Origin of the sequence: Cytobacillus sp. Hz8 (assembly GCF_042263505.1) — a bacterium.
Taxonomy (GTDB): Bacteria; Bacillota; Bacilli; order Bacillales; family Cytobacillaceae; genus Bacillus_BE.
This window is the reverse complement of the sequence record NZ_JBHKFI010000016.1, coordinates 1-57,671: the sequence shown is the minus strand read 5'-3', so window position 1 is coordinate 57,671 and position 57,671 is coordinate 1. Positions and strand designations below refer to the sequence as shown.

Sequence of the window (57,671 nt, the reverse complement as noted above, 5' to 3'; positions counted from 1 at the left end):
AATGCAGTCAGTATTTATATGGTGAGCCGTATCGTGAAAAATTGGCTGATTTGGCGACTGAACTAATCGAAGCAATATTTGAAGAATGCAAGGAAAAATTTGCGGATGCCTATCATGTGATCTTGGAAAAGGTATTTATAAAGAATCGGATTGGATATGACATGAACCAGTCGGATTTTTCAAAAATTATTGAAGAGGTTCCATTGTCACCAAAGAAAAAGGAAATATTGTTAAAATTGGCAACGTTATCGGCAAAACTTGCGGATGAAGTGGATCCGAAAGAATATCAGCAGATTTATATGATGACTGCGCATTTTTATGGGCACTTAAGCAGATTGTGTTCAAAATATAGTGCTGGAATTGGTAATGTTGGACTTGCTACCGAATATAGTGAAAAATCTATGGAATATATGGAAATGTGCGGTGGTCAAGATTCCAGAGTTTATCATATGCATGGTCAAACAAAGCGTGCTGTTTTAAAGGACAAGTGGGATAAATTGGTACGAATCAAAGAAGAGTTGCCAGATTCAGAGTTCTCTAATTTTGAAGATGAAATTGACAAAATAATAAGTATCTTTTCATTAGCTGGACAAACAGGCAGTCCTGATTATGCCTTAACTTCACAAATGAATCTTCTTATGGACTACTTATACTTTGTGTACCGCAAAAAGGGAATTAATTCAGTTGATCAACTGGCTGCATTATCTCCAAAACAGCAACAATATAGAACCGATATTGAGGGATTGATTAGTGCTCTGGATGGTGTTGAATTAGATGATAATACAAGGAGTATATATTCTAACTTGTTGAATGAATATCGTTCTAACATCATGATGAATCAATTTGGACAAGCGATTGAGTATTACACTAATAGAATTGAATATTTGTTAAAAAATAATGGGTCGGCCTCTGAAATCATTAGTGCAAAACACGGATTGGTCAATGCTAGATTTGGTAAATATCGGTTCCAATCGGCTGATGGAAGTAGTTACTATAAGGATATTCCAGCCAAAGAGGTAGAAGAAATTTTACATTTGCTGGATGACATTATAGAACATAGCTTCGATATCAATAAATATCAGGCACGGCAGCGACGTATATCCATTTATAATAGATGGCTGCAATTAGCTAAGTATTCGAGTCAATCTGTCGATAAAGGAATAATAGTGGCTTTAAAATGGAAGGAACTTGAAGAAAAGGATAAGTTAAATGATCCAAGACCGTACTATTATTTATATGTTTTATATTATTTAAGTGTTTTAGAAGGAAACAGAGCAAATAGTTCACTCGCTACGGAATATCAAAAATTATCTTACCAAAAAGCATTAAGTGCTGGTCGCAAATTAAATTATATCTGGGATTTCTTTGTCGAAGGGATGGGAATGGGACAATTACAAAATGCCAATAGTGTAATTGATTGGTCTAATATTATTGAAAGTGGAGATGTAGATTTTCGACCAATTACAGGTCATTTTGATAGAGTTGTAAGTAAAAAGGGCATCGTTAAAATTCAAGATCCCATTAATTGGCATGAACGTGAGGCAAAGTTTAGAATAGAAGAAAATAATACTTTAGGAGAAAACCAGGTTACGCATAAGGTTAAATTTTACGGCGGATTCGGATTTGAACAAATTATAGCACTTGATTTGTCTGTTAAAGATGATTATGCCGGAGAAGAACTTCCTATAATTATTAAAAAGAAAAATGTAAGAAATAGCGTTGCCAATTCGTATTTTAAAGATTTTATTCCAAGCTTTGTTCAACAAGATCCTAATACAGGTACTTATTATTTAAATGGAAAAGTCGATAATAAAAATGCTGGATTATCTTCTATGGATATTTTTCAATTTGGCCCACAAGTGGATGCATATATCGATGCAAAGGCAATATTAAATCTGCTGAATAAAATGGATAAGTTCCAGGTGAAATGTTATAAATTTAATGGAAGAAGAACTCCTGTTTCATTGTTTGAAACCGGGAAAACTTTATTTGAAATATTAGGGGAACCTAAGCTATCAGCGGAAAATAGGGTTAGTCAAGTTATACTTGGGGAGAACAACAACAGTCCTGTTGATCAAAGTAAGGTAGTTTTTAAAGACACATATGAAGAACCAGAAGCTGAAGAAAAAGAAACACTTCCGGAATTTATTGGGGAAGTGAGTTTAAAAGTTTTAGAGTTTACAAGGAAAGGTGTAAAGGGAACTTTTGTAAAGGAAGGTAAAATTTGGATTGGCAGTATTCCTACAGGTATTAGCAAAAAGGAAGGAAAGCAAATCTGTGGAAAGACAATAAGAGCCAAAATTATTTCGAAAAATAATAAGGAATATATTTTAAAGAAATAAAAATAAGAGGCTATCCCATAAGGTCTTTATAGATGACTTTTTTATGGGTCAGCCTATAATGCATAATTTTTAGAATAAAAATTACCCGATCTCCTTATTAACATATAAATATATTTTGATAGACATTTTACGTTGAGAGTATAGTTCAAATGACGAAATGTGGTTAGAAGGACAAACAAGGGGGATCAATCATTATATATAGTGGATTTGGGATATACTCTTTTACTTGATACTTTGGATATTTAATGAAAGTGAAAAACAAATTTTGTTTTTTTTCTCTCATTATCTTCTGATTTACTTATAAAATTTCTAAGGCTTTAAGCAAGAAAAAGATTAACAAAGTATCAATGAATGAGATTTTAAAATCCAGATTAGAATAATGCATAAACTGAATAATATATATAAACCAAGTTTTTAATGACTGCCATGCTTTTCAGAATTCATATCAAAATAACAAAACAGAGCCAAAATTCCATTTGGAGTTAGGCTCTGTTTTTTTGAGGAATAAAATCGTGAAACAAGAAAATTTGGGTGGTGACAGGTACCATCTAATATACATAGTCAAGCCGAATAAGTAACTAAATTAAGATAGTTGAAGACACTAGTTTTGTATAAATAGTGCCATAATTTTCAGTTAAATTGTTCTTCCTAATAAAAGAGTGAGTTATTATCACTTTCTTTATGAATTAACAAAAAAATTTATAACAGGTACCTGTAATATAATGATAAAGGTACCTGTTATAAATTGCTTAAGGAGGATTTATTAAATGGAAAATAACTTCAACGAACTTTATGAAAAGATGTTAAAGCTTCAATGACTTTTGCAGCGCCACCATCTTTTTAATCATGCCCAATACGGACCAACAGCTGACTCAACTCGAGGACAGGGAAGGGTTCTGGGAATTCTAAAGCTGCAGGAGGAAATTTCTACGAAGGACCTTTCTTATTTGTTGGGTATCCGTCAGCAATCGCTCAATGAATTGCTTAATAAGCTGCAGAATAGCGGCTATGTCACTCGTGTTCTGTCAGAGGAAGATAAACGAGTAATGCTGGTGGGATTTACGGAAAAAGGCAGAAACGAAAACAAAAAAGAAGAACCTGATTTTGATAATATTTTTAACTGTCTTAATGAAGAGGAACAGGAGACGTTCGGAGTATATCTGGACCGAATAATCACAACTTTGGAGTCTCAACTTGGCGTTGAAGTAGATGATAATGAGCGGGTTGAGTGGTTGCGTGCCGCTCGTTCTCGTATGGGAAATGAACAATTTGAACGGCTCATGGCTATGCGTAGAGGATTTTTCGACCCGGGATTCCATGGTATGCGCTCCGGGAAAATGGCTCATGAGCAGCACAATCCGAATAATCGAGATCCACGCTTTGGTGGGCACAACGGTTTTCATTATGGCTGGCATCGAGATAAAAGTCCGGATGATAAATAGACATAAAAATTTTATACCATGGCGCTGTTGCTGCACATCCAATAAACGAAATGGCAGTGCCTTTTTTTGTAGCTGTTTTAATTTCTATAGAAAATTATCGAGGATTTAGAAAATAAATTTGATAAAAATTAAGGAGAGAAAATAATAAGACAGAGCCAAAATTCCATATGGAGTTAGGTTCTGCTTTTGTGAAACAAAAAAATTCAGCAGTTTCTAGGCACTCATATAAGAGAAAATTAATAGATTCATGAGGAAAGTTGTAATAAAATTATGCTATGGTCATAATAAAAAATGGGATAAGGTTTGCAAGTATATCCAAATCAATATTTTAAAACTAACATTTTTGCTTTTTATATAGAGCACATAGAGGTTTCAAAATCAGCTACTAAAGAGTTACATATAGGGGCAAAAAACTATCATTGAAATGAGAAAACTTGCGGCTTAAAAGGCGTTTGTTAATAAAGTTAAATGGGTGAATCATTTTAATGAATAGATTTGACTATTGTGTTTCAAGGCTAGTTTTAAACATGCAAAAATATAAAAGAAGAAATCATCATAAAGAGAATAGCTAAGCAGGAAAAAACTAATCATTCATTCTCATGTGAAGTTGTCATTCATTAGTTGCTTAGTAAATGGTGGAGGAGGTTACTATGAATCAGAGGGCGAAAATACCTACTTATGAGCGAATCGCAATTGATTTGGCACATCGTATACATGACGGGAAATTTAAAGAGGGCGAAAAGATCTATGGCAGGTCCACTTTGGCGAGCGAATACAAGGTTTCCCCCGAAACGGTTAGACGGGCCATTAAGATCTTGGAAGATGTTGAGATTGTCCGATCAACAGTGGGAAGCGGAATCGTCATATCTTCCCGTGAAAATGCTTTTAAATACATAAGCCTCTTTACCAGTTTGGAAAGCATGAAGGATTTAGAAAAGAATATGTATTTCTTAATGGAGGAGCGGAGCAGGCTTGACGAACAATTGAATGAAACAATTCGGAAAATTATCGATTACTCAACAAAGCTGCGCCATACACAGCCATTGACGCCAATGGAGTTTGAAGTGAAAGCAGACTGCAGTCATGTAGGGAAAACTCTCTCAGATGTAATGTTCTGGCAAAACACTGGCGGGACTGTCATCGGAATAAAAAGGGGAGGGGAGTTAACCCTTTCTCCTGGACCCTATGCTTTGATTTTAGAAGGTGATGTTTTGCTAGTGATTGGGAATCAGATTGCTTATGAACGTGTCCGAAATTTTATGAATGATTAAAGTATGATTGCCATGAGTCTATTTTGTTATGGCAGTGAAAAAAATGAATATATAAGTATAGAAAAAACCGGCCCTTCCTTTAATGAAGAACCGGTTTTTTCAATATAAGCTTATGTGATTATTTGAGCAATCCTTCTTTTTCTAGGAATTCATGTGCTACTTTGGCCGGGGATTGCTTGAGACTGTCCACTTTATAATTGAGCTCGCGCATTTTTGCATCCGAAAGTTTTCCTGCAAGAGAATTTATGACCTTACGAAGTTCAGGGTATTTTTCTAAAGTTTCAGTCTTGAGAATTGGAACTGCATAGTATGGCGGAAAGAAATTTTTGTCATCCTTGAGAACTTTTAAATGAAATGCCTCAATCAAGCCATCCGTTGAGAATGCATCAATCGCATCGCTTTTATGGTTGTCCAAGGCGGTATAACGTAGGCCGCCATCGACTGCTTTTACTTCTTTAAAATGGATATCATATGCTTTTGAAAGACCAATCAATCCATCCTCCCGGTTGGGAAACTCGATTGTTGGACCAAAAGTCAGGTCTTTGCTTATGTTTGCAAGATCGGAAATGGTGTTCAGATTATACTTTTTAGCAGTGTCTTGGCGAACTGCTATTGCATACGTGTTATTAAAACCAATTGGATCTAATAGCTCAATCCCATATTTTTCATTAAATTTCTTTTGAACATATTGATAGACTTGATCAGGATCACTCTGCTGAGGCCCCTTCAGGATGTCCACCAATCCAGTTCCCGTGTATTCGACATATGCATCGATATCCCCATTATTAAGCGCATTAAAAGCAACTTGGGTTCCACCAAGATTTAATTTTCTTTCGACAACCAAGTCGGTCTTATCTTCAATTAAATCCGCCAGCATGTTTCCGAGAATTAATTGCTCGCTGAAATTCTTAGAGCCAATCACAATTTTATTTTCTGCTTTCGTTGGAGATAAAAACATGGCAACACCGATGGCCACGATAATGAGGGCGCTGAAACCGACAAGGATTTTTTTAGATAAAGATTTGCTTGTTTGAACGGCTGCTTTGGAAGCCCGTTGTTTGTTAGTGTAAGAAAGGGAAGTCTCCAATTTCCCTACAATATAGTCAATGAACAATGCAAGTAAACATGCAGGAATGGCTCCTCCTAAAATCATATTATTATCAACAGTTTGCACACCAGAGAACACGAGATAGCCAAGACCGCCAGCGCCCACGAAAGCGGCAATTGTCATCAAACCGACTGCTGTTACGGCTGAAATTCTGATTCCTGCCATAATCATAGGTAAGGCTAACGGTAATTGTACCTTTCGCATTGTCTGCCCTTGGGTTAAACCAATCCCTTTCGCTGCTTCCAAAATATCAGCATCAATATTAGTCAAACCAGTATAGGTATTTTTGACGATTGGGAGAAGTGAATACAGAACCACCATCACAATTGCCGGAGTACTGCCAATCCCGATAAAAGGAATAAGGAAACCGAGCAGCGCCAGGCTTGGTACTGCTTGAATGACATTGGTAGTTCCGATTACTGGCTTGGCGAGATTTTGCTCTTTTGAAATAAGAATGCCGAGTGGAATTCCAATCACAATGGCAATTAACACGGATACAACACTTAGGAAAAGATGTTGGACTAATAAATGAAAAATTTGTTGATAGTTCGTTAATAGATATGTCCAAAAATCACCCATTAGAAGGTCACCTCCAAATCTATTAATTGACTACTTAGAGCGGATAAAATGCTGCTTCTCGTGATAAGTCCAATCAATTGATTGTTTTCATTGACCACGGGAATATAACCAGTTTTATGTTCATTCATCGTGAACAAAACGGAGATTAGATTAGCGTCATCCCGGACAGAAAGAACATTTCGCTCCATGATTTCTCCAATGATCGAATTTCGCTTAAGCAGTTGTATCCCTTTTAATGTGACTAACCCCAAAAGGGCATTGTTTTTATCGGTTACTAATAAGCTGTCTACTTTATTGTCTTTCATGATCTCAATTGCTTGAAGGACATTTCTTTGTGGGATAATTTTCACAGGGTTGTGAATCATAATATCTCTAGACTTTAATAACTCAGGGTTATTCCAGACTCTTCTTTTGCCGATGAAGTTTTCTACAAAGTCATTTGCGGGATTTCTTAAGATATTCTCAGGGGTATCAAACTGCAGAATATTACCATCTTTTAATAAGCAAATTTTATCAGCAATCTTAATTGCTTCATCCATATCATGTGTGACGAAAATGATCGTTTTATTGTATTCCTTTTGCATTTGAAAAAGCTCTTCTTGTAAGGAGCCGCGTGTGACTGGGTCTAGGGCACTAAAAGGTTCATCCATCAAAATGATGTCTGAATTTGTTGAAAAAGCTCTGGCAACACCAATTCTTTGCTGCTGTCCACCACTCAGCTCATTTGGATAACGATGTAAAAATTCTTCTGGATTCATGCCAACCATTTGCATCAATTCCATCGTTTTTTGGGTAATTTGAGCGGAGTCCTTTTCTCCTTTTAGCTTCGGAATTAGTTCTAGATTTTCTTTTATCGACATGTGTGGAAATAGTCCCGTATTTTGAATGACATATCCAATATTTCTTCTTAATTCGATCGAATTAATGGTGGAAATGTCTTTGCCATTTACGTAGATTTTTCCTGACGTTGGTTCGATTAGCTTATTAATCATTTTTAATAGGGTTGTTTTCCCACAACCACTGGGTCCAACAAAAACAACCAATTGTCCACCTTCAACATGTAAAGAAAAATCGTTAATAATTGTTTTGGTGCGGTATTTTTTGACAATGTTTTTGAATCGAATCAAGTAGCTTCTCCTCCTTTTTTAATAGATTGTAAGTGATAGATCGTCTTAATCATTCGAAGCGACAACTTTATGATAACATATAAGTTGTTGATTTGTCTAATTGTGCGTCTCAAGCCCCATATTTAAAAAGTTAGTGTGAATTGTTAGGGGAATTATTTAGTGACAACTGAGTATCGGTTGCTTATAGAGAGATTACGATAGAGGAGGATGATATTTCAGGTGATGGGTAAAAAAGTATATGTGTATAAATCTTGGATAATAGCAGGTGCACATTGACAATTTATGAAAATTGTGTCTATTCTGATAATATAAAAAATAGAAAATGGGGAGAGAGATTTGAATAATACGAAAAGTGATGAAAAGATTCAAAAAGATGAAAATGCCGCTGCTATCGAAAAAGAATTAAATGCTGAGAGGGCACTGAAAGAGGAAATGAAAGCAGACCGTGCAGATGGTTTAAGAAATGAAGCTAACAGTGAGGCCAAAGTGCGTATTCAAGATCAAAGCAGTAAAGGAGTAGAAGCATCCGGTACTAATAAAGTGAAAAATAAGAAAGTAAATAAACCCCAGTGCATGATTTGTAAGAGCAATGGTTCATTGATTCAGATCCAATCAAAGTGGCTTTGTGAAAATTGCCTTCATATTGGGAATGAGAAACTAGCCTTACCTTGGAAAGCATCACTTGAAACTCTGTTTAAAGAATACAGTGAACACTGTTATCGTTATATATCAGAGGATACGGAAGATGTTGAGCCAGCAAGAGTACTAGGGCATAAAATTAGGACAGCACTTAAATTTTTGGGAGTTTCAAAAAACAGTGAAATCCTACTTTCAATAAAAAGGATTAATCGATTATTCAATAATATTCATGAAACGGATGAATTTTTGAATAAAACCAATCAAGATGGGGATGAAAAAAACCTCTATTTAGCGATGGCCCCTTTTCTTTCAAAAAAACGAAAGAAGCAAAGAAAGGAAATTTCATTAAAGGTCCCTTCTATATTAAATGAGCAGTATCACCATAAGGTGGAACTTTTTCTGGAACGGGAACTGGTTCCTTATGTTGTCCAATTGAAAAAGATAGATAGGCTTAATGAATATGAAGATCGCTTTAATCAGCTAGTTCAAGACTATCAGCAAACAGTAGAAGAAGTGGAAAAAACGTCGGAAGGAGCCATTAAATTACTTTATTCTATTCAAAAAAAATCAAAATCTCTAAGGGATCTCTATGATTTCTTAAATGGGACCATTGGAGATCATTTTGAAAACGAAGAGGATTATCATAAGAAAATTCTGCATCAAATACATGAAATAAATAAAGTAGAAATATGGATTTCTCAATTAAAAATCAACAAACATAAAATCCATGCTCCAAAAGGTGACATAAAGAAAGTAAGAAAGGATTTAAAGGAAAGATTAGAAAATCTCATAGGAAATGTTGAGGTTTCTGAAGTCGCTTTATCTCAAAATTAATCCATAAAAGCCGCCTATTATCATCTTTTATGATTGGTAAAGGCGGTTTTTTTGTTTTCTGAAAGTAGATTCAAATTACATGAAACAGTCCTGCCATAAAGGCAGATGCAATACGATATATTGTAAAAATTATGTAAATGTTATAGATAATCGGCTAATCTTATCCTAAAATTAATATTATCATTTGTTCTACTGTAGAAACCCTATTTTTAAAAGGAAGATGATGCGAATTGTATGCTAAGTATGGAATTATTGATATTGGGTCAAATACGATGCGACTCGTGATCTATAAGCGTGACACGAACGGGAGATTAAAGGAAATTGAAAATGTCAAGATGGTAGTTCGATTGCGCGAAGACTTAACTCTAGAAGGAAACTTGTCCGAAAGCGGCATTACAAAATTAATTAATATCCTATTAAGCTTTCAGGAAGTGACAAGACATCACAAAATAAAAGAAGTGAAGTGTGTTGCGACGGCCACTATACGTCAGGCAAATAATCAAGAGGAAATTCTCGAAGAGGTATCAAATAAAACGGATTTTTCAATGAGGATTTTATCTGAATATGAAGAAGCCTATTATGGAAATTTAGCTATCATCCTCTCTTTTTCCATTGACGAGGCAATTACCATAGATATTGGTGGGGGAAGTACAGAAATAACCTATTTTAAAAATCGAGAGATGCAAGATTATCATAGTTTTCCTTTTGGAGTTCTCTCACTGAAAAAGCAATTTATTTCTGGTGATATCCCTACAGTTAAGGAGAAAGAGCAAATCAGTGCATTTATCAAAAGAAACTTTGAGTCGCTTAATTGGTTGCATAATAAGGGAGTTCCTGTGATTGCGATAGGTGGAAGCGCCAGAAACATGGCACAAATCCATCAAGGAATTTGTAAATATCCTTTAAAGGATATCCATCAATATCAAATGAATTTGGCTGATATTCATGAATTAAATCATTATTTATCGAACTTATCTTACATGCAATTACTGAAGGTCGATGGTTTATCAAATGATCGTGCCGATATTATTATACCTGGTATTGAAGTGTTTGAATCGCTTGTGGTTATTACGGAAGCTCCTGTTTTTCTGGTCAGTAAAAAAGGGCTGCGCGATGGAATCTTTTGTAAGGACCTCATGCGGTTAAGTGGTGGCAAAACGTTTCAAAATGTGATTGAACAAAGTCTATTTGAACTTGCTCAGGATTTTAAGGTTAATCAGAACTTTGCGGGTCAGTTATCCAAGATCTCTGCATCCATTTTTATCGATCTCAAAAATTCAGGTCTAGTCGACTTCTCAGAAGAGGATTTGTTTTATTTAATGAAGGGAGCATCCATTTATAATTTTGGTGAAATCATCTCTTTTGAAGCCAGAAGCGAACATACCTTTTTCCTGCTGACTAACCGTATGATTGATGGAATGAACCATAAAGAGCGGATTAAACTTGCTCTTATTGCATCATATAAAAATAAGGACTTATTTGTCCAACTGGTTGACCCATTTCAGAAATGGTTTTCTAAAGCCGAGCAAAAAAAAATGAGGATTCTTGGGTCCATTTTAAAATTAGCATGGAGTCTGAATAGTACCAAGCGGAACATCGTAGAAGAAATTGCAATGACTGCTGAACCTGATCAAATTCATTTAGAGGTAACCTGTGAAAAGGGATGGAAATTAGAAGAATATCAGGCTAATCAGCAAAAAAAGTTTTTAGAAAAATTGTTGAAAAGAAGAATTTTTATTTCCTTCCATAGTTAATATTAGCAATTAATTAAAAATTTACACAATATTTACATGTCCTTAATAAAAGAAGTGATATTATAAAAATATATTAATATATTTATAAAATTTAGAATATTCAAAGCGTTAAGGATGTGTAACTCGTGATAAATACGATTTCAAATAAAATGCAATTAGACAATCCATTATTTTTCAATAACAGGGAATTAAGCTGGATTGCATTTAATGAAAGAGTACTTGAAGAGGCGATGGATTTTGATAATCCTCTATTAGAACGGACAAAGTTTTTAGGAATATTTAGTTCTAATTTAGATGAATTTTTTATGGTTCGAGTAGCTGGCCTTAAGGATCAATTGCAGGCAGGTTTTAATAAACCAGATAATAAAGCGGGCTTAACGCCTAAAGAACAGCTTGCAGCAATTTCTGAGAAAACGCATAAATTGGTAGAATTGCAGTATGAAACGTTTAAAGAAATTTACCCTGAGCTGCTGGATGAGGGAATTGAATTTGTAGATCAAATTGACCAGCTTTCAGAGTCTTCAAGGAATTACCTTGAAGAATATTTTGATGTAAATATATTCCCTGTTTTAACACCTATGGCAATAGATGCTTATCGACCTTTTCCAATGCTCTTAAATAGAAGTCTAAATCTCGCTGTTTTACTTGAAGACATTTTTGATTTGGATAATAGTGGAGAAAAACTAGCAATCGTCCAAGTTCCATCTGTATTAGATCGTTTTATTCGACTTCCATCTATTCAGAAAAAGGTTTCTATCGTCATGCTAGAAGACGTCATTAGCTATTATATTGAAAAGCTTTTTACTGGTCATAAAATTAAAGCAATTACTCAATTTCGGATAACACGAAACGCCGACATGACGATTCACGAAGAAGGAGCAAGAGATTTATTAAGGGAAATAGAAGAAGAGATTAAAAAACGCAAATGGGGGGCAGCGATAAGGCTTGAAATTAAATCCAATACTTGTCATGATTTTATCTTACACTATCTTCAAAATGAACTTGAAATTCATGAACATGATACCTTCATGATCCCTGGTTTGCTGGATTTGACTTTTCTGTTTCATTTTTATAAAGCTTTTTCGAGAGAGAAAGAGCAATTACTGTATGAAGCGATGCCTCCTAAAATACCAGAGGAATTACAGCTAAATAGAAACATTTTTGAAACCGTTATTAAACATGATATCCTGCTGCATCATCCATACGAGTCATTTGAGCCTGTTATTGACTTTGTTACCCAAGCAGCGATTGATCCTGATGTTCTAGCAATCAAGCAGACGCTTTATCGAGTTAGCGGTGATTCACCTGTTATTAAGGCTCTTGAAAAAGCAGCTGAAAATGGGAAACAGGTTACTGTGCTGGTTGAATTGAAGGCACGATTTGATGAAGAGAATAACGTCCAATGGGCAAAGGAATTGGAAAAAGCAGGATGCCACGTAATCTATGGAATCTCTTGTTTGAAGACACATAGTAAAATCACACTAGTTGTAAGAAGGAATAACCATAATATTCAGCGATTTGTTCACTTGGGTACAGGTAATTACAATGATGCTACGGCTAAAAGTTATACAGATATAGGATTGATTACCTCTAAAAAGAGATTTGGCATTGATGCAACAAACTTTTTTAATTATTTAAGTGGATATACAGAGAAACCGAAATATCATCATCTATCTGTTTCTCCGTTTGATATTCGAAAGGATTTTTTGCACCTTATTCAAACAGAAATGGACTATCAAAAACAATATGGAAATGGAAAAATCATTGCAAAAATGAATTCCCTAACGGATAAAGATCTGATTTTGAAACTCTATGAAGCATCTATTGCAGGAGTCAAGATTGATTTAATCGTCCGTGGTATTTGTTGCTTGCGTCCTGGAATAAAGGGAGTAAGTGAAAATATTTCAGTTAGAAGTTTAGTCGGGCGTTTTTTAGAGCATAGTCGCATTTACTTTTTCCATCAAAATGGCGAAGAAAAGATATTCTTGTCTTCAGCAGATATGATGACTCGAAATATGGATAAAAGAGTGGAAATTCTTTTTCCCGTATATGAAGGGAAAATCAAAAAGAGTATTAAAACTATTCTGGCAACGATTCTTGCGGACAATGTCAAAGCAAGAACGCAAAATAATCAAGGAGAATATCATTATGTCATCCCTAAACAAAATGAGCCTCAAATAGATAGTCAAATGAAACTGTATGAAATGGTGTAAGAGAATTGGGGATTTCACGGATGCTGATAACGGAATATTATGAATTTGTATTAGTTATAATGTGTATATTCAATAAAGAAGGAAAGCCCATTTTTAAAGGCTTTCCTTTTTTGTTGAGCGAGTCCATACAATTGTAAAAAAACTGAGGCACACTCAAAAATAATTATATATTCAACATCTGAGCAGATATTTTTTGTTTGAATAAATCCGATAAGTAATCCAATGTTGTTAAGTAAAGCATTCCATTGCCTTCGAGTTTTGGTGAGTTTCCTAGTGGCACGGTCCTCTTAATTAATTGGGCATAAAGCTCAGGCTCTGTCAGATTTCGTTCAAAGCTTTTATTGACAGTATCTTTTATAAGCGCAAGTCCACCGGATATATGCGGTGTGGCCATAGAGGTTCCACTAAGTTTTGCGTATTTCCCATTTAAATAGGTTGAAAGGATTTCTTCACCAGGAGCTACTAAGTCGACTTCATTGTTTGAATTTGAAAATTCGGAAGAGCGGCGTTTCAGATTAATGGCCCCAACGCTGATAACCTCATTATAGGAGCCAGGATAGGCATATTCATCTGAAGATTCCTGCCCATCACCCTCATTTCCAGCGGCGCAAACGACTAGAATTTGATGATTGACTGCGTTTTGAATCGCTTCATGTAACTCAGGTACGTCTATTGGTCCGCCGAGACTCATGGAGATTATATCTGCCTTTTGTTCAATTGCATAGTTAATTCCATTGATAATCCATTCGTATTGCCCCGATCCATTTTTATCAAGTACCTTTAAGATCAGTAAATTTGCTTCCGGTGCAACACCAACTACTCCTCTACCGTTATGACTAGCAGCAATTGTGCCGGCTACATGGGTTCCGTGGCCATTATAGTCAGTGTATCCATTAGGATTTCCTTGATCATCATTGGTGAAATTCCGTCCGCCTATAATTCTCTCGCTCAAATCAGGATGGGTGATATCACACCCTGTGTCCAATATGGCAACCGTGATTCCCTTCCCTTTTGTAATCTCCCAGATTTTTGGAGCCGCAATCATCTCAACACCTTCTGGCACCTCAGATACTACTTCGAGTTCTGCATTCACCTGATGTGGAATTAAATGCAATTTTTGCTCCATCTATTTCCCTCCTAATAGAATATACTTTTTGGTAGATTCTGGGTGAGTATTAATAGTTTAACAACTTTGAATTTGTTAGAACAGTTACTATAGATGTGTTTTTGTTAATGATTAGAGGATAAAAAGAACGATGTTGATTTCGATTTTAAAGGTGAAGAAGGCAGGGGAGACTAGATATTGTTTGAGTGAATTTTAAAGAGAATACAGAATTCATCATTCCAGAGGAATTGCAAACTAAATTTGATGAAATCCCCACCTTAAAAATGGTTTTTGAAGCATTGACCCCGGGACGGCAAGGGCATACATTCTTTACTTTTCTAAACCCAAGCAATCCAAAACTCGCGAATCAAGGGTAGGAAAATATATTCAGCAAATTCTCAATGGAAAGGGATTAAATGATTAGTTTATTTGATGAGAAAATGAATTATCTATTAGGACTGTTTGGATGTAAATTTAAGCAAACGAGCCCGAAAGAGGGCCCGATTCGGACAGCAAAGCCGGAAATTCAAGCCAGTTCGTAAAAACAACAATCTTGCGAACATATCAATAAGAATTAGAGTCTAACCTTAACCTCTGTATCGTCATTAGCTTTGACATCTACCATTAGGACCCCTTTATGATTTTTCAGTTCCTCGATGATTGGTTTAAGCGTTTTTTTGTCTATTAGTGGAAGGGTAAAGTCCAGTTTTTTTCTTTCAAAATACTTTTTTGCCCATTTATTTGCATGCTGTTGAAAAATTTTTGAAGATAAAATTGAAATACCAATGTCTAAAAAAGCATATGGAATAGGGATGGTGAATCGAACGTCTTTTGCTTTCACTTTTATATGCATCATGAGCTAATCACTATTCAATGAAGACAGAAACGGTGTCTCCGTTTGCGGACTTAACATCCACAATTTGCCCGTCCAATTCATTTTCGATTGCTTCAATAATGAGGTCTATGTCAATATCCTTTACATATTTTTCCGATTGAGGGATGCTCGCAGCAATGCTGTGACCAGTCATTAATACTACTTTGACAAGTTTTATGGGCAAATTGACCGTGACGTTATCATTTTCAGCGGATACAACACGAATTTTTAATGTTTTATCTAAATACTTATTTGGCTTTTCTAGTTGCAAACTATTTGTTTCTCCTTTCTCTGTTAATACTTGGATCAATTCTGATCCTTTATCTGCATCAATTTTCCCTTCTTGCACCATTGCTAACACTCTTGCGATTTCCTCTTTCATGGTAAATTCCTCCTTATTCATCTTTTAATAGTTTAATGGCTTCTTCTGGAGTGATTTCGCCATTTTCCAACATGGTGACAATCTTGTTCTCGTCTACTTCATTTTTCTTCTTCTGCACATATCCAAGGGATGAAATTATGTCTGTCAGTTTGCCCCGAACAGTCGGATACGAGATCCCCAGTTCCTTTTCAACCTCTTTGATATTTCCCCTACACGTTAAAAACACTTCCACAAAATGAAGCTGGTCCTTTGATAATGATGCGAGTTTAGAAAATTCAAATTCATTTTCAATCGTAGTGTGACAATGAGAGCACTTCAACTTCGTAATTTTCAAAGTATTGTTGCAGACAGGACAATTAGTGATCACTTTATAAGCCATTTTGAAATTCCTTTCTTTCATTTGATTTGATTATATATCTATAAAATAAAGATGTAAATAATAAAATTAAATAATTCCAACAAAAAAATTAAAATCATTAATATTATAGTAAATATTATTGATAATAGAAGTCTGTTTATTAATTGATTAATGTCAGATCTAAAACAAACTTAATAAGAACAAAAACCTAATTATCCATTTTCAACAACGGGAAATTAGGTTTATTATATTTGAATGACCGATAAGAAAATAACCATATAAATATGGATCTAAAAATTGCGAATTTAAAGAAATGGATAATCATAGTTATTGCCTAAAAAGATAAGGTAAAATACTTTACATATTAATCGGAGTTTCATTTAGGTTTCACAATCATGCTTTTCCTATTTGCACAACACAAATAGGAGCCTACAATTCAGATTGTTTATTATACTTGGCTAAAAAAGAGAAAGGGCTGCTTTTATCAAAGCAACCCCTCCATTATTAATGTGAGACAATTTAGATTTTAACCAACCAAAAACTCAGGATCCAAATAATATGGATCTGGATACTTATAGAACCCTTCTCCCACACCGTTTCCGATTTTTCCTTTATCGATGTATTCAGTTTTTAATAAATTGGCTAATTTATCAAAACCTTGGATGCCAGCTTGTGCTTTAGCGCTTGCAATATTATAAGCGGTTGTAATTCCTACAACATCTAAGATTGCGAATGGCCCTTTTGGTGCTCCGGTGGCGATCATCCATGTTTTATCAATGGTTTCTGGGTCTGAAATCCCGTTAAGTAAAAGGATTTGTGCGGCTTCTAAGAAAGGAACAAGAAGCGAATTTAAAATATAGCCGGGTTGTTCCTTCTGTAAAGGTAAAGCCACCATTCCAATTGCTTTTGCGAATGTAATCACTTCATCAAATACTTCCATATCTGTTCCAGGATGCTTCATCACTTCGGCTGTGTTATTTAACCAAATTTCATTGGCGAAGTGAAGAGCCAAGAATTTTTCCGGACGTCCTGTTGCTAAGGCGAATTGGCTTGGCAATAGAGTAGAAGAGTTTGTTGCAAAAATAGTTTGCTTAGGAGCCACTTTGCCTAACTCTTTATAAAAATCCGTTTTGATTGCCACAACTTCTGGAATAGCCTCAATCACTAGGTCAGCTTTTGCTACTGTCTTTGCAAGATCGCTATTGAATGACATGCGATTGAAAGCGGCATTCACTTCTTCCTCTGTTGCTCCTAAATCTTCTTGATAACGAAGTTTTAATTTTGTGATTCTCTCTTTTGCCCGATCTAAGGCTTCATCATTAATGTCGTAAACGGATACATAGAACCCCTTAAAAGCAGTTTGGTAGGCAATTTGACTGCCTAAAACGCCGCTTCCTGCTACTGTAATGTTTTTGTAATTCATAAAAATACCCCTTTGTTTTGTAGTGAATTCATGTTCAATGACAGACATTCTCCCCAAAACATCCATCATTGAACTTTTTAAAAAATTTCCCCTAGTACTGAAATAGCTTAATTCCCTTTGATCCATTTTATCGGACCCTTTTTTCTCCTTTATTCACAATGAAAACGTTAACTATTTTGTTTACACTCCCCAATGTAAACATTTTGTGAATAATTCATATCATTATAATAAAATAATAAGACCTTTTTTAGAATAATTCAAGAATATTGTTTCAAAACTAGTAATTTTATTAAAAAATATTTATTGCATTCAAAAATATCATATTTATATAGGACATTATAAGTAGAAATTATCCATTTCTCTGTAAATTATCCATCAATTCTTCATTGATAGATGGGACTTTCGTTTGAAAATAGTGATATAATATTTAGTCAAGTAATAGTATTGGGAAATAAGAAATGGGAATGGAAATAAATCATTGCTATCTTTATTTTTGGGGTAAAAAAAGCTTTATGGAGGATGTAGCAAAATGAATTTTGTTAATAATTTGGTTTTAGATATTTATTCTATTTTGTTACTCATCATAATCTGCTTTCATTCTTTCAAGCAAACTGAGAGGGATTCAATAGAATTTAAGTTGTTTTTGAGTATAGTGATCACCACCATTCTGCTATTACTCTTAGATATTGGTAGTCGATTAGATGGGAATCCAGGGGAGATTTATTATGTTATCGATAACTCTGGCAATTTTTTGATTTTCCTGCTCAATCTCATATTACCTTCATTATGGCTATTGTATGTTCACTACCAGGTGTTTCAGGATGAAAGAAAGACAAAAAGGCTGTGTTATCCTTTATTAGTTCTAAATGTCCTTAATGCTGGGATGGCGACTTTAACCCTATTTAATGGTTGGTATTACTATGTCGATTCACATAATATTTATCATCGGGGGCCGCTGTTTTTACTTTCAGCTTCTATTATTATCTTGTTACTCCTTATTTCTTTTATCTTAGTTACGGTAAATCGTAGGAGAATAGACAAGAAATCATATTGTGCTCTTGTATTTTTTGGGATTCCGCCGTTAATCAGTATTATTTTGCAGATTGTGTTTTATGGCATTTCCTTTATCTTGAATAGTGTTGTTTTATCTTTATTGATTGCTTTTTTGAACATTCAAAATCGGAATATATATATTGATTATTTAACAGGAGTCTATAATCGGAAGAGGTTTGAACTATATTTAAAGGGAAAGATCAGTAAAAGTGGGCGAAATAAACGGTTCGCCGCCATTATGGTTGATTTAAACGATTTTAAATCGATTAATGATACCTATGGTCATGACATGGGGGATAAAGCCTTGCAGATATCAGCCGATTTGTTTAGCAGCTGCTTGAAGCCAGAGGATTTTATTGCAAGATTCGGTGGAGATGAGTTTTGTATTGTGCTGGATGTCGAGAACCGAATGGAATTAGAAGGCATTGTATCAAAAATCAAAAATAGTATTGAAAGATACAATAAATATGGAAGCCAGCCCTTTAATCTTCAATTTAGTATGGGATATACGATATATGATGACCAATCCCATATGACAGTTGAGGAATTTCAAAAACAAATTGATTCATTGATGTATGAGAATAAACAGAAACATAAACAAAAGGCCAGAGAAATCTCTAAGACCCATGAATATACAAATGATATGGAAAAATAAACCAGATTTATTTAATGAAATTAATGATAAATCTGGTTACGTCATTTACTTTTTCCTTACTCCAAGATAATCTTTAATGATTTTTATTGCCTCATCTACATTCCTTGCCTTAATGGTCATTTTTTGATTTTCAGGATATTGATTTGTTGAGTGCTCATATAAAGGATCATAATAATACTCAAGTAATAATCCGACGGCAGATGAAAAATTCTCAGCCTCTAATTCCGTCTCAATTTCCTTTGCAATCGGTGTATGAATTCGTTTTTTAATTCGATTAAAAGAATCGATACATTCTTGCTTATGATTCCATGGTTCATAATCGTCTAAAATATGTGTAATTCTTTCCTCAATCGGTAATTCTAAAAACAATTGTACTCCTTGTTCCTTTTTTTTCATGAGAAAAGAGGGGAGTACTACTTTTCCAATACGGCTGCTCTCACCCTCGAATAGAATATAGGAAGAGGATTGATAGAACTTAAGGTCTTCCACGAGCAAGGAATCAAAGGTTTTTTGATTATTTGGTTGTAAACCAATTTGGCCAAAAATGGAGCCGCGATGGTTAGAAAGCCCTTCAAGATCAATGACAGGAAAGCCTTCTTCTTTTAAGCGACGGAGGATGATTGTCTTTCCGGTTCCTGTATTTCCATTTAAAACGAATACTTCTTGTTTTAATTCATATGATTCTAATTGTTGGACAACCCAATGACGATAATTCCGATAACCGCCTTCTAAACGAAAAATTTTAATTCCCATTAAATCAAGAAGAGTAGCAGTAGTACGGCTTCGCATTCCTCCACGCCAACAAAAAACCGCTTTTTTTCCTTGTATCTTAGAGAATTCTTTAACAAAGTCAGGTAATTTCGCTGAAATAATCTCCAGTCCTCGTTCTTTTGCTGCTAGTGTACTCACTTGTTTATAAATCGTTCCAATTTCTGCCCGTTCCTCATCATTAAAGAAGGGGATGTTTAGACTGCCAGGAATGGTCGCATTCTTGAATTCGGAAGGAGATCTTACATCGATCATGGTTATTTCACCACGATCTTTTAATGTGACTAGGTCTTCAACTGAAATATCTTGAAACATGATGCCGCCGCCTTTCTATAAAAATAATATCGACATAACTTTGAAGAAAAATAATTGAAAAAATCGGCTATTGAGCCGATTTTTTTGTCACTCTGCTTTAATTTAAAGGACTATAATATGGCCTTGATTTTCTTCAGTCACTTCACCAATAATGGCTGCCGGAACACCCGCATTTTGTAAATCTGTAAGTAGCTGATTGGCCTCATTGTCTGAAATGGAAATGAGAAGACCACCTGAAGTCACGGCATCACATAGAATCCACTGATCAATTTGGTCCAGCGAATCAGGGAAGGTTACATCCCCTTGTAAATGAGCAAAGTTATTCTTAGTTCCACCAGGTACTGAGCCTGCTTCGGCTAGTTCTCGTAAACGAGGGAGCTTTGGAACTTGATTGTTATATATTTTAAGTCCAGTGTGGCTTCCTTTAGCCATTTCAGAGGCATGTCCTAACAAGCCGAATCCTGTTACATCTGTACAAGAGTGAACATCAAATGATGCCATGGTTTCTGATGCAATTTTGTTTAAAGTGGACATTACCTTTGTTACACCTGTAATTTCTTCTTCTGTCAATCGATCATGCTTAATGGCTGTTGTTGAAATTCCAACACCGATTGGTTTTGTCAAAATAAGCTTGTCTCCTGGTTTTGCACCTGCATTGGTTCGCACCCTTTCAGGATGGACGGTTCCAGTAACGGCTAGTCCGAATTTTGGTTCTTTATCATCGATAGAATGACCACCAACAAGCGTAACTCCAGCTTCTTTTAATTTATCCCCAGCGCCTCGCAATATTTCCGTGAGAATGGCCTTATCTAATGTTGAAATCGGAAAAGCGACAATATTCAAGGCGGTTAAAGGCTTACCACCCATCGCATAAATATCACTAATCGCATTCGCAGCAGCAACCTGCCCAAAAGCATAAGGATCATCTACTATTGGCGTGAAAAAGTCAACTGTCTGCACAATCGCTAAGTCATCGGTTAATCGATAAACTCCTGCATCGTCACTAGTATCTAAGCCGACTAATAAATTAGGGTCAGGAGTTGCTTGTGGCAAATTTCTTAATACCTGTGCTAAATCTGCCGGCCCAATTTTACAACCGCAGCCTCCTTTAGATGATAAGGAAGTAAGTTTTATTTGACTTGTCTCTTTCATGAGAAACAACCTTTCTATTCAAGTTATCACTTACTTATTATAAGACATTATAAGGTAGAAGTGAAATTCCTTCCTGATATTTAACAAAGCAAATTTCATTAAAAAATAAATGAAAATAGGTTCTATAAACTATGGTATAATAGAATGTCTTGAAATGAAAATGATATAGGAGGGCACCATGATACAGCATGATATAACAATTCAAAAACCACATTCAAAAAATTCGATTTGGTTGATTGCATTATTTATGCTTATTGCCGCTGTTGGCCTATTGTATGTCAAGTGGTGGCCATATTATAACAAATCGCTATTAGCTGCTAGTACTCATTCGATTGGACCATCCATCTTGGGGGATTTATCTGATGTCACTTTTTCGTGGCATGCAGCTTTGGATTATACACTCGTTTATTTTAATTCCGTATGGAAAGCTGCAATCCTTGGCATCTTACTTGGATCCTTGCTGCAAGTGTTATTGCCGACACAATGGTTATTAAGATTACTTGGAAAAACATCATTTGGCAGCACCGCGATTGCCGGAATGGCCGCGGTCCCTGGAATGATGTGTACCTGTTGTGCAGCTCCAGTGGCAGTTGGCCTTCGTAAAAAACAAGTATCCGTTGGAGCAGCCCTTGCATTTTGGATCGGAAATCCCATGATTAACCCTGCCACACTTATTTTTATGGGCTTTGTCCTATCATGGAAATTTACTTTGCTTCGTTTGCTTATGGGGTTGATTTTGACTTTTGGCGTAAGCTATTTTGCCAACAAACTTGTGAAGAATCCTCAAGCAGTTGAAGTGGAGCAAATGATAGCGGAGATCAGGCCAGAGGGTCATTTTTTCGGAAGATGGTTGAAAAGTTTAGGAACGATGATTCTTTACATTGTACCCGCTTATGTGATTTCGGTTTTACTTCTAGGGTTGGGACGTGTTTGGCTGTTCCCGCAATTAAGTGTTTCTGCATCGAATAGTCTTATGGCTATTATTCTATTTGCAATAACAGGAATGCTTTTTGTAATTCCAACAGCTGCGGAAATTCCTATCATCCAAACCTTTATGTCATTAGGTCTTGGCGGAGGGCCGGCAGCGGCATTATTAGTAACCTTACCTGCAGTAAGTCTTCCATCCTTGATCATGGTTGCAAAGTCATTTCCAAGAAAAGTGATATTTTTTGTGATGACATCTGTGGTAGTAGTCGGGATAGTTAGCGGCTTGATCGGAATGATGCTATTTTAAAAGGAACTGTCCAAAAAGTAGTTTCTTAAGCTCGTAGATGTTAACAAGTAAAACCCAAGAATGTTGTTTTTTCAACTTTCTTGGGTTTTTAGTTTAGGTAAAAATCATTCTAAAATGGTCCTTCAAGTCTAACGGGTTCCGTAACTATCGCAAAACGTCAATTTACACAGGAAAATGCAAACCAAAATGTAATCCTTTTTGCACTAGAAAATGTAGGACAAATGGTAAGGCTAGAGAAATTAAAAAACATTAGAAATAGCAAGGGTTTATACCTTTGCTATTTCTGCTTTTAATGGCTAATTTTTCGGATTGCGAATTATGCTTATTAAGAAGTTTACAAACCATTTTCGCCTTCTCCTTATCGATTTCGTGTAGGTATGAGAATACATAGGCGGAGAATTTCCGGCTAATGTATAGAGAGGAAGCTTAAGAAGCAGATATAAGCGGAGATATTCCGATTAACTGCTCTAAATAAGACAAAATACAAAGATTTGGATCATGTAAACGGAAAAACTCCCCTTATTTTTAAGGAAATATGGATATTTCCCAATTTAGACGGAATTTTATCCTTTATTTTTCATACACAGTAAAATCAATATTCAGTTCTAACAGAAGCTAACCTTAAATTTAAAAAAACAATATTTTTCTGTATATCCATTTGCAAGTAAAGATGTCGTGTATTTTGCTGCGGTACACTGGATATTGTACTCCTACATTTTCATATACAAATTGCCCAACAAATTCTCCAAAAAAAATGATCGAAATCCCCTTATATCAACAAAAATAGCCCTACAGATTACCATGCAATTTGAAGGCCTTTTTGCCTTACATTTTTAATGTTTGCGATAGTTAACGGAACCCGTTACTTCAAGACGACCCTTTTTTAACGCGGTAAAAGAAAGAGTATAACACAAAGAAAATGAGCGGCGCTTCCAGCCATAACAAATACATGCCAGACCGCGTGGTGATATTTAAATGCCGGCCATACATAGAAAATAGCACCAATTGTATATAAGATTCCACCAACCACGAGATATAATAATCCCTGAGAGGAAAGATTATGGATGAGCGGTTTCCAGGCGATGACAATCAACCAGCCCATGACAACATATAAAAAGGTTGAGGTAAACAAATATTTTTTGACAAAAAAGCATTTAAACACCGTTCCCGCAATCGCAAGACCCCAAATAATTCCGAAGAGAGTCCATCCCAAAGCCCCCTTAATGACTAATAATACAAAGGGAGTGTAGGAACCGGCGATGAAAAAATAAATGGAAGAATGGTCAAAAATCTCGAATAAATCCTTTGCTTTTCCAGCTGGTAAGCTATGAAGCAATGTTGAGGAGGTATAGAGAATCACCATCGTTACTCCAAAAATAGTAAAACTTACGACATGCCAAGCTGTCCCGTAAAGAGCTGCAAAGATGATGAGCAGCACTAGAGCTGCGATACTTAAGCCCACTCCAATTCCATGAGTAATACTGTTAGCCAATTCCTCTTCCTTAGAAAAAACATGAGTATTTGCCAATTTTGTTAGCTCCTCTCAAACCTGAACTCGAAAATTCAAATTGGATATATTCAAAATACCACTATTATTACCTTAGAACAACGCAAGCGATTGTGAGATATTACCCTCAATTTTATCCCACTCTTAACGGACATTTTGACTCCCACTTCAAGATTCTGAGAATACAAAGAAGATAAGTGGGAGATCAACTGTCCGTAAAGGTCCGACGAGGGATTAAGGTCCTAGTCAGGCGAAGCCACAGGATGTGGCGTCCCTTGAGCGTGATAAGTGAAATAAGATTTTTCTTTGGGCTTCAGCCCTTAGAAAAATCAATCAGGCTTTGCGTGACTAACCATCAGTGGGGGATGAATGGCAGACTAAAAGCGCGACGTCAGCACATAAGTTTGCACACTTCACGTCCTGTGCGTCAAAAACCCCCACTGAAGGAAGTTTCATTTAATCTATTCTCCTTGATATGTTTGTTTTTATTCATTCTTTCAAATTTAAATGATTTACAGTCACTTTGTTTTTGTTATGATAGTAAGAAAATGAAATTTTGATCTGGGGGATTAAGGTGAAAGGGAAGGTTCAATTAATTACGGCTATGCTGATTTTCGGCAGCATTGGAATTTTTGTAAAACAGATAAATCTGTCTTCAAGTGAGGTCGCTCTTTTAAGGGGAGCTATTGGGAGTCTATTTCTTATCGTGGCAAGTTTTTTTGTTAAGCAAAAGCTTTCCATTCAGGCAACAAAGGAAAATTTTTGGCTCTTATTTTTGTCAGGTGCAGCTATTGGGTTCAATTGGATCTTTCTCTTTGAATCCTATCAATATACAACCATCTCCAATTCCACAATAAGCTATTATTTTGCGCCCGTTTTTGTGATGATGCTTTCGCCTATTATTTTAAAGGAAAAATTAACTCCTGTAAAAATTGTGAGTGTGGTAGCCGCTATGCTTGGTTTATTCCTCATCGTCAACAATGGAGGAACAAGCGCGGGAGGAGTATATCATCATGGGATCGGAATAATGTATGGCTTACTCGCCGCGGGGTTATATGCGAGCGTGATTTTGATGAATAAATTTATCAAAAATTTATCGGGCTTTGAAACGACCGTTGTCCAATTATTGATTGCAACCATTGTGCTTTTACCTTACGTCTATTTTAAGGACCATATGGATTTCTCAGGTGTCGGCACAAGCTCTATTTTTCTTATTCTGATTATTGGCGTTGTTCATACAGGGATTGCATATTTCTTGTATTTTGCTGCAGTCAAGGAATTAAAAGGGCAAACTCTTGCTATTTTAAGCTATATCGATCCGATTTCCGCTGTCGTTTTAGCGTCGCTTTTCTTTAAAGAGAGTATGAGCTTAATCCAAATCATTGGAGGAATTCTGATAGTAGGATCTACTTTTTTTACAGAGAAGCTGGAAACCCTACTTCAAAAGGGAATGGTAAAATCAAGATAATAGTCAATAGTTCACAATATTTTTAAGATAATCAATCAAGCGTAATGGAGATGGTAATGGTATAATATTATGAAAATACTATTTTTCCCTTTACTGGAAAATCAAGTAGTATGAGTTTGGCGTCTAACATGATGTTTTCACAATGATGATTCTCGTAATCTTCGAAAAATCCCTTAAATGATTGATAGGAGATGAATGATATTATGGGATTATTGAAACAGGAGATGTCCATTATTCATTTTGATGAAACGTATTTTGCTCAGAAAAAGCTTCAGGCCATTCGACATGAAAATATGGATTTTAGACAAGTGGAGCATGTCGATCTTTACTGTGAAAAAGCTTCTTTGGAAACAATTGAAGGATCCTTAAATACGCGAAGACAAAAAGGGATTACCTTTATCGGAAGCGGAAACTACCACTATGTTACCTATTTATTGCTAAAAGAGATTCAACATCCTTTTACGCTAATCTTATTTGATAATCATCCTGACCTTGGAAATGATCAACAGGAGGATCAAATGCTCATTTCTTGTGGCTCATGGGTTTCACATGCTTTAGCGAATATTCCCTTTTTAGAAAAGGTTGTCATAATAGGGCCAACTACGATCATGCCGCATCAACTCAAGATTCCACGCGTATCAATCTTTCCGTTCGATATACACCATAACGATTCTAAAAAAAAGATTCTTTCTGCAATTCAATCTGAAAATGTCTACATAAGTATTGATAAGGATGTGTTAAATGCCAAAGAGGTCGTCACTAATTGGGACCAAGGAAGAATGGATACTTTAACTCTTATCCATTATCTAGAAGATATTATCAGTAAAAAAGAGACTGAGGGAGTCGATATTTGCGGGGAAATTCACTTATCTCCTTTGGATTCACTTCTTCCAGACTATCAAGAGTCCATTCAAATGAATGAAAGGGCGAATCTACAAATTTTACAAACATGTCTTAAATTTAGTGACACAGGCATCAAGGGGGCATAGGAAACTCTATTGATCGGTACGAGGTATCCAACTACATCTCGTACCGAATCGATTAGAAAGAGATAATCATCCCATCTCTGCCGGCATAGGTGCCCATAGTCGCACCCATATAATTGATGAGGATGGCTTTTGGCTGAAAACGACGCATTAATTCAGTCTTCATTGATTCCGCATCCTCCACATTCCCTGTGTGAGTAATGCCAAAGGTCATTTTCGAAAAATCAGTACCCCGTTCTTCAATGATTTCAAGTACACGGTTGAAAAATTTCTTTTTTCCCCGAACTCTTTCTAAGATTTCTACTTTTCCACCTTCTACACGGTCCAAAATCACCTTAATATTTAATATTTTTGCTAATGAACCTTGAAATCGACTGAGACGACCACCTTTAACAATATTTTCTAATGTGCTTAACAGGACCAAAATATTCATTTTTTGCCGATATTTTTCCAATTCAATGATAATTTCTTCTATGGAATTTCTTTGGTTAGCAAGTTCAGCTGCGCGAATAATTTGCATGCCATGTCCTAAGGAACCGGCTAAAGTATCGAAGACTGTCACCTTTGCATCTGTCAATTCTTTTGCAAGACAAGCAGATTGATAGGTTCCGCTAAGCCCAGAGGAAATTGTCAGGCAAAGGATTTCGGTATCTGGATCAAATTTTGAAAAGGCATCTGCGAAAGCTGCAGGTGAGGGCTGAGATGTTTTGGGAAGATCATGAGCTGCAAACATCTTTTCGTAGAATTCCTCTGCTGTTAAGTCTACTTTTTCTAAATAGTGTTGATTATCTATTGTTATCGTTAAAGGGACAATCGTCAAATCATAGCGTTCTATGATATCTTTTGGTAAATCTGCAGAGCTATCTGTGATAATTTTAATCATTATTACACCCCCAGAATACTAATAATAACTATTATATCAGCTTCCAACGGACTTCTTGTAAAATTGTTCTTTTTGATCATTCTGGATAGGGATTTTATTTTAAAAGGATAAAAGCATTATGGGAATACTAAAAGTTCATTTTATTCACCTCTCTTGATTATTCAATGGAGTGGCTAACACCTTAATTGGAAATCTCTTATAATAAAGATATATAAGTATTTCAGGGAGGGACGGAAAATGTTTGTCGCAGGGCAGAAGGAAATGCAGCAAATGGATCGGTATACGATGGATCGTCTTGGACTACCTGGTGTCGTTTTAATGGAGAATGCGGGAGCAAGGGTTGTGGAGGAAATTCTTTCATACGCTAAAGGTCAAAAAAAGAAGGTAATGGTTCTTGCCGGAGGGGGCAATAACGGTGGTGATGGTTTTGTGATTGCCCGAAGATTATTTGATCTTGGCTGGGATCCGCTTTTATGTTTGTTAGTTAATCCAAAAGGTATTAAGGGAGACGCCAAATGTCATTTAGATGTTTATCTAAATAGAGGGTTACCAGTATTTTATCTCCAAGAGCATACGCTCGATGATTTAAAAACTAAATTAATTCATTCCGACATCATCGTTGATGCGATTTTAGGAACGGGAGTAAAAGGTGCTGTCCGTGAACCATTTCATCAAGTTATCTCCCTTGTAAACGATTTAAAAGAAAAGCAAATTATCGCGGTCGATATTCCATCTGGTGTTTCCAGTGATAATGGAAAGGTGGAAGGGGAAGCCATCAAAGCTACGAACACGGTTACTTTTGTTTTTCCTAAAAAAGGTTTCTTTTTCAATGATGGTCCGAACTATATCGGAAAATGGAAGGCAGTGGATATTTCAGTACCTCCTTCCATTGTTAAACAATTAGGATTTCAGTTACCACAGCTTGTAACAGGTGAGTTGGTTAAATCTTTATTGCCAAAAAGACCTCGGAATGGTCATAAAGGAACCTTTGGGCATGCTCTTGTGGTAGGAGGTTCGAGGTCATATGTCGGGGCTCCGTTATATGCAGCTAAAGCTGTACTAAATAGTGGAGCAGGCTTAGTAACACTAGCGATCCCAGAGGGTATATATCCTATGGCTGCAACGCAAAATCCAGAATCATTATTCCTGCCTTTGTCAGAAAAGAATGGGCATTTTTCAGAAAAGGCGGTGGAACAGTTGGAACCGAACCTTTCTCAATTTGATTGTGTTGCGATTGGACCAGGAATGAGCAGGTTCCAAGGTGGCGGGAAATGGATCTTAAGCCTTGTTCAGGCTCTTTCCAATCAATCGCTTGTCGTCGATGCTGATGCGCTGTACTTGCTCCGAAATGATTTAGAAAAGCTAAAGGGATATAGTGGGGCAATCATCTTTACTCCACATCCAGGTGAAATGGCTCATTTATTAAATCTCTCAGTAAAAGAGGTTGAAGAAGAACGTTTGGAAATCGCTCGGGAATTTGCAAAGACCTTCGGGATATTTCTCTTATTGAAAGGTCACCGTTCAATTATTGCCACCCCTGACGGAGAGGTGTACATTAACCCATATGGTCACGATGCGCTTGGAAAGGGTGGAAGCGGTGATGTCCTTACAGGTCTAATTACCTCATTTCTTGCACAAGGAGCAGCCCCAGTTGATGCGCTAATTGTGGCAAGCTATCTTCATGCAAGAGCAGGAGAGGAGCAGGCAAAGGTGCTCTCTCATTATGGAGTCATGCCATTGGATCTCCTTGATTGGGTGAAAAGCGAGTGCTTGAATTTAGCACATAAAGATGTTGCTGAAAAAAATATTTAAGAAAGAAGCTGGCGAAAGTGTCGTTCATGAAGGGGATGAACGACATTTTTGAGGAAGAGACAAGCAAAAGTGTCTTTCATAAGCAGATATACGCCTCTTTAAAGAGTAATCGCTAAATCTCCGTTCCCAATCAAAATAAATAAGCTAAAATCCTAACTCTAATTAACTTTCCCCAATCAACTATCACTTTTATCCCACTCTTAACGGACAGTAAGACTCCCACTTCAAGATTCTGAGAATACGAAGAAGATAAGTGGGAGATCAACTGTCCGTAAAGGTCCGACGAGGGATTAAGGTCCTAGTCAGGCGAAGCCACAGGATGTGGCTTCCCTTGAGCGTGATAAGTGAAATAAGATTTTTCTTTGGGCTTCAGCCCTTAGAAAAATCAATCAGGCTTTGCGTGACTAACCATCAGTGGGAATGAATGGCAAACTAAAAGCACGACGTCAATCGCTACGTCTGCACTAGCACGTCCTGTGCGTCGAAAACCCCCACTGATGGAAGTTTCACTTTATAAAGTCAAAACCCTACTTCCTAAATCCTCTCAGCCAACTACATAAAAAAGCTGCTCCCATTTAAAGTGATTTAAGTCAAATAAATGGAGCAGTTTTCTTTTTCTTAATTTAAAATTTCCCTGACCGAAAGATAGAGATTAAGAGCCAAAGAAACATTAAGGTAGCGACGACCGCTCCTACTTCAATGATGGGGAAATCCCATAGAATGGTGTTTTGTCTGCCGATAGAGGAACCGATGATCAATCCGACCATGATAATGCTAAAGGCTAAAAGGACAATGCTAAAGGATAATCGGTTGCTTATTTTATCTAATCTTTTTAGTAAGATATGAAGTTCCGGAGCAGAGATATTGAAATGCAATTTTCCTTTTTGGACGGTGGTGGTTAAATCTTTGATGCTTTTTGGAAGGCTGGCTAATATATCTGTGTATTCTTTAAGTTGATCCCAAGCTGATTCTATCAGCTTCAAAGGCTGATAGCGCTCCTTCAATAATTTTGCGGCAAATGGTTCGGCAATGCTCATAATATTACAATCAGGATCTAAAAATTCCACAAGTCCTTCAAGGGTCATTAAGGATTTGCCGAGCATCGTGAACTCAGCAGGAACTTGGATATGATATTGCGATGCAATCGAAAAAAGCTCTTGAATGACATTCCCAAGGTGGAGCTGACTTAATGGGAGATCATAATATTTATTCATAATGCTCTCAACATCTAATTTAAGTAGCGTAAGGTCAACGTCTTCAGGAAATAATCCCATTTTTAAGAGAACATTGACAATCCCATCGCTATTTCCACGTTTTAGAGAAATAATGAGAGAAACAAATTGCAGCTTCATTTCTTGACTCAAATGTCCAACCATGCCAAAATCCATGAGACCTATTATTTCACCAGGCATGATGATGACATTGCCAGGATGAGGGTCACCGTGGAAAAATCCCTCCACCAAGATTTGATGCAATAAGCACTGGGTGAATTTTTCAGCAATGGATTTTCGATTATAGCCGTTTTCAAGTAATAAATCGAGATTATTAATTTTGATTCCTTCAATATATTCCATGGTCAGAACCTTTTTAGTGGAATAATCCCAATAAATGGTTGGAATATGGACAGTGGAGTCGTTTTTGAATTGATTGGCAATCTTTTCTGCATTTCTTCCTTCAATACTATAATCTAATTCCGCTCTTAAGGATTTCGAAAACTCCTCGACAATATCGCGAATATGGTAGTTTTTTGCCCAATCTAGCTGAGTATCCATTAAACGGGCAATGTCTTCTAGTATTTCCAAATCGGTTTCGATTACTTTTTGGATATGAGGGCGTTGGATTTTTACGGCAACATGCTCTCCTGTATGAAGACGGGCAAAATGGACTTGACCAATAGAAGCGGAAGCTGTTGGTGTTTCGTGAAATTCAGCAAAAATTGTATCAATGCTTCCTCCAAGTTCCTCCTCAAGAATTCGATTGACTTCAGATGATGGGAAGGGGGGGACATGATCCTGTAATTTTTCCAGCTCTTTAATTATGTTTTCTGGAAAGATATCCATTCTTGTACTAGCGATTTGCCCAAGCTTGATAAAAGTAGTACCTAATTCCTGCAACACAATTCGGACTCTTTCCCCTAAAGTTCTTTGAGATACATCAGATGTGGCAGTATCCTTTTTAAAAGAAAGGGAGAGGGCTTCAGTTAGTCCTAAGTCTTTAATCAGGTAACCAAAACCATTGCGGAGAAAAGCACGAACAATTTCTTGATAGCGGTGGGCATGCTTCATTCGTTTCTTAAACATGATCAGACCTCCCCTCCAGCTACTTTACGTTATTCGCTCTTTTCCTCTAATGCGGCAATTCTTTTTTCCAATTCGTGATATTCTTCCATTGTGACAAGATCCCATTCTTTCAATGCTTGCTGAACCTTAGTTTTAACCAAATCATCAAGATCTTTCTTTGCTGTTTCGCCTTTTTCAATTAATTTTTCTATCATCTCTTTTGACTCATTTTTGTTTAATTCTCCTTTTGCCACAAGTTCATCGACAATCTTTTCAATTTGTTCCTTGCTTGCGACGGCTGCTCCGATTCCTAAGGAAATGATTTGGTCAAATAAATTTTTCATATTACTGCCTCCTTAAATTAGTAGGAATGTCCCTGCAGTAAATCTTGGATGATAAAGTGAAACTTCCATCAGTGGGGGTTTTCATTCATCCCCCACAGATGGTTAGCCACGCAGAGCCTGATTGATTTTTCTAAGGGCTGAAGCCCAAAGAAAAATCTTATTTCACTTATCGGACCTTTACGGACAGTTGATCTCCCACTTATCCTCTTCGTATTCACAGAATCTTGAAGTGGGAGTCTTACTGTCCGTTAAGAGTGGGATAAATAAAAGTCTATATTTCTTATTTTAAAGGATTTTTTAAAATATTTCCAAAATGAAAAAAGGAAGAATATGTGACGGTGAGATTAAACTTTATAATTGCTATTAATTTCCTGCGATTCTAGTTATTTATATTGGTATAATGCCTATATCTATAGTTCTTTTGTATGGAATAAATGTATTTTTATTACTATTCGATTTCTAAGAAGCATCAGGGGAATACAAAGAGAGGAAAGGGATTTTTATGAATCTTAGAGTAAAAGCACTTCTTGTAATCGGAACTTCTATGTTTTTGTTCTTAGGACTTCTTCTTTTGATTGCCTCCCCTTTTCTCTATAATGATTCGATTACATTAGATGAGAGCCAAACGATGAAAAATGTGGAAAGATTACATAATGAACTTGATTCAGAAAAGGATATTTTGTTTCGCACGAATCGTGATTGGGCTGTATGGGATGATTCTTATTTATTTGTAAATGGGAACACACCTCGAAAAAAGGAAATTTACTTATAAGGCTTTTTTATAAAAGCAGTCACCCTGCCTATCAGGAATTAATTGGGATGAGCGAGGAGGATCTGCTTCAAGTGGCGCTGAGTGATATCAGCAAAAGTTTAAATCTGCAACTAAATCCTGTTGTAAGTGAGGTAACGAAATGGTCAGAAAGCATGCCTAACTACTTAATCACCCATCCTAAAAATGTCTCAGCACTTGAAGAGAAGCTAACTGAAGCATATCCTGGAGACTTTCTAGCAGGGTGCTCTTATTATGGTGTTGAGATACCTGATTGTATGGGTAATGGAATAAAAACGGCGCAAAAAATTACGGCACTTTTATAAAACCAAAATCCGCCCAAAGATAAAAAATGGGCGGATTTTTTACTAAAAAGCATAGGAAGAAGTGGATTAGTCTTTAATGTATGTTAAAAATGTAGTATGGTCTAAAATTGGATGGAGAAGTATGGTCGCCCTTATTGATTTTGGCTTATGTGTCAACATGGCACTGCAAAGTAAATAATCAAAGTAATCAACCTCGCACGGGAAGTGAGTTTTTAATCGTGTAGAGGTGTTTTTTTATGCCCATGTGTTCATCTTGTATTTATTATCTGATCTTACAGTTTTTTACAGAAAAAAGCATATGGAAAAGCGAGCCTGAATAAAATTGTGAGGAATCTTCTTTGCGGGAAGAGAAATCATAATGAAAAGTTGGGGGAACAATGGGAAAATTAATGGGGATTATTGGCAGTATTGTACTTGCGAGTTTACTAGTTTTAAGCGGATGTTCAGAAAAAACGACTCGAGAAAAGGACTTGGAAAAGCAGGTAGCTGATTTACAAAAACAGGTGAAAGAGGAGAAAAAGTCGCAAGAACATAAAACAGAAGAGCAAATGTTAAAGGAAGATATCTTTGTTAAAGTGGTTGATCCAACGAATAAAGAGGTTATTAAAACGATTGATCCGAAAAAATTGGGATATAAAACGGATCAAGTAAACTATAAAAATAAGATAGAGAAATGGGCAAGGAATTTAGCTCGTGGAACCGAAAAAAGACCTGGTTATGACCAAAGGATGATTCCTGATAGAATTGGTACCAATGGCCAAATAATAAAAGGAAGGCCAAGAAGAATTTTAGAAGAAACAGAGCTAGCAGAACGCGTGATGAAAGCATCAGCAAAGGGTGGAACAGTAAATCTTCCATTATATGTAACGGAAAGCGAGTATCAGTCGGCAGAGGTTCAGACATTGGGAGAAGTTGTTGTAGCATCCTACACCACATACTATAATGCTGGTGTAGCAGGGAGGACCAGGAATATTGAACTCTCAGCTAAAGCAATTAATAATGTCATCCTTGGGGTGGATGATCTATTTTCCTTTAATACAACACTTGGGCCAAGTGACACTGCTCATGGATACCAGCCGGCTGAAGAGGCAGTTAATGGGAAGCTGGTTATGGGAATCGGAGGAGGAATCTGTCAAACATCATCAACCCTTTATAATGCGATTGATAAGTTGAGTGTGAAATATATTGAAAAGCACCATCATTCCGTTAGTGTCGGATATGTACCAAAGGGAAGAGATGCGACAGTATCATATGGTGGGGTGGATTTTCGCTTTCAAAATACAATTGGTGTACCATTGCTGTTGAAGGGATATACCAAAAACGGGGTATTAACGGTAGAGGTAAGAACCTCAAAGAAGTATAAGGCTCAAATGAGCTAGAGCAAAGTACACGCTATTCAATAAAGAGTTTCATTAAGAATTGAATCCCAACGTTCTTATAGTTTGACGGATTTTCAATTAAGTGGATAGACAAACTAGATTGTTACAAATATCACAAGAATAGAAGGATTTTTTCGGGGGAATCAAGAAATCTTTACTATCCTCTTGAGAAAGGTCGTAGACATATGATAATTGGAGAAATCAAAGAGATCATTCGTTATCCTGTGAAATCTTTTTATGGTGAGAAGGTGAACAGAACATCGGTTCAATCCTATGGGCTTTATGGGGATCGTAGTCATGCTTTTTTAGATGAAACAAGGCCTGGTAAATTTCTTACTTTGACACAAATGCCTGCCATGACTCGATATCGTGCAATGTTTGTCGGAGAAGAAACGATGGAGAGGTTTCCAGAATTAAAAATATGCTCTCCTTCAGGAAATATTTATTATTGGGGAGATGGACGATTGTTAGATGAACTAGAGTCGTTCACGAACAAGCAATTAACGCCGATTCAATACACACCAAATTATGTTCCGTTGGGAGCAATTGAAGAAGAGCATCTCCTATTAACGACGGATGCTTCTCTTGAAAAACTTGAAGAGCTTTGGGGAGAACAGGTAGATAATTTACGGTTTCGCCCTAATATTCTTATTTCTTTATATGATAAATCTCCTTTTATAGAGGAGGAATGGTTTGGAAAGAGAGTGCTGCTTGGAGATGTGGAAATAGAAATGAAAAGGCATTGTGAGCGCTGTACAATTATTAATATTGACCCAGAAAATGGTATAACCGATTTATCATTATTAAAGACCGTATATCAAAAACGTAATAACCACTTTGGTGTCTATGCATCTGTTATTAAAACTGGTGAGATAAATGTGGGGGACAAAATTACCCTCATCGATTAAAAACAAAAACGAGCAAATGGCTGATTTGATAGCCTTTGCTCGTTTTTGTTCTGCCTCATCTAGTGTAAATTCTTTATGCACCATGGAGATTTCTAAGCTAAAGTGAACTATTCATAAATCCACGTAGTTGATTGAAATAAACGGTCCCTTTATTTTTTAACAGAGGAAAGGGTTCCTTTTGAATCAGCGTCTCCCATAATATGGATAAAATATGGATATTATGTTTATTTTGATAATTTGACAATATAATTAATTTTGATAATTTACTGCTATTGTCTCTCTATTATCCGCTATCATAAAGGTAGTAGGAGGAATTACCCTTCTAAAGTATGGAAAAAGCATGCCAAAAGGCCTTAAAAGACTAAAGAGGATAAGGTTGATTTATATGAAGAATAATCGTGGCTTCACATTAATCGAAATATTAGCATCGATCACCATTCTTGGTCTTTTGCTGACTGCGTTTTTTCAGTTTTTTATTTTTTCGCAAAAAACAACGACGAGTAATCAAGAGAAATTAGTAGCATTGGATATTGCGCAATCTGTATTTGAGCAAATCAAAAAGAATGCTTATCCAGAGGTTACAAGTGTCGATATAGATGCGGATGTTGATTATCCAAAGGTGTATAATTTTGAAACCGTTTGCAGCATTGGAGATGAAGATACCGTTAACCAATGTGCGAAAAGATATACCATATCTAGTAATAATAAAACTTTTCATATCAAGATAATAGTAGATAAGAAGTTAGATGTAGGAATCCTTTCCGTTGAAGTCCAAGTATGTGATGCTAACGGCAATATAAAGAGTAAAGTGAAAGGATTTGTAGAAATATGAATAAATCAGATGGGTGGAAGAATTCGTACGGAATAACTCTTGTTGAAATGCTTGCAGCTCTTGCCATTTTCGGGATAATCGCAACCCTCATCATCAGTGTATGTGTAAGTGGCATGAACAGCTATAAGAGAGTCAATAGTGAAATTCTTTTACATGATGAAGCCAATTATGTCATGACACAATTTGAAAATTACATTTATGTTGCATCGAAAGTAGAAGAAATCACACAAAGCGATTGTACCTCCCTTATTAAAGTAACCAATCTTGATGGGGATGAACTTAAACCAACAACAACCATTTTGGGATTTGATCATCATAATGCAGTGATTAATGGCTCAGCCATTCAATCATCTCCTTACCAGTTTTCTTGCGGCAATCCTGAGGATGAATCCAAGTTATCAGTTGAAGGACATACAGTCAAAATTAAGATGGTGATTGAGGATCCACAATCTGATAAGATAAAAAATTTTGAGTTAAATAATGAAATTTCCTTTGAGAGCATTGAATAAGTGGAGGTGAATAAGGTGAAGGAGCATGAACGAGGGTCGACGTTAGTATTAGTATTATTAGTCATTCTCGTATTATCTGTACTAGGGATTTCCTTAATGGGGAATGTTGTTGGGGAAAATAAAAGAACAAATGCAACAGAATCTGGGGTTCAAGCGAGATATTTGGCTAAAAGCGGTTTAGTCTATTTTGAAGCGGCATTTAAGGACTATATCAAAAAGAATGCTCCAGACTCTATTAATATTAAAAGCTTTTTAAATAATTATAAAGATTGGGTTACAGTGGGAGATGTAAAAGAGACAGGTAAACCCGAACAAGCGGAGATCAAGGCAGAATTAACAAAGGACCTACTTGTAAAGGTAACAAGTAAAGCTAAGGTAGACTCCAGTATAAAAACATTAGTTGGTTATTATAAATTGAATGTGGAAGTGGATATTGATAAACCAATTCTCGCCCTTAGTGATTTTACTAATAATGGAAGAGCAATTGATTTTACTGATTTACAGCTCGTCGGTGTTGATTTATCACTTTTAAATTTGAAACTAATTGATATTAGGGGAAGTGATACGGAATTTTATCGAGTGCCTGTCGATCAGGTTATAGGAGTGAACTTACTTGGTCCAATTTTGGGAATCAGTATAGGAGACGGGGAGAGATTTGATACATTGGAAAAAAATCGTGTCATCGCGACCCGTGATAGCGATGCAGTAGGATTAGATCTATTTGAATTTGAACAGGATAAAGGAGCACTAGTATCTGTTAATTTAATCAATTATGGAAGAGCCTTAGATACAAATGTCATAATTGATGGGGGGTTTACCGCTTTTGAATTATTAGGCATCCGCTTTAATGGATATCGCGACATTGATTTCAAGAAATTCGGAATCATGGGGAATGGCCTTATTCAACAGGATCGAAATGGCAATGAAGGGACAACAGCTGATGATAAGGATATATGGAGACGATTTACGTTTGTGGAAGGTTTATATGTGAATAAATCTTTAACAATTGGTGGAATACAAGGCGGTAATCAACCGGCTAATAAAGTAGATAAATATAGTAAATTACTGCTTCGAGGAAATATGGCGGTCATGGATAATTTGTCTTTTGCTGATGCTGATGTTGTTTTTGGAGATAGTTCTGAAAATGAATCTCTGCTAAAACCTGAAGATTATATTTCTAATTTATATGTAAAGGGAAATGCGGATATAAAAAACTCTTGTATCAAACCCAAAAATGACCAATATGATTTCCGCTTATTTTCTGAAGGAAAAATAAGTATTGTAGGAAACAAGTTAAGCGCTGATTGTAATAACTTTAAAGGTCTTTTCTATGCTAAAAATGGTTTGGAGATTACCACAAATAATCAACCGATGACCATTATTGGTGGAGTATTTGGAGATGTTCATGTTGATTATCCTGATAAATTAACCATTATATCAGACCCTAAGTACTTAGATACAGTAAAATTCAGCAATGTCAAATTGATTACAAAGGGAAAAACAGTCGAAAAATAATCGATAGCCAGCGTTAGATTTATTTTGAGGGCGCTGGTTTTTTCATGTCCATATAGTTTGTGCCTATTTTATTAAAAAAGGTGTTTTACTTATATCATGCTTGTCCTTATTTTCATATGATGAAAGTAGATGGAGATTCGTTCTCCTTCAAAAGTCTTGTCTTCGGATAAGTCTTATTTATGCGTTTTCATTGATTTGAAAGGAGGAGCAAGAATTGGCAGAGAAAATATTTATCAATAGTACGATTGCTACCTTACAGATTACTCTGTTTGTTCGACAAGGGATTGATCCGTTTAATCAAGATGGGACAGTGTCATTTGCTCTAAATCCAGGGCAAACTTTAAATGTGACCTATGGGGATGATGTCAATATATTCTTAAACGGTCTATCGTTATTTACCACTTCTGAAGGGGATTTATATAGCAAGGTGCAATTTATTACGGAAAGTAGTAGTGAACTTGATAATTTATTAAATACAAATGATACTATTGTAATCACCAAACAAGAAACGGATTATGTTTTATCTGGAATGAACACTGCACTTGAAGCAGTGAATGATGCTGATACTACTGCTGAAATGCGGGCAGCCATTGAGAATCCCGAACTAGGATTGAATTTAACAACTTATAATGCTTTGACTGAAGAACAAAAGGATACTGTGGCAACCTCATTATTAACTGAGCGGCCTGCGGAAGGATATCCAACTGTTGCAAGTGTTCAGTTAGCACTTGATGAGGCAATTGCTGAGCTTGTTGACCCAGATAATATTTTTGTGCAGTCGGGTTCTGTGGATGGTGACGGCAGCGTGGCACATCCATTTGGCACGATAACCTCAGGTCTTGCAGCGGTTAATCCGTTTGGTACAATTCATATTTTAAGTGGAACCTATCCAATTACGACACAAATCAATGTAAATAAGGAAGGAATTTCTTTAATAGGGGAACCGGGATCCACACTGTTATTGCAAGCGAATATCATTCCATTATTAGTTACACAACCAAATACGACCATTGATGGGCTAACACTAACAAGCGACGTTCCTTATCCAAGAGAATTTATCCAAGTTGGCGGAGCTAATACAACCTTAAGGAATAATACAATATTTGGACCACCTCAGGCCTTGCCGATGGAAAATTGGATTGTTAACCGAGCAGTGGTGCCACAAGTGAGTAATTCCAATATCACGGTAGAGAACAATACCTTCTTTTCATTACGGACAGGAATGTATATTAATCCTAACGTAACGGGGGCTATCAATAATAATATAGTCTACAATACAAAAGGTGGATTTTTAGTTGACCGAGCTTTAACCACCTTTAATGGAAATTCGTGGGGAACTCCTCCTAATGAATTTGATATCGTCTTATTAGCAGGAACAACGACAGGACCTCCTTATGATAATATTGAAGCTCTTCAAGAAGTGAATAATAATGCAACCATATCCGACCAAAGATAGTAGGAATAGAGCCATCTTCGAATTTTATGAGGATGGCTCTTATCTTGTGCAAATAGTTTAAGAAATAGAAAAAAGAAAAGGAAATTTGAAATATTCCTCTGCCATTTATAGAACTATCCCCATTTCCGAGGTACACTAATAAATAGATATTTTAAATTCCTACAGCAAGGAAGGGGATAAGGGATGGAGAGTATTACGGTCGTTTCCCTTTTAGATGTTATTGGGGAGTTATTTTCTGATGAAATATCTATCGCGGTCTCCAATACAAAGGAATACATTTATTATCGTCCTAGCAGGCGAATTGATTTAAAAATCAAACCAGGGGATCTTGTCAAGGAAGGAACAATTACGCATAAGGCTTTAGTATCTAAAAAGAAGATTTCTGAATTTATTAATCGGGATGTGTTTGGAATTCCTTATCATGGGATGGCTGTTCCCTTTCTTCATGAAGGCAGGCTGGAAGGATGTGTCACAGCGGTATATCCTGCTTTAACGGAGGGAAAATCGGTCGTTACCGTCAAAACACAAGATGGGTGGATACCTATCCCATTTTCACAGGTTGTTTATTTAGAAGCAAAGGATAAGAAGACCTTTGTCCATACGGTGAGTTATTCGGGTTCCCATAAAAATACCTTACAGGATTTTGAATTTAGATTACCCAAGGATTATTTTATTCGGTGCCATCGCTCTTTTATCGTAAATGTAAATCATATAAAAGAAATTTATCCTGATACTCACTCAACTTTTTTGTTATCCATGGATAATGGGGACAAAATTCCAGTGAGTCAGTCCTATTCTAGTTATTTTCGTAAATTGCTTGGCTTTTAAAGCAATAGAATTTTCTTGTTGGAGAATGGATAGCGGATGATCTCACATTTCTGTACTATAACAGGGAAAGTATAAATATTCTGTTTTAGAGAAAGAAATCTCTTTTCTATCCGAAAATTCTGTAATTTACTCCAAAAAATCCTATGAGCCCTATTAAACAGGTAAAATAGTTTATAAACTGTTAAGAGTGGGGAATGGGATGATGGAGAGAAATTTTGAACGTATTAAAGACAAACGCCTTTGGGATCGAGTTGTAACAGCAGAGGAAGCAGCATCTTGGATTGAAGATGGAATGACTTTAGGGTTAAGTGGATTTACACGTGCAGGGGATGCTAAGGCAGTACCATTTGCTTTAGTAAAACGTGCTGAATCTGAATCATTTAAAGTAAATGTATTTACAGGTGCTTCTTTAGGATCAGATGTTGATAAGCTATTTACTGAGGCTGGTATTTTAGGAAAGCGATTACCTTTCCAAGCCGATCCAACTATGAGAAAAGGAATTAATCAAGGTGAGTTCATGTTTGTAGATCAGCATTTATCTCACACAGCTGAATTATTGAGATCGAACGTAATTAATCAAGTTGATTATGCCATCTTGGAAGCGGTGTCAATTACGGAAGATGGGTTGATGATTCCTTCCACTTCAGTAGGAAATTCCTTATCATTTGCTGACAATGCAAAAGCAATTATCATCGAAATCAATTTAGCACAAATGACTGATTTAGAGGGATTACATGATCTTTATTTACCTGAAAAACAAGGGGAAAGAGGTCCAATCCCATTAACAAAGGCATCAGATCGAATTGGAACCATTGGAATTCCTCTTGATTCTGATAAAGTAAAAGGAATTGTCTTTACGAATCAAGAGGATTCACCTTCTACGATTGTTGCACCTGATGAGGAAACTGTAACAATGGCCGAGCATTTAATGGATTTTTTACGAAAAGAAATTAAGGCAGGAAGATTAACGGAAAAATTAGCACCACTTCAATCCGGAATAGGTTCTGTTGCGAATGCCGTTCTTCATGGAATGCTTGAATCAGAATTTGAGGACTTAGAGGTATATTCTGAGGTTTTACAGGATGCTGTTTTTGACTTAATCGATGCAGGAAAGGTTAAATTTGCATCTGGTTGCTCCATTACTCTTTCTGAAGAGAAAATGAAAGAGGTTTATAATCATTTTGATCAATATCGCGATATGATTGTTCTTAGACCACAGGAAATATCCAACCATCCAGAATTAATTCGACGCCTCGGACTTATTTCCATTAATACAGCGTTAGAATTAGATATTTATGGAAATGTTAATTCAACACATGTATTAGGAACGAAAATGATGAATGGAATTGGTGGATCAGGAGATTTTGCAAGAAATGCTCGCTTAGGGATCTTTGTAACAAAATCAATAGCAAAAGGCGGAAAGATTTCAAGTATCGTACCATTTGTTTCTCATGTTGATCATACTGAACATGATGTGGATGTTATTGTTACCGAACAAGGCTATGCAGATTTGCGTGGACTTGCGCCAAGAGAGCGTGTTGAATTAATTATCGAAAATTGCGCTCATCCAATGTATCGTGAGCAACTACGTGAATATTATCAAGAAGCTTTAACTCGTGGCGGTCAAACTCCACATGTTCTTGAAAAAGCTTTCTCATGGCATATTAATTTTGCTAAAAATGGGACGATGCTTCAAGAATCATTAGTGGAAGCATAATAATTGGGGAAACTTATATAGATAAAAAAGGAAGAAATCTGAGCAGATGGGGGAATGCTCAGATTTTTTCTTTTTTCGGCAGTTCGTTAAAGGATCGTATACAAATATATTCATATCTAGATCCAAGAAGAGCAAAGTCTGAAAAACTAAAAACGATTATTCTCATTCATATGAAATGATGAGTGCCAGGTGTTAACCAGTTTTTGGCTAATACCTGGCACTTTACATTTTTGTGAAAATTAGCTAGGATGGGATGCGCAGAATGTCAGAGAGTGACATTTGTCACTCGAAAAAAATGAGCAACGTGTTATGATTTGAACGCTGAATTGCTTTAATAGAGTACATGTTTAAATAATAAAATGATTGGTACCAAAATGAAAGGAGCATCTAAGTTGGAATTTAAAGTTGGTGAAATTTTCACATTTGAGAACATTAAAGTAAAGGTTATTGAAGTGAAAGAAAAGTCCATCGAATTTAAAATTTTAAATTCAGAACGGGAAGAGGGCGATTTTCGAGAAATCCCCTTATGGTATATCGAAGAGAAAAGAAATAAATTAGTTAAAATAGAAGATCAAGAATTACAACCGCAGTTATCATAGTTATCCGACTATTTACATTTATAAAAAAATATGCTAATAATAAATTAACTTCTATAAAGGAGAATGTTTTATGAGGGAAGCCGTTCTTAATTAATACGTAATTTCATACGTACGTGTCTGAAAAATCGCATAGCTTTATGCTTATTTATTGATGCCTTTCTTGGATAACGGAATGTTAAGAACACTATTTTGCGCCTTCTCCTAATAATAGAATGAAGTGGATATTCAGAACATCAATCAATTCCTTTGTTGTTCGTTCTTCATGATAAAATTTGACGATAATCGCAAAAGAACCTTAATGTGTTCCTTTGCGATTTTTTTATTTGAATTTTTCAGGTTTCAGGTTTGAATAAAATAGCTTGAAAAAGAGAGTGCTCCCAAATGTATTTGACGCAGATGGATTCCGACATTTCCTTGTACGTATGGTAATTTTGGTGAAACCATAAAGGAGGAAAAATCAATGAATGCAAAATCAATGGAGGCATTACAGTTTCCGGAGATAAAAGAAGAAATTGCTTCCTATGCGATATCAGAATTGGGTAAAGAAGAGGTCCTGAATCTAAAGCCATCTTTCAATAAAAAACAAATGGAAGCATGGCTTCAGGAAGTAACGGAAGCAAAAAGGATCTTACAAATCAGCTCTAGTGTTCCAATCCCAAATCTCAAGGGAATCAATCAAATTGTTCAACAATTACACTCAGGAAACACCTTGAGGCCGCAACAGCTGATGGAGCTATATGAATTGATTATCTGTATTAATCGGATGAAAAAATTTATGAAAGATAAGGAATATGCTGCACCTGTGATTACAACATATGTTTATTCAATGATTGATTTACAGTTAATTGAAAAGGAAATCATTCGCTGTATACGCAATGGGCAGGTAGATGATTATGCAAGTAAAGAGTTATTAAAGGTAAGAAAGCAAATCACGATTCTTGAAGAACGGATGAAAGCCCGAATTGAATCTATTCTAAAATCATCCAAATATCGATCCTTTTTTCAAGAACATATTGTCAGTGTCAGAAATGGCCGCTATGTTATCCCTGTTAAAAAGGAATATCGGAAAAATATCAAAGGATCTGTTCTTGATACTTCCTCATCTGGTTCGACAGTGTATGTGGAACCTGTTGAGATTGGCAATATTCAAGATGAAGTGGAATGGCTTAAAATGCAAGAGGAAGCTGAAGAACAGAAAGTTTTAATGATTCTAACGGGCTTAGTGGAACAGCATGAACATGAAATAAGATTGGCTGTTGAGACTATGGTGCATTATGATGTGATCTTTGCCAAAGCTAAATATAGTGAGGCAATAGAAGGGACGGCTCCGCAAATAAATGAACATCCTACCATTATACTAAATGCTGCAAGACATCCGCTTCTTAAAGATAATGCTATCCCATTAAATTTTCGTATTGGAGAGGGGTATGATGCCCTCGTCATAACAGGTCCCAATACTGGAGGGAAAACGGTGACCCTAAAAACGGTTGGGTTATTAACGGTAATGGCTCAGTCTGGGTTACACATTCCGGCAGGTCCCGGAAGTGAGGTAGCGATTTTCAAGCAAATATTAGTTGACATTGGGGATGGGCAAAGTATTGAGCAATCCTTGAGTACATTTTCTTCGCGAATTAAAAACATTATTGATATTCTTGGTGAGACAAATACAAAGACACTGGTGCTCTTAGATGAACTAGGCTCGGGTACTGACCCGGCTGAGGGGATGGGGCTCGCCACATCCATTTTAGAGGAACTGTTCGCAAAAGGCGCAACCTTACTTGCTACAACACATTATAGTGAAATTAAAGCTTTTGCGAGTGAAAAAGAAGGGTTTGAAAACGGTGCGATGGAGTTTGACCCAGAATCCCTGCAACCAACGTATAGGTTAATCATCGGCAAAGGTGGAGAAAGCCAAGCCTTTACAATTGCCTTAAAGCTTGGAATGCATCCAAAATTAATCGAGAGAGCTCATGAAATCACTTATAAAGAAAAGAAGGAATATCAACCTTCTCCATTATTTTCTAAAAGAGGATTAGAACGTCAGCTAGCAATGGATGGAAAATATTTAGATAAGCAAAAACATCAAAAAAGGGAAGAAAAGCATGAAGTCATCATCCCTTACAAACTTGGTGATAATGTTAAAATTCCATCGATAAATAAATTTGGAATAGTGTCTAAGCCGGCAAATGATATGGGGGAAGTGGAGGTGCTTGTGAAAGGAAAGAAAATGCTGTTCAATCATAAGCGACTTGAGCTCTTCATTAAGTCGGAGGACCTCTATCCAGAAGACTATGATATGGATATTATTTTTGAAACGAAAAGCGATCGGAAGTTAAGGAAGCAAATGGAGAAGAGGCATATTGAGGGGGATGTGATTGAGAAATTTGAAGAATAGCTTTGCATTTGTGAAGAACCGCTGATTTAAAGAGCGGTTCTTCATGTATTGTCAGATAGCCAGTTTATTGTGGAGTGGTTGATTTATTTACCATGGAGAGAGGGCTCTTCTTAATTTTAGATGAAATGACGACACCAGCTATGACAATGATGCCTCCCACAATTTGATACCACATAATGGACTCATTTGTTAGGATGGGAGCTAGAATTGCTGCAAATACCGGGAGAAGATTTAAATAATTGCCAGCTCTTGCAGCTCCAACCTTTGTCACGCCAATATTCCATGATAAAAAAGCCACAATAGCGGCAAAAAAACCGACGTAAAACAAAATACTAATAGAGCTAATGTTCCAAATAAGCGGTTGAGATGTAAACTTTAGCTCAAACAGGCTAAATGGTATAAGCAAAATAGAACCTACAAAGGTCGTTACGTAGAATGTAGAATATAACGGTAGAGTCCCCGCATATTTTTTTAGACAGATAGAATAAAGGGCCCATACAAAAACCGCAAGTAAAACAAGAAGATCCCCTTTATTAAAGGAAAAAGATGCAAGGTTTCCAAAAGAACCCTTCGTCATAATAAAGAGCACCCCAATAATCGAAAAAAGAATTCCAATCATTTGTGCGCCTTCAACTCTTTCTGAAAGAATGACAACTGATAAGATAGCGATAAAAATCGGTGTAATCGGGTTAATGACGGCTGCATTAATTGAAGTAGTCCAATGCAGGGAAAGGTAAAGCAACGTATTATAACCTGAAACCCCAGTTATGGATAATAAAAGTAGTGCCCACTTATGCTTTAAAAGAATGTTATGGTCCCTAATTAAACTCTTATACAGAAAGGGAGTCAAAAGAACAAAGGCGATCAGCCATCTAATCAGAGAAAAGGTAAATGGAGGAAAATAATCCTTCGCAATACTACCTACAACGAAATTTCCTCCCCAGATGATATTGGCTAGAACTAATAGTATGTATGGGTATTTTTCTTTCACACTGATAACTTCCTTTGTCTGATTAATATAAGTATTTTAAATCTATGTTTAAGGGGTTGTATTAAAAATTACTAAGATATGAATGAGATAAATCTCCAATTATATTTAGATTATATCTCACTTATATAAAAGTTTACAAAATACTGAGAATAATTCGTGTACAATTATTACACAAAATTAAATATTTGAAGAAATTGATTATAAATAAGGATGAACATTAAAATAGGAACTGGCTCTTTATTTTTGTGTTAGTATAGAGAAATGCAAATAAATTTACAATAAGATCAATCAATTGTAAAAACGATTGGGTGAAAAAATGATAAAACCAATAAAGCTAAAGATTAACTCCTCCTCTGTAAAGGATTTTAAAGAGGGGCAACCACTAATAACAGAAGCAGCATTGAAGGAAAAACATGTCTTAAAAGAGCAAGGGGCTATTTTGGAGCTGCTTGATGAGAAGGGTCAATTTGTAGCAAAAGGCTATTATGGTATTCAGAATAAAGGAATCGGCTGGATTTTAACTAAAGACAAACATGAAAAAATTGATCAAAGCTTTTTTGAAAGAAAGCTTAAACAGGCTCTTGAATATCGAAAATCCTTTTTTCAAGATTTAAGCACAACGGCGTTTCGCGTGTTTAATGGGGAAGGGGACGGAATTGGCGGAATAACGATTGATTATTTTGATGGCTATTATTTGATTAATTGGTACAGCGAAGGAATCCATCGTTGGAAAAAGGAAATCATTCAGGCGCTTACAAAGGTTGTTGAGTTGAAAGGGCTTTATGAAAAGAAAAGATTTGCTAACAAGGGGACGTACATGGATGATGATGATTTTGTATTAGGTGAGAAATCTCCATGTCCTCTCATTGTAAAAGAAAATGGGATGAACTATGCGATTTATCTAAATGATGGAGCGATGGTCGGGATTTTTCTTGACCAAAGAGAAGTTCGAAAATTGATTCGTGATAAATATGCAAAAGGAAAAACGGTTTTAAATACCTTTTCTTATACAGCTGCTTTTTCGGTGGCGGCAGCATTAGGTGGAGCAAAGAAGACGACTAGTGTAGACCTCGCGAATCGCAGTAAAGCAAAGACTATTGAGCATTTTCAAATGAACGGAATCAATGATGAGGAACAAGATATTATTGTGGAAGATGTTTTTCAGTACTTTAAATATGCTGTAAGAAAAGGGCTGAAGTTTGATATGGTGATATTGGATCCACCAAGCTTTGCACGTTCTAAAAAGCATACCTTTAGCGCAGGAAAAGATTATCCTGATTTACTCGAACAAGCCATTCAAATAACGGAGAAACATGGAATTATTGTTGCCTCCTCTAACTGCAGCACTTTTAATATGAAACGATTTAAGGATTTTATTGCAAAGGCTTTTAAAGCGACAGGGGATCAGTATAAAATTCATGAAGAATATCAGCTTCCGAGGGATTTTAAAACAATAAAAGAATATAAAGAAGGAAACTACCTTAAGGTTGTTTTTATTGAGAAGATTTCATAAAAGAGTGAAAAAAATCGCTTAGATATTCTAAGTGATTTTTTTATGGTGTGAGTAAAATTCTAATATTTATCTATTTTGTGAATTATTTGTTCAGTTTATCTTTAGAGTGTTTTTGCTTGGTAAAATGAAGGTGAAATCGTTATATATCCAACAAAAGAGGCGGTCCATGATGAGGTATAGGCGATCGATTACTTTGTTATCAATTGGCATCATCATCTTATCTATCCTAACATCGCTTTTTGGACTATTAACGAGACAAGGTCCAGGAAAGCATTCCGTACCTTCCTTTCGAGGGGGTGATGTACTCATTTATGGGAAGGGAATCTATGAAGCGGATACGGTCTCGAATGCTGTTCAAGCCATTGCACAAGATATGGTGACTCTTTTTCTAGGAATACCATTGCTCTTATTTTCTCTACTTTTATTTCGGCGAGGCTCTTTAAGAGGGCAATTCATTCTCGCAGGCACTTTAGGTTATTTCTTATATACTTATATTTCCTACACATTTCTCTTAAATTTCAACCACTTTTTCTTAATTTATGTCTTCCTAATGTCCATTAGCTTCTTCGCATTTATTTTAGCAATGATGTCATTTGATATAGCAAATTTAGAAAATCATTTTTCAAAGAAATTACCGGTTAGGTGGATTGGTGGATTTCTCATTTTCATGGGAATCATGGTACTTTTCATGTGGCTTGGTAGAATTGGACCTGCTCTCATACATGGAACATTTCCAGAAGGCTTGGAAATTTCAACTACAATGGTCATTCAAGCATTAGATTTGGGCTTTGTAGTGCCGATAGCTATTCTGGCCGGTATTTTTGCCATCAAGAAAAAGCCTATAGGTTACTTACTTTCTTCAATAATAATTGTGAAACTGTTCACTTTATCGACTGCCGTTACGTTCATGGCGATTAGTATGAAAATGTCGGGTCTAGAGGTAAGCCTTATAGAATCATTAGCTTTTTCGGGCATGACGCTCATCGTTATTTTCTTCATGTTTCTTCTTATTATCAATATTGATGAAAATCCAGAGCCCGTAGATTTTTTAGACGAATCTTTATTTAAGGAAGGAGAATAAATGATGAAGGCGATAATCATTTATGCAACGAAGCACGGCGCGGTTGAAAAGGTTTCATTAATCTTAAAAGAAAGATTAGGCTGGGAAATCCCGACAATCGATATTACAAAGGAAGAGGCCCCTTCACTCGAGGGTTATGATACGGTTATTATTGGAGGGTCCATCTACATTGGAAATGTACAAAAGGAACTTGTTAAGTATATGCATGATCATATTTCTGAACTTTTAGAAAAAAGACTGGGATTGTTCTTGTGTGCAGGCCATCCAGATCCGAAGGTATTAGAGGATGAAATGAAAAGAGCCTTTCCTAATTCACTCTATTATCATGCGCTTGCGAAGGAAATCTTTGGCTATGAATTTGATTTTAATAAAATGAATTTCTTAGAAAAGCTTACGATTCGGAATGTCGCTCATATTCGAGAAAGTCAATTTGCTTTATCAGATGATAAAATAGATGAATTTGCAAAAATATTGAAGGGGGAGCAAGAGCCGTCTCTGGCTTAGAAAGTGAGAATCTTGTTACCTAGGTAAAATAAACAGATTCCAAACCTTCATCTGAATGGCTATAATAATAAAAAATGTAAACAAACTGTTGAACTTATCATTAGATTAAGATTTTAAAGATGAATAAAGATATAGAATAAAAGCTAATCCTAAGTTGTCTTTATCAATTTTCGGTTAGCTTTTTGTTGTGAAAGGGTTTTCTATTTAGTCTTGACAAAGATTGATAGGTGCCTATATAATTCAGTAAAGAGGTAGTAACCAGTTTGAAATAAGGAGTCGACAGCCGTGCTAAATACTGCAGGAAAAGTCCCATTGTATTATCAATTAGTTGATGTATTGGGAAAACAAATTAAAGAGAATATGAAACCTCATGATAAAATGCTTTCTGAAAGGGAAATTTCAACAAAGTATAATGTTAGTCGGACAACTGTACGATTAGCAATGGCTGAACTTGAAAAAATGGGCTACATTTACAAAAGGCATGGAAAAGGTACCTTCGTTGCAATGCTGGCAGAAAACAAACAAAACCTAATGGAAAGCTATAGCTTTACTGATCATATGATCAAAATCGGGAAAGTTCCTAAAACAAAGGTTTTGTCTTTTGAAGTAATTAAAGTTAATGAATATTTAGCAAAACATTTAGGGCTTTCAGTTGGAGAAAATTCTATCAAAATAATTCGTTTAAGACTTGCGGACGATATTCCTATGATGGTTGAAACAAGCTATTTGCCTTATGGGAAATTTTCAACCCTGACAGAGGAATTAGTAAATGAAAAGCCTTTATATGTAATTTTTAAAGAGGATTATTCACAAGTAATTAAGGCAGCAGACGAGGAGTTTTCTGCGAGTATTGTTCCTACTAAGGAGGCCCATCTTTTGCAGGTCCCAGCAAATTCCCCTTGTTTAAAATTGGTACGTACAACATATGGACTTACTAACCAAGTCATTGAGTTTACGTTGAGTATTGCAAGAAGCGATCAATTTATATATAGAATTAGACATAATAGGTAGTTGAGAGGAGTCAATGAGATGATTGGAATCATTTTATGTGGCCACGGTCATTTTGCAACAGGTCTATATTCATCAATCAAGTTAATTGCAGGAGAGCAAGAAAATTTTGATGTCATTGATTATGAAGAAGGAATGTCTTCTGAAGCCCTTTCGGAGAAATTATATCATGCTATTCAAAAATTACATATGGTGGGCGATGTGGTCATATTAACTGATATAGCAGGGGGAACTCCTTTTAATGAATCGGCAAAATTATCCATGGAAAAGGAGAATATAAACGTAATTTCTGGTGTGAATGCACCGCTCCTTTTGGATGGTTGTTTCAAAAGGGACTTGCCGATTAATCAATTCGTAGAGGAAATAGTAAATTCCAGTAAAGAAGGTGTTAAGATGTTTAAGCGAATTAGTTAATTTTTTTAAAACAACTGGTAGTAACGTCATATCCACTTTAAATGAAGAGGTGTTATCGTATGTTTCAATTAGATGAAAAAGAACTGGAACAATTGGGTGCTAAAATAACAATTCGTGAAATAAAGCAACAACCTTTGCTATGGAAGGAAACCTTAGATATTTACTTTCAAGAAAAAGAGAGAATCAATCACTTTCTCACAGAACTCCATAAATATGGACGTGTTCGAGTTATCTTCACTGGAGCTGGAACATCAGCATACGTAGGGGACACATTGTTACCTTACTTAAGAAATAAGGTAGACGAGGATCAATATGTAATAGAAAGTATACCTACAACCGATATTGTATCTAATCCATATGAAGCTTATAAAAAAGAAGTTCCAACTTTATTAGTTTCCTTTGCTCGAAGTGGAAATAGTCCCGAAAGTATTACAGCTGTAAAGCTTGGGGAAAAATTGGTTGATCATTTTTTTCAATTAAATATCACTTGTGCCCCAGACGGTAAATTAGCTCAAGGAACCAAAGAAGCTAAAAATTCCCTTTTGCTATTAACGCCAGCTCAGTCAAACGATCTGGGTTTTGCTATGACAGGAAGTTTTACTTGTATGATGCTAAGTGCATTATTAATCTTTGATTCTCAAAGTGACGAGTTAAAGAAACAATCTGTAGAGCAGATAATAGAAATGGGAAATCATGTGATTACAGAAGAAGCGAAGATTGCAAATATTATTAATAAGAATTTTAATAGAATAGTTTATTTAGGGTCAGGCGCTTTAGGAAAATTAGCAAAAGAAGCCCAACTAAAGGTTTTGGAATTAACAGCTGGACATTACGCAACCATTTATGACTCTCCACTAGGCTTTCGTCATGGACCAAAATCATTTATTAATGAAAAAACGGCGGTATTTGTTTTTACATCCAATGATGAATATACCAGAAAGTACGATTTAGACATTCTAGAAGAAATAAAAAGAGACTCTATTGCCAATGTAGTAGTAAGCATATGTGTTGACCAGAAGACAAATTATTCAGGTGACTGTTTCCTATACAAAACCGGAAATGCCTTAGATGATATATATTTAGGATTTCCATACATCATGTTTGCACAAGCTGTTGCCGTTTTAGCTTCATTAAAGATTGGTAATACCCCTGACACACCATCTGCTACCGGTACAGTAAATCGGGTAGTCAAAGGCGTAACGATCCATGAGTGTTTATAATAATGTGAATAATGTAACAATAAGGTGCTTATTTTAAAAGCTTAAAATCTTTTTTAGCTGTTTCAATATTAAAATATAGCTATTTATCAAGAAAGAAGGAGATTTTATGAGCACACCCAATATTTTGTTAACTCGTATTGATAATCGTTTAGTGCACGGGCAAGTGGGCGTAACATGGACCAATACATTAGGAGCTAATCTTGTTGTTGTTGCTAATGATGAAGTGGCCAACGATCCTGTCCAGCAAAGTCTTATGTCAATGGTTCTCCCGGATACTGTTCAAATCCGTTTCTTTCCTATAGAGAAAACCATTCGTATTATCGGTAAAGCTGCTCCGCATCAGAAAATTTTACTGGTTATTAAAGATCCTCAAGATGCATTGAAGTTAGTGAAAGGGGGGGTGCCTATTAAAGAAATTAACGTTGGAAATTTACATTTTTCAGAAGGAAAAAAGCAATTATCTTCTACTGTTTCAGTTAATCAAAATGATATTGATACGTTTAAAGAATTAGATCAATTAGGGATTAAATTAGAGGTTCGAGGTATTCCGAGTGAACGTGGCAGAGACATGATGGACTTATTGAAAAATGCTTAATCTATATGAAATGGAGGAATGACCATGTTTATCCAAGCCTTATTAATAGGAATATGGGCAGGTATTGCAGGGATTGACTTGTACAATGGGTTAACACATGTGCATAGGCCGATATTTACTGGATTAATTGTTGGTTTAATTTTAGGAGATTGGCATACTGGACTACTTGCTGGTGCAACTCTTGAGTTAGTTTGGGCAGGAATGGTACCGCTTGCAGGGGCCCAACCTCCGAATGTAGTAATTGGTGGTATTATTGGTACTTCTTTTGCCATCCTTGCACATCAGGAAGCAAGCATTGCAGTTGGTATTGCAGTACCATTTGCAGTAGCGGTTCAAGGATGTATTACATTGCTATTTACTATTTACTCACCTGTTATGCATAGAATGGATCGCTTTGCAGCAGAAGCCAATACAAAAGGGATTGACCGTCTGAATTACTTAGGTCCGATTATCTTGTTTATCTTCTATTTCATTATTTCCTTTTTACCTATTTACTTTGGAGCAGATCAAGCAGAAACGGTTGTCAATGCACTTCCTAAATGGTTGATTTCCGGATTAAGTGTAGCTGGTGGAATTATGCCAGCAGTTGGTTTTGCCATGTTATTAAAGATAATGTGGAAAGTTTCATATGCTCCATTTTTTGCGATAGGTTTTATTCTAGCTGCTTATTTAAAATTACCAATACTTGCAATCGCTATTTTAGGTGTTGCAATTGCTGCCTACGACTTTTTCATTGCTAGTGGAAAGTCTAATGACCCTGACAATCGTAAGTTGACTTCTAAAAATGATGATATGGAGGAGGACTATAGCAATGGCATCTAAGGTAGAAATAAATAGAGAAGAATTGATAAAAGATGATTATAACGACTCTACAGTAGAAAAAGTCATTACTAAAAAAGATCTAAATACGATGGCGTGGCGCTCATTGCTACTTCAAGCCTCATTCAACTATGAACGGATGCAGGGGGGAGGTTGGACATATAGCTTGATTCCTGGCCTCAAAAAAATCCATAAAAATAAAGATGATTTAAAGTCATCTTTGCTTGACCACATGCAATTTTTTAATACACATCCATTCTTGGTGACCTTTATTCAAGGGGTCATTATAGCTATGGAAGAGAATAAAGAACGTCGGGATACCATCCGTGGAATTAAAGTGGCTATGATGGGTCCACTAGGCGGCATTGGTGACGCTTTATTTTGGCTAACCTTACTTCCAATTACAGCAGGAATAGGAGCCTCATTAGCAAATGGCGGAAATATATTGGGTCCAATATTATTCGTCATTGTCTTTAATATTGTTCACTTTGGGCTTACTTTTGGTTTGATGCACTATGGATACAATACAGGAACAAAGGCCATTGTTAAATTAAAAGAAAGTACAAAGAAAATTTCACGTGCTGCATCCATAGTTGGGTTAACGGTTATAGGAGCCTTAGTAGCAACCTATGTCAACTTTAAATTTGGTTTAACCATTCACGCAGGTAGCATAAAGGTAAATTTACAAGAAGGTGTATTAGATAAAATTATGCCGCAACTATTGCCTTTACTCTATACATTCTTCTGCTACTGGGCTCTAAAAAAAGGAAGATCACCAATAACCTTAATTTGTATTACAGTGTTAATTGGAATTATAGGAGTTGTTCTTAAATTATTCTAAGATAGATTGGTCAATAAAAGAGAAAAGAATCCGATCTTTTCTCTTTTATTGATTCGAAAGAAGGTATTCATATGAAAAGTTATGTTTATGCAGATAAGTTTTTCTTTAAGGATTCCGTAATGGGTCCAGGTTATTTAGAAATTACAGAAGGAAAATTCGGACAATTCCAAGAGGCTCCACCTAATGACTATTTTCAAATCAAAGATTATAAGGATAAATGGATTGCTCCTGGTTTAGTAGATACACATATTCACGGGTTATTAAATCGGGATGTGATGGATAACGATTTTGAAGGGATCAAAGAAATTTCTGAAGGGCTTTTATCTTGTGGGGTCACCTCTTTTTTACCTACAACTTTAACAGCATCAGCAGATTTATTAAATAAGGTTCTAGAAACCATCGCAAACCACTATCAAGAGGTTCAAGGGGCAAAAATTCAGGGAATTTATTTGGAAGGTCCATTTTTTACTGAAAAGCATAAAGGAGCGCAAAATCCAAGCTATTTTTCGGATCCCGATGTTCAACAGTTTCAAAAATGGCAGGAGCTATCAAGAGGAATGATCAAAAAAATAGCGATTGCTCCTGAAAGAGAAGGAGCTGCTGCATTTACAAGAAAAGTCACCGAACAAGGTGTAGTGGTTGCACTTGGTCATAGTGACGCCAATTATGATCAGGCAAAGCAGGTGGTAGAGAGTGGTGCCACGGTGTTTGTTCATACCTACAATGGGATGAGCCCATTAAATTCTCGTGAACCAGGTATGGTTGGAGCTGCTATGGGATTGAACAATGTATTTGCGGAACTCATCTGTGATGGACATCATGTGCATCCTATATCAGCAAAAATATTAATGGATGCTTGTGGCAGAGATCAAGTAGTGATGATCACGGATTGTATGCGGGCAGGAGCCATGCCAGAAGGAAATTATACACTTGGTGAATTTCCCGTAAGCGTTAAGAATGGGATGGCAACCATTGAAAGTGGTAGTTTAGCCGGAAGTATCCTGAAGCTAAATGATGCATTGAAAAACGTAGTAGATTGGGGGATAGCCACACCTGAAGAAGCGATTAAAATGTCGACCCTTGCTCCAGCGATGAGTTGTCATATTGATGACGTATGTGGTTATATTGCTCCAAGTCGAGCTGCAGATTTTATCGTGCTCAACAAAAATATGGAATTAGAAGCTACTTATTTAAATGGTGAGTGTAGGTATCATATATAGAATATAAAAGGGAGTTGTCCAATGATAGTCACTGTAACCATGAACCCCTCTGTAGATATTTCATATAAATTAGAAGATTTTCGATTGAATGATGTTAATCGTGTAACGAATGTTATTAAGACGGCAGGTGGTAAAGGCCTTAATGTTGCGCGGGTCATTCACCTGTTGGACAGCCCTGTTGTAGCGACTGGAATTTTAGGAGGGACATTAGGGTCCTATATAGAGAGCCAATTAGATCAGGATGGAATTCGTCATGATTTTTTAAAAACAAATCAAGAGTCCAGAAATTGCATTGCGATTCTTCATGGGGGAAATCAGACAGAAATATTGGAGGCGGGTCCATCTTTTTCAAGTAAAGAAAAGGAAGATTACTTATTTCACTTTAGAAAATTTCTAAAAGGAGAAAATATTATCACGATTTCTGGGAGCTTACCGAGAGGATTAGACATTTCAATATATGTTGAAATGCTTAAATTAGCTCAAGAAAAAAAGATCCCCGTTCTACTTGATATCTCTGGGGAACTACTAAAAAGGGTTCTGCAATTTAAGGAAGTACGTCCATATTTAATTAAACCAAACATCGATGAGTTAAATCAATTGTTCAAACAGAATGCTGGTGCGGATGATTTGGAGATGCTTAAAACCATTTTATCAAGCAATTTATTCCACGGTATTGAATGGGTAATTGTTTCACTAGGATCCAAAGGAGCATTTATTAAATATCGTCATGAGTTTTTCCAAGTAAAGATTCCAAGCGTTCCCGTTTTGAATCCAGTTGGTTCTGGAGATTCGGTAGTTGCTGGATTAGCTGTTGCTATACAAGGAAACAAGTCTAGAGAAGAAATTATGAAAATGGCGATGACAACCGGGGTGTTAAATGCAATGGAAACTCAAACTGGTTTTGTAGATAAAAGGAAATTTGATCTTATTTATCCACAAATAGAAGTATTAAAAGTAGATGAACTTCATTAAGAGAGGGTGTAATAAATGTTAAAGTTAACTAAAAATAAAATGGAAGCCATGAAGCGTTTATCAGATGAGAATGGAATTATTGGTGCACTAGCTATTGATCAACGCGGTTCTTTAAAAAAAATGATAAATTGTGCAAGCTCACAAAATATCGGTGATCAAGGAATCATTAATTTTAAGAAATTAGTTAGTAAAGAGTTAACAAAATATGCATCATCCATTCTATTAGATCCGGAATATGGATTACAAGCTGCGAAAGTAAGGGACGAACACTCTGGTTTACTCTTAGCCTATGAAAAGACTGGTTATGACGCAACAAAACCAGGACGGTTGCCTGATTTACTAGATGAATGGTCTGTAAAAAGATTAAAAGAAGCTGGAGCAGATGCGGTTAAATTCCTATTATACTATGATGTTGACGAAGATCAAGAAATCAATGATATCAAGCATGCTTTTGTTGAACGTATTGGTTCGGAATGTGTAGCAGATGATATTCCATTTTTTCTAGAACTTGTATCTTATGATGCCAATATTGAAGATACAAAGAGCAAGGAATATGCGAGAATAAAGCCTCATAAAGTGATAGAAATGATGAAGGAGTTTTCAAAGCCTAGATATAATGTGGATGTATTAAAAGTAGAAGTTCCTGTCAATATGAATTATGTGGAAGGATATGCAGAAAATGAATTTGTGTATACATTAGAGCAAGCAAAGAAATATTTTAAGGAGCAAAGTGAAGCTACAGATTTACCATATATTTATTTAAGTGCCGGAGTTAGTGCTAATTTGTTCCAAGAAACTTTAGAGCTAGCCTATCAGGCTGGAGCGAGATTTAATGGGGTCCTTTGTGGGCGTGCAACTTGGAAGGATGGGGTTCAAACATTTGCTGAAAAAGGAGAAAAGGCAGGAGATGAGTGGTTATTGAAAGAGGGAAAAGAGAATATTACTAGTTTAAATGATGTTTTGAAAAAACGGGCTAAATCTTGGTTTGATAAAGTGGCAGAAGTATAATTATTTTAAAGGAATTTTAACAATCGAATCGGGCTTGTCAATTAAAGTGTGTAAGTTATTCTAAGTACCTTAACACACGATCTTTAAGATGGTCATGAAGGAGTAGTTGATTCATCACCATAGCCCATTGTTGAATATGGCCACCATTCCATTTGTTTTCTAATTCTTTTGTCCGCAAATATAAAACTTTTAATAGGGCATTCTCATGGGGGAATGCACCTTTTTTTGTGACTTTCCTAAAGCTTGAATGAATGCTTTCAACGGCATTGGTGGTATACATGATTTTACGTATGTTACTTCCATAATCGTATAGTTGTTCCACATGAGAAAAGTTTCGTTTCCACA

51 protein-coding genes and 1 pseudogene (1 of these 52 running past the window's edge) are annotated in these 57,671 nt (G+C 36.1%); 37 read left to right on the top strand and 15 right to left on the bottom strand.

Going from position 1 to position 57,671, the window contains the following annotated elements:
* From ACE38V_RS17260 to ACE38V_RS17250, 3 genes are all read left to right on the top strand, one after another.
* On the top strand, positions 1-2,342 hold the final stretch of the coding sequence (locus ACE38V_RS17260; protein ID WP_375843160.1) for a hypothetical protein. The gene continues 2,350 nt to the left of window position 1, outside the view; only the last 2,342 of its 4,692 coding nucleotides appear in the window; its start codon lies beyond the left edge, outside the window; the stop codon is at positions 2,340-2,342.
* An 821-nt stretch (positions 2,343-3,163) separates the two neighbouring features.
* Entirely contained in the window at positions 3,164-3,784 is a 621-nt protein-coding gene (locus tag ACE38V_RS17255; protein WP_375843158.1) for a MarR family winged helix-turn-helix transcriptional regulator, read from the top strand.
* A gap of 650 nt (positions 3,785-4,434) precedes the next feature.
* On the top strand, positions 4,435-5,055 hold the full coding sequence (locus ACE38V_RS17250) for a GntR family transcriptional regulator (RefSeq protein WP_375843156.1): 621 nt from the start codon (positions 4,435-4,437) through the stop codon (positions 5,053-5,055).
* A 118-nt stretch (positions 5,056-5,173) separates the two neighbouring features.
* Here the strand turns inward: ACE38V_RS17250 and ACE38V_RS17245 are convergent, their stop codons facing one another.
* On the bottom strand, positions 5,174-6,742 hold the full coding sequence (locus ACE38V_RS17245) for an ABC transporter permease/substrate-binding protein (RefSeq protein ID WP_375843154.1): 1,569 nt from the start codon (positions 6,740-6,742) through the stop codon (positions 5,174-5,176).
* Positions 6,742-7,869: an ABC transporter ATP-binding protein gene (locus tag ACE38V_RS17240; protein ID WP_375843152.1), complete on the bottom strand. Its 1,128-nt coding sequence runs from the start codon at positions 7,867-7,869 to the stop codon at positions 6,742-6,744. Before ACE38V_RS17240 ends, ACE38V_RS17245 begins: the two co-directional genes overlap by 1 nt.
* Before the next feature lie 336 nt (positions 7,870-8,205).
* On the opposite strand from ACE38V_RS17240, the gene ACE38V_RS17235 reads away from it, so the two are divergent.
* The 3 genes from ACE38V_RS17235 (at position 8,206) to ACE38V_RS17225 (ending at position 13,309) form a co-directional block, all read left to right on the top strand.
* Complete coding sequence (locus ACE38V_RS17235; protein ID WP_375843150.1) at positions 8,206-9,342, top strand: hypothetical protein; 1,137 nt, start codon at positions 8,206-8,208, stop codon at positions 9,340-9,342.
* Positions 9,343-9,572: 230 nt separating this feature from the next.
* Positions 9,573-11,096, top strand: a complete 1,524-nt coding sequence (locus ACE38V_RS17230; protein ID WP_375843148.1) for a Ppx/GppA phosphatase family protein — start codon at positions 9,573-9,575, stop codon at positions 11,094-11,096.
* Between the two features lie 149 nt (positions 11,097-11,245).
* Positions 11,246-13,309 carry an RNA degradosome polyphosphate kinase gene (locus tag ACE38V_RS17225; protein WP_375843246.1) on the top strand — a complete coding sequence of 688 codons (2,064 nt, stop codon included), beginning with the start codon at positions 11,246-11,248 and terminating at the stop codon, positions 13,307-13,309.
* A gap of 163 nt (positions 13,310-13,472) precedes the next feature.
* On the opposite strand, the gene ACE38V_RS17220 is transcribed toward ACE38V_RS17225, so the two are convergent.
* Positions 13,473-14,435 (bottom strand): S8 family peptidase, encoded by a 963-nt coding sequence (locus ACE38V_RS17220; RefSeq protein ID WP_375843146.1) that lies wholly within the window; start codon positions 14,433-14,435, stop codon positions 13,473-13,475.
* Positions 14,436-14,620: 185 nt separating this feature from the next.
* Between ACE38V_RS17220 and ACE38V_RS17215 the strand changes: the two are divergent.
* A pseudogene (locus tag ACE38V_RS17215) lies at positions 14,621-14,838 on the top strand (YdeI/OmpD-associated family protein); the annotation flags it as partial.
* A complete protein-coding gene (locus ACE38V_RS17210) occupies positions 14,831-14,956 on the top strand; it encodes a hypothetical protein (protein ID WP_375843144.1) in 126 nt (41 codons plus the stop codon). The pseudogene ACE38V_RS17215 and the gene ACE38V_RS17210, both read left to right, overlap by 8 nt.
* 32 nt (positions 14,957-14,988) lie before the next feature.
* On the opposite strand, the gene ACE38V_RS17205 is transcribed toward ACE38V_RS17210, so the two are convergent.
* The 4 genes from ACE38V_RS17205 to ACE38V_RS17190 form a co-directional block, all read right to left on the bottom strand.
* A complete protein-coding gene (locus ACE38V_RS17205) occupies positions 14,989-15,270 on the bottom strand; it encodes a hypothetical protein (RefSeq protein ID WP_375843142.1) in 282 nt (93 codons plus the stop codon).
* Positions 15,271-15,280: 10 nt separating this feature from the next.
* A complete protein-coding gene (locus tag ACE38V_RS17200; protein WP_375843141.1) occupies positions 15,281-15,670 on the bottom strand; it encodes an SHOCT-like domain-containing protein in 390 nt (129 codons plus the stop codon).
* 13 nt (positions 15,671-15,683) lie between these two features.
* Positions 15,684-16,049 carry a DUF2089 domain-containing protein gene (locus ACE38V_RS17195; protein ID WP_375843139.1) on the bottom strand — a complete coding sequence of 122 codons (366 nt, stop codon included), beginning with the start codon at positions 16,047-16,049 and terminating at the stop codon, positions 15,684-15,686.
* A gap of 505 nt (positions 16,050-16,554) precedes the next feature.
* Positions 16,555-17,451, bottom strand: a complete 897-nt coding sequence (locus tag ACE38V_RS17190) for a 3-hydroxyacyl-CoA dehydrogenase (protein ID WP_375843137.1) — start codon at positions 17,449-17,451, stop codon at positions 16,555-16,557.
* A gap of 529 nt (positions 17,452-17,980) precedes the next feature.
* Here ACE38V_RS17190 and ACE38V_RS17185 point away from each other — a divergent pair.
* Positions 17,981-19,159 (top strand): GGDEF domain-containing protein, encoded by a 1,179-nt coding sequence (locus tag ACE38V_RS17185; RefSeq protein ID WP_375843135.1) that lies wholly within the window; start codon positions 17,981-17,983, stop codon positions 19,157-19,159.
* 45 nt (positions 19,160-19,204) lie between these two features.
* On the opposite strand, the gene mnmH is transcribed toward ACE38V_RS17185, so the two are convergent.
* Together mnmH and selD are read right to left on the bottom strand one after the other, a co-directional pair.
* The gene (gene mnmH / locus ACE38V_RS17180; protein ID WP_375843133.1) at positions 19,205-20,242 is read right to left on the bottom strand and encodes a tRNA 2-selenouridine(34) synthase MnmH; all 1,038 of its coding nucleotides are present in this window, start codon (positions 20,240-20,242) and stop codon (positions 19,205-19,207) included.
* Positions 20,243-20,344: 102 nt separating this feature from the next.
* Entirely contained in the window at positions 20,345-21,394 is a 1,050-nt protein-coding gene (gene selD, locus ACE38V_RS17175; RefSeq protein WP_375843131.1) for a selenide, water dikinase SelD, read from the bottom strand.
* 178 nt (positions 21,395-21,572) lie between these two features.
* On the opposite strand from selD, the gene ACE38V_RS17170 reads away from it, so the two are divergent.
* Positions 21,573-22,628: a permease gene (locus ACE38V_RS17170; protein ID WP_375843129.1), complete on the top strand. Its 1,056-nt coding sequence runs from the start codon at positions 21,573-21,575 to the stop codon at positions 22,626-22,628.
* Positions 22,629-23,511: 883 nt separating this feature from the next.
* Here the strand turns inward: ACE38V_RS17170 and trhA are convergent.
* The gene (trhA, locus tag ACE38V_RS17165; protein WP_375843127.1) at positions 23,512-24,156 is read right to left on the bottom strand and encodes a PAQR family membrane homeostasis protein TrhA; all 645 of its coding nucleotides are present in this window, start codon (positions 24,154-24,156) and stop codon (positions 23,512-23,514) included.
* Between the two features lie 553 nt (positions 24,157-24,709).
* Here trhA and ACE38V_RS17160 point away from each other — a divergent pair.
* Positions 24,710-25,603 (top strand): DMT family transporter, encoded by an 894-nt coding sequence (locus tag ACE38V_RS17160; RefSeq protein WP_375843126.1) that lies wholly within the window; start codon positions 24,710-24,712, stop codon positions 25,601-25,603.
* Between the two features lie 203 nt (positions 25,604-25,806).
* On the top strand, positions 25,807-26,592 hold the full coding sequence (locus ACE38V_RS17155) for an arginase family protein (RefSeq protein ID WP_375843124.1): 786 nt from the start codon (positions 25,807-25,809) through the stop codon (positions 26,590-26,592).
* A 52-nt stretch (positions 26,593-26,644) separates the two neighbouring features.
* Here ACE38V_RS17155 and ACE38V_RS17150 read toward each other — a convergent pair whose 3' ends face one another.
* Positions 26,645-27,472 (bottom strand): DegV family protein, encoded by an 828-nt coding sequence (locus ACE38V_RS17150; protein ID WP_375843122.1) that lies wholly within the window; start codon positions 27,470-27,472, stop codon positions 26,645-26,647.
* A gap of 237 nt (positions 27,473-27,709) precedes the next feature.
* Between ACE38V_RS17150 and ACE38V_RS17145 the strand changes: the two genes are divergently transcribed.
* On the top strand, positions 27,710-29,284 hold the full coding sequence (locus tag ACE38V_RS17145; RefSeq protein ID WP_375843120.1) for an NAD(P)H-hydrate dehydratase: 1,575 nt from the start codon (positions 27,710-27,712) through the stop codon (positions 29,282-29,284).
* A 623-nt stretch (positions 29,285-29,907) separates the two neighbouring features.
* On the opposite strand, the gene ACE38V_RS17140 is transcribed toward ACE38V_RS17145, so the two are convergent.
* Together ACE38V_RS17140 and ACE38V_RS17135 are read right to left on the bottom strand one after the other, a co-directional pair.
* Positions 29,908-31,584: an ABC1 kinase family protein gene (locus tag ACE38V_RS17140; RefSeq protein WP_375843119.1), complete on the bottom strand. Its 1,677-nt coding sequence runs from the start codon at positions 31,582-31,584 to the stop codon at positions 29,908-29,910.
* Between the two features lie 29 nt (positions 31,585-31,613).
* A complete protein-coding gene (locus ACE38V_RS17135) occupies positions 31,614-31,907 on the bottom strand; it encodes a phasin family protein (RefSeq protein ID WP_375843117.1) in 294 nt (97 codons plus the stop codon).
* A 502-nt stretch (positions 31,908-32,409) separates the two neighbouring features.
* On the opposite strand from ACE38V_RS17135, the gene ACE38V_RS17130 reads away from it, so the two are divergent.
* From ACE38V_RS17130 to ACE38V_RS17075, 12 genes are all read left to right on the top strand, one after another.
* Positions 32,410-32,679 carry a hypothetical protein gene (locus ACE38V_RS17130; RefSeq protein ID WP_375843115.1) on the top strand — a complete coding sequence of 90 codons (270 nt, stop codon included), beginning with the start codon at positions 32,410-32,412 and terminating at the stop codon, positions 32,677-32,679.
* Complete coding sequence (locus ACE38V_RS17125; protein ID WP_375843244.1) at positions 32,634-33,002, top strand: FAD-dependent oxidoreductase; 369 nt, start codon at positions 32,634-32,636, stop codon at positions 33,000-33,002. Before ACE38V_RS17130 ends, ACE38V_RS17125 begins: the two co-directional genes overlap by 46 nt.
* Positions 33,003-33,379: 377 nt before the next feature.
* A complete protein-coding gene (locus tag ACE38V_RS17120; protein WP_375843114.1) occupies positions 33,380-34,381 on the top strand; it encodes a flagellar protein FlaG in 1,002 nt (333 codons plus the stop codon).
* 185 nt (positions 34,382-34,566) lie between these two features.
* Positions 34,567-35,289, top strand: coding sequence for an MOSC domain-containing protein (locus ACE38V_RS17115; protein WP_375843112.1), 723 nt, complete (start codon positions 34,567-34,569; stop codon positions 35,287-35,289).
* A 385-nt stretch (positions 35,290-35,674) separates the two neighbouring features.
* Positions 35,675-36,121, top strand: a complete 447-nt coding sequence (locus ACE38V_RS17110) for a type IV pilus modification PilV family protein (RefSeq protein WP_375843110.1) — start codon at positions 35,675-35,677, stop codon at positions 36,119-36,121.
* The gene (locus ACE38V_RS17105; RefSeq protein WP_375843109.1) at positions 36,118-36,630 is read left to right on the top strand and encodes a PilW family protein; all 513 of its coding nucleotides are present in this window, start codon (positions 36,118-36,120) and stop codon (positions 36,628-36,630) included. The genes ACE38V_RS17110 and ACE38V_RS17105 overlap by 4 nt, the downstream gene beginning before the upstream one ends.
* Positions 36,631-36,645: 15 nt before the next feature.
* Complete coding sequence (locus ACE38V_RS17100) at positions 36,646-38,145, top strand: hypothetical protein (protein WP_375843108.1); 1,500 nt, start codon at positions 36,646-36,648, stop codon at positions 38,143-38,145.
* A gap of 214 nt (positions 38,146-38,359) precedes the next feature.
* The gene (locus ACE38V_RS17095; protein ID WP_375843107.1) at positions 38,360-39,601 is read left to right on the top strand and encodes a right-handed parallel beta-helix repeat-containing protein; all 1,242 of its coding nucleotides are present in this window, start codon (positions 38,360-38,362) and stop codon (positions 39,599-39,601) included.
* Positions 39,602-39,784: 183 nt separating this feature from the next.
* The gene (locus ACE38V_RS17090) at positions 39,785-40,429 is read left to right on the top strand and encodes a LytTR family DNA-binding domain-containing protein (RefSeq protein WP_375843106.1); all 645 of its coding nucleotides are present in this window, start codon (positions 39,785-39,787) and stop codon (positions 40,427-40,429) included.
* A 202-nt stretch (positions 40,430-40,631) separates the two neighbouring features.
* Positions 40,632-42,146 (top strand): succinyl-CoA:acetate CoA-transferase ScpC, encoded by a 1,515-nt coding sequence (scpC, locus tag ACE38V_RS17085; RefSeq protein ID WP_375843105.1) that lies wholly within the window; start codon positions 40,632-40,634, stop codon positions 42,144-42,146.
* A 392-nt stretch (positions 42,147-42,538) separates the two neighbouring features.
* Positions 42,539-42,745, top strand: a complete 207-nt coding sequence (locus ACE38V_RS17080; RefSeq protein ID WP_375843104.1) for a hypothetical protein — start codon at positions 42,539-42,541, stop codon at positions 42,743-42,745.
* A 460-nt stretch (positions 42,746-43,205) separates the two neighbouring features.
* A complete protein-coding gene (locus tag ACE38V_RS17075; protein ID WP_375843103.1) occupies positions 43,206-45,140 on the top strand; it encodes an endonuclease MutS2 in 1,935 nt (644 codons plus the stop codon).
* A gap of 64 nt (positions 45,141-45,204) precedes the next feature.
* Here ACE38V_RS17075 and ACE38V_RS17070 read toward each other — a convergent pair whose 3' ends face one another.
* A complete protein-coding gene (locus ACE38V_RS17070) occupies positions 45,205-46,131 on the bottom strand; it encodes a DMT family transporter (RefSeq protein ID WP_375843101.1) in 927 nt (308 codons plus the stop codon).
* A gap of 316 nt (positions 46,132-46,447) precedes the next feature.
* On the opposite strand from ACE38V_RS17070, the gene ACE38V_RS17065 reads away from it, so the two are divergent.
* The 12 genes from ACE38V_RS17065 to lacD all read left to right on the top strand — a co-directional run bounded on the left by ACE38V_RS17065 (position 46,448) and on the right by lacD (position 57,326).
* Positions 46,448-47,644, top strand: a complete 1,197-nt coding sequence (locus ACE38V_RS17065) for a class I SAM-dependent rRNA methyltransferase (protein ID WP_375843099.1) — start codon at positions 46,448-46,450, stop codon at positions 47,642-47,644.
* A 166-nt stretch (positions 47,645-47,810) separates the two neighbouring features.
* Entirely contained in the window at positions 47,811-48,725 is a 915-nt protein-coding gene (locus ACE38V_RS17060) for a hypothetical protein (protein WP_375843098.1), read from the top strand.
* A 3-nt stretch (positions 48,726-48,728) separates the two neighbouring features.
* On the top strand, positions 48,729-49,229 hold the full coding sequence (locus ACE38V_RS17055; RefSeq protein WP_375843096.1) for a flavodoxin domain-containing protein: 501 nt from the start codon (positions 48,729-48,731) through the stop codon (positions 49,227-49,229).
* Between the two features lie 285 nt (positions 49,230-49,514).
* On the top strand, positions 49,515-50,240 hold the full coding sequence (locus tag ACE38V_RS17050) for a GntR family transcriptional regulator (protein ID WP_375843094.1): 726 nt from the start codon (positions 49,515-49,517) through the stop codon (positions 50,238-50,240).
* An 18-nt stretch (positions 50,241-50,258) separates the two neighbouring features.
* Positions 50,259-50,651 carry a PTS galactosamine/N-acetylgalactosamine transporter subunit IIA gene (gene agaF, locus ACE38V_RS17045; protein ID WP_375843093.1) on the top strand — a complete coding sequence of 131 codons (393 nt, stop codon included), beginning with the start codon at positions 50,259-50,261 and terminating at the stop codon, positions 50,649-50,651.
* 59 nt (positions 50,652-50,710) lie between these two features.
* Positions 50,711-51,871: an SIS domain-containing protein gene (locus ACE38V_RS17040; RefSeq protein WP_375843091.1), complete on the top strand. Its 1,161-nt coding sequence runs from the start codon at positions 50,711-50,713 to the stop codon at positions 51,869-51,871.
* Positions 51,872-51,977: 106 nt separating this feature from the next.
* Positions 51,978-52,466, top strand: a complete 489-nt coding sequence (gene agaV, locus ACE38V_RS17035) for a PTS N-acetylgalactosamine transporter subunit IIB (RefSeq protein ID WP_375843089.1) — start codon at positions 51,978-51,980, stop codon at positions 52,464-52,466.
* A gap of 24 nt (positions 52,467-52,490) precedes the next feature.
* Entirely contained in the window at positions 52,491-53,288 is a 798-nt protein-coding gene (gene agaW / locus ACE38V_RS17030; RefSeq protein WP_375843087.1) for a PTS N-acetylgalactosamine transporter subunit IIC, read from the top strand.
* Positions 53,278-54,126, top strand: coding sequence for a PTS system mannose/fructose/sorbose family transporter subunit IID (locus ACE38V_RS17025; protein WP_375843086.1), 849 nt, complete (start codon positions 53,278-53,280; stop codon positions 54,124-54,126). The genes agaW and ACE38V_RS17025 overlap by 11 nt, the downstream gene beginning before the upstream one ends.
* A gap of 71 nt (positions 54,127-54,197) precedes the next feature.
* Positions 54,198-55,346, top strand: coding sequence for an N-acetylglucosamine-6-phosphate deacetylase (gene nagA / locus ACE38V_RS17020; protein ID WP_375843084.1), 1,149 nt, complete (start codon positions 54,198-54,200; stop codon positions 55,344-55,346).
* A gap of 21 nt (positions 55,347-55,367) precedes the next feature.
* A complete protein-coding gene (locus ACE38V_RS17015; protein WP_375843083.1) occupies positions 55,368-56,318 on the top strand; it encodes a hexose kinase in 951 nt (316 codons plus the stop codon).
* Positions 56,319-56,333: 15 nt separating this feature from the next.
* Positions 56,334-57,326: a tagatose-bisphosphate aldolase gene (gene lacD, locus ACE38V_RS17010; protein ID WP_375843082.1), complete on the top strand. Its 993-nt coding sequence runs from the start codon at positions 56,334-56,336 to the stop codon at positions 57,324-57,326.
* Positions 57,327-57,381: 55 nt separating this feature from the next.
* Here lacD and ACE38V_RS17005 read toward each other — a convergent pair.
* Positions 57,382-57,671: transposase (locus ACE38V_RS17005; RefSeq protein ID WP_375843080.1), on the bottom strand; the 290-nt coding region annotated here is incomplete at its 5' end.

What these genes read in the sequence shown, in the direction of transcription:
- ACE38V_RS17025 (WP_375843086.1), top strand. Translation starts at nt 53,278, where the DNA reads ATGGCATCTAAGGTAGAAATAAATAGAGAAGAATTGATAAAAGATGAT.
- nagA (WP_375843084.1), top strand. Translation starts at nt 54,198, where the DNA reads ATGAAAAGTTATGTTTATGCAGATAAGTTTTTCTTTAAGGATTCCGTA.
- ACE38V_RS17245 (WP_375843154.1), bottom strand. Translation starts at nt 6,742, where the DNA reads ATGGGTGATTTTTGGACATATCTATTAACGAACTATCAACAAATTTTT.
- ACE38V_RS17150 (WP_375843122.1), bottom strand. Translation starts at nt 27,472, where the DNA reads ATGATTAAAATTATCACAGATAGCTCTGCAGATTTACCAAAAGATATC.
- ACE38V_RS17170 (WP_375843129.1), top strand. Translation starts at nt 21,573, where the DNA reads ATGATACAGCATGATATAACAATTCAAAAACCACATTCAAAAAATTCG.
- selD (WP_375843131.1), bottom strand. Translation starts at nt 21,394, where the DNA reads ATGAAAGAGACAAGTCAAATAAAACTTACTTCCTTATCATCTAAAGGA.
- ACE38V_RS17065 (WP_375843099.1), top strand. Translation starts at nt 46,448, where the DNA reads ATGATAAAACCAATAAAGCTAAAGATTAACTCCTCCTCTGTAAAGGAT.
- ACE38V_RS17250 (WP_375843156.1), top strand. Translation starts at nt 4,435, where the DNA reads ATGAATCAGAGGGCGAAAATACCTACTTATGAGCGAATCGCAATTGAT.
- ACE38V_RS17120 (WP_375843114.1), top strand. Translation starts at nt 33,380, where the DNA reads ATGGGAAAATTAATGGGGATTATTGGCAGTATTGTACTTGCGAGTTTA.
- ACE38V_RS17140 (WP_375843119.1), bottom strand. Translation starts at nt 31,584, where the DNA reads ATGTTTAAGAAACGAATGAAGCATGCCCACCGCTATCAAGAAATTGTT.
- ACE38V_RS17135 (WP_375843117.1), bottom strand. Translation starts at nt 31,907, where the DNA reads ATGAAAAATTTATTTGACCAAATCATTTCCTTAGGAATCGGAGCAGCC.
- ACE38V_RS17075 (WP_375843103.1), top strand. Translation starts at nt 43,206, where the DNA reads ATGAATGCAAAATCAATGGAGGCATTACAGTTTCCGGAGATAAAAGAA.
- ACE38V_RS17130 (WP_375843115.1), top strand. Translation starts at nt 32,410, where the DNA reads ATGAATCTTAGAGTAAAAGCACTTCTTGTAATCGGAACTTCTATGTTT.
- ACE38V_RS17155 (WP_375843124.1), top strand. Translation starts at nt 25,807, where the DNA reads ATGGGATTATTGAAACAGGAGATGTCCATTATTCATTTTGATGAAACG.
- ACE38V_RS17210 (WP_375843144.1), top strand. Translation starts at nt 14,831, where the DNA reads ATGATTAGTTTATTTGATGAGAAAATGAATTATCTATTAGGACTGTTT.
- ACE38V_RS17090 (WP_375843106.1), top strand. Translation starts at nt 39,785, where the DNA reads ATGGAGAGTATTACGGTCGTTTCCCTTTTAGATGTTATTGGGGAGTTA.
- ACE38V_RS17185 (WP_375843135.1), top strand. Translation starts at nt 17,981, where the DNA reads ATGAATTTTGTTAATAATTTGGTTTTAGATATTTATTCTATTTTGTTA.
- ACE38V_RS17205 (WP_375843142.1), bottom strand. Translation starts at nt 15,270, where the DNA reads ATGATGCATATAAAAGTGAAAGCAAAAGACGTTCGATTCACCATCCCT.
- ACE38V_RS17200 (WP_375843141.1), bottom strand. Translation starts at nt 15,670, where the DNA reads ATGAAAGAGGAAATCGCAAGAGTGTTAGCAATGGTGCAAGAAGGGAAA.
- mnmH (WP_375843133.1), bottom strand. Translation starts at nt 20,242, where the DNA reads ATGTTTCAAGATATTTCAGTTGAAGACCTAGTCACATTAAAAGATCGT.
- ACE38V_RS17060 (WP_375843098.1), top strand. Translation starts at nt 47,811, where the DNA reads ATGATGAGGTATAGGCGATCGATTACTTTGTTATCAATTGGCATCATC.
- ACE38V_RS17105 (WP_375843109.1), top strand. Translation starts at nt 36,118, where the DNA reads ATGAATAAATCAGATGGGTGGAAGAATTCGTACGGAATAACTCTTGTT.
- ACE38V_RS17115 (WP_375843112.1), top strand. Translation starts at nt 34,567, where the DNA reads ATGATAATTGGAGAAATCAAAGAGATCATTCGTTATCCTGTGAAATCT.
- agaV (WP_375843089.1), top strand. Translation starts at nt 51,978, where the DNA reads ATGAGCACACCCAATATTTTGTTAACTCGTATTGATAATCGTTTAGTG.
- ACE38V_RS17225 (WP_375843246.1), top strand. Translation starts at nt 11,246, where the DNA reads ATGCAATTAGACAATCCATTATTTTTCAATAACAGGGAATTAAGCTGG.
- agaW (WP_375843087.1), top strand. Translation starts at nt 52,491, where the DNA reads ATGTTTATCCAAGCCTTATTAATAGGAATATGGGCAGGTATTGCAGGG.
- ACE38V_RS17195 (WP_375843139.1), bottom strand. Translation starts at nt 16,049, where the DNA reads ATGGCTTATAAAGTGATCACTAATTGTCCTGTCTGCAACAATACTTTG.
- ACE38V_RS17015 (WP_375843083.1), top strand. Translation starts at nt 55,368, where the DNA reads ATGATAGTCACTGTAACCATGAACCCCTCTGTAGATATTTCATATAAA.
- ACE38V_RS17040 (WP_375843091.1), top strand. Translation starts at nt 50,711, where the DNA reads ATGTTTCAATTAGATGAAAAAGAACTGGAACAATTGGGTGCTAAAATA.
- ACE38V_RS17145 (WP_375843120.1), top strand. Translation starts at nt 27,710, where the DNA reads ATGTTTGTCGCAGGGCAGAAGGAAATGCAGCAAATGGATCGGTATACG.
- agaF (WP_375843093.1), top strand. Translation starts at nt 50,259, where the DNA reads ATGATTGGAATCATTTTATGTGGCCACGGTCATTTTGCAACAGGTCTA.
- ACE38V_RS17110 (WP_375843110.1), top strand. Translation starts at nt 35,675, where the DNA reads ATGAAGAATAATCGTGGCTTCACATTAATCGAAATATTAGCATCGATC.
- ACE38V_RS17190 (WP_375843137.1), bottom strand. Translation starts at nt 17,451, where the DNA reads ATGAATTACAAAAACATTACAGTAGCAGGAAGCGGCGTTTTAGGCAGT.
- ACE38V_RS17220 (WP_375843146.1), bottom strand. Translation starts at nt 14,435, where the DNA reads ATGGAGCAAAAATTGCATTTAATTCCACATCAGGTGAATGCAGAACTC.
- scpC (WP_375843105.1), top strand. Translation starts at nt 40,632, where the DNA reads ATGGAGAGAAATTTTGAACGTATTAAAGACAAACGCCTTTGGGATCGA.
- ACE38V_RS17055 (WP_375843096.1), top strand. Translation starts at nt 48,729, where the DNA reads ATGAAGGCGATAATCATTTATGCAACGAAGCACGGCGCGGTTGAAAAG.
- lacD (WP_375843082.1), top strand. Translation starts at nt 56,334, where the DNA reads ATGTTAAAGTTAACTAAAAATAAAATGGAAGCCATGAAGCGTTTATCA.